53 protein-coding genes (1 of these 53 cut by a window edge) are annotated in these 55,401 nt (G+C 64.6%); 16 read left to right on the forward strand and 37 right to left on the reverse strand.

All coding sequences use genetic code 11. The features are described from left to right. Positions 1–67: 67 nt before the first annotated feature. Together PNI01S_RS02350 and PNI01S_RS02355 are read right to left on the reverse strand one after the other, a co-directional pair. Positions 68–991, reverse strand: coding sequence for a response regulator (locus PNI01S_RS02350; RefSeq protein ID WP_065084274.1), 924 nt, complete (start codon positions 989–991; stop codon positions 68–70). Positions 992–993: 2 nt separating this feature from the next. After that, positions 994–2,295, reverse strand: a complete 1,302-nt coding sequence (locus tag PNI01S_RS02355) for a sensor histidine kinase (RefSeq protein WP_084357357.1) — start codon at positions 2,293–2,295, stop codon at positions 994–996. 317 nt (positions 2,296–2,612) lie between these two features. On the opposite strand from PNI01S_RS02355, the gene eat reads away from it, so the two are divergent. The 3 genes from eat to PNI01S_RS02370 all read left to right on the forward strand — a co-directional run bounded on the left by eat (position 2,613) and on the right by PNI01S_RS02370 (position 5,252). Beyond that, a complete protein-coding gene (gene eat / locus PNI01S_RS02360) occupies positions 2,613–3,977 on the forward strand; it encodes an ethanolamine permease (RefSeq protein WP_084357358.1) in 1,365 nt (454 codons plus the stop codon). A gap of 240 nt (positions 3,978–4,217) precedes the next feature. Next, positions 4,218–4,388, forward strand: coding sequence for a DUF2897 family protein (locus PNI01S_RS02365; protein ID WP_065084401.1), 171 nt, complete (start codon positions 4,218–4,220; stop codon positions 4,386–4,388). A gap of 99 nt (positions 4,389–4,487) precedes the next feature. Beyond that, positions 4,488–5,252: a CPBP family intramembrane glutamic endopeptidase gene (locus tag PNI01S_RS02370; protein ID WP_065084402.1), complete on the forward strand. Its 765-nt coding sequence runs from the start codon at positions 4,488–4,490 to the stop codon at positions 5,250–5,252. A gap of 44 nt (positions 5,253–5,296) precedes the next feature. Here PNI01S_RS02370 and PNI01S_RS02375 read toward each other — a convergent pair whose 3' ends face one another. Further along, positions 5,297–5,917 (reverse strand): TetR/AcrR family transcriptional regulator, encoded by a 621-nt coding sequence (locus PNI01S_RS02375; protein WP_186352629.1) that lies wholly within the window; start codon positions 5,915–5,917, stop codon positions 5,297–5,299. 219 nt (positions 5,918–6,136) lie between these two features. On the opposite strand from PNI01S_RS02375, the gene PNI01S_RS02380 reads away from it, so the two are divergent. From PNI01S_RS02380 to PNI01S_RS02415, 8 genes are all read left to right on the forward strand, one after another. Continuing rightward, positions 6,137–7,930: an acyclic terpene utilization AtuA family protein gene (locus PNI01S_RS02380; RefSeq protein ID WP_084357359.1), complete on the forward strand. Its 1,794-nt coding sequence runs from the start codon at positions 6,137–6,139 to the stop codon at positions 7,928–7,930. 97 nt (positions 7,931–8,027) lie between these two features. Next, entirely contained in the window at positions 8,028–8,903 is an 876-nt protein-coding gene (locus tag PNI01S_RS02385) for an SDR family oxidoreductase (RefSeq protein WP_024764506.1), read from the forward strand. Between the two features lie 3 nt (positions 8,904–8,906). After that, positions 8,907–10,523 carry a geranyl-CoA carboxylase subunit beta gene (gene atuC, locus PNI01S_RS02390; RefSeq protein WP_084357360.1) on the forward strand — a complete coding sequence of 539 codons (1,617 nt, stop codon included), beginning with the start codon at positions 8,907–8,909 and terminating at the stop codon, positions 10,521–10,523. Between the two features lie 190 nt (positions 10,524–10,713). Continuing rightward, a complete protein-coding gene (atuD, locus tag PNI01S_RS02395; protein ID WP_038803742.1) occupies positions 10,714–11,874 on the forward strand; it encodes a citronellyl-CoA dehydrogenase in 1,161 nt (386 codons plus the stop codon). 126 nt (positions 11,875–12,000) lie between these two features. Then, a complete protein-coding gene (gene atuE, locus PNI01S_RS02400; RefSeq protein WP_084357361.1) occupies positions 12,001–12,798 on the forward strand; it encodes an isohexenylglutaconyl-CoA hydratase in 798 nt (265 codons plus the stop codon). A 68-nt stretch (positions 12,799–12,866) separates the two neighbouring features. Further along, complete coding sequence (atuF, locus tag PNI01S_RS02405) at positions 12,867–14,858, forward strand: geranyl-CoA carboxylase subunit apha (RefSeq protein ID WP_084357362.1); 1,992 nt, start codon at positions 12,867–12,869, stop codon at positions 14,856–14,858. A 235-nt stretch (positions 14,859–15,093) separates the two neighbouring features. After that, on the forward strand, positions 15,094–15,915 hold the full coding sequence (locus tag PNI01S_RS02410; protein ID WP_084357595.1) for an SDR family oxidoreductase: 822 nt from the start codon (positions 15,094–15,096) through the stop codon (positions 15,913–15,915). 324 nt (positions 15,916–16,239) lie between these two features. Continuing rightward, on the forward strand, positions 16,240–18,057 hold the full coding sequence (locus tag PNI01S_RS02415; RefSeq protein WP_084357363.1) for a long-chain-acyl-CoA synthetase: 1,818 nt from the start codon (positions 16,240–16,242) through the stop codon (positions 18,055–18,057). A gap of 138 nt (positions 18,058–18,195) precedes the next feature. On the opposite strand, the gene PNI01S_RS02420 is transcribed toward PNI01S_RS02415, so the two are convergent. The 8 genes from PNI01S_RS02420 to PNI01S_RS02455 form a co-directional block, all read right to left on the reverse strand. Continuing rightward, a complete protein-coding gene (locus PNI01S_RS02420; protein WP_084357364.1) occupies positions 18,196–18,756 on the reverse strand; it encodes a hypothetical protein in 561 nt (186 codons plus the stop codon). 126 nt (positions 18,757–18,882) lie between these two features. Continuing rightward, a complete protein-coding gene (locus tag PNI01S_RS02425) occupies positions 18,883–19,590 on the reverse strand; it encodes a hypothetical protein (RefSeq protein ID WP_084357365.1) in 708 nt (235 codons plus the stop codon). Then, positions 19,587–20,180: an RNA polymerase sigma factor gene (locus PNI01S_RS02430; protein ID WP_024764500.1), complete on the reverse strand. Its 594-nt coding sequence runs from the start codon at positions 20,178–20,180 to the stop codon at positions 19,587–19,589. The genes PNI01S_RS02425 and PNI01S_RS02430 overlap by 4 nt, the downstream gene beginning before the upstream one ends. A 288-nt stretch (positions 20,181–20,468) precedes the next feature. Then, positions 20,469–21,908 (reverse strand): aminotransferase-like domain-containing protein, encoded by a 1,440-nt coding sequence (locus PNI01S_RS02435; RefSeq protein WP_084357596.1) that lies wholly within the window; start codon positions 21,906–21,908, stop codon positions 20,469–20,471. A 106-nt stretch (positions 21,909–22,014) separates the two neighbouring features. After that, positions 22,015–22,650, reverse strand: coding sequence for a response regulator (locus PNI01S_RS02440; RefSeq protein ID WP_024764498.1), 636 nt, complete (start codon positions 22,648–22,650; stop codon positions 22,015–22,017). 153 nt (positions 22,651–22,803) lie between these two features. Further along, positions 22,804–23,616, reverse strand: coding sequence for an OmpA family protein (locus PNI01S_RS02445; protein ID WP_084357366.1), 813 nt, complete (start codon positions 23,614–23,616; stop codon positions 22,804–22,806). Continuing rightward, the gene (locus tag PNI01S_RS02450; protein WP_051445633.1) at positions 23,613–23,957 is read right to left on the reverse strand and encodes a DUF4398 domain-containing protein; all 345 of its coding nucleotides are present in this window, start codon (positions 23,955–23,957) and stop codon (positions 23,613–23,615) included. The genes PNI01S_RS02445 and PNI01S_RS02450 overlap by 4 nt, the downstream gene beginning before the upstream one ends. A 28-nt stretch (positions 23,958–23,985) precedes the next feature. After that, a complete protein-coding gene (locus PNI01S_RS02455; protein ID WP_084357367.1) occupies positions 23,986–24,813 on the reverse strand; it encodes a substrate-binding periplasmic protein in 828 nt (275 codons plus the stop codon). Positions 24,814–24,910: 97 nt separating this feature from the next. Here PNI01S_RS02455 and PNI01S_RS02460 point away from each other — a divergent pair, with 97 nt between their 5' ends. Continuing rightward, positions 24,911–25,858 carry an alpha/beta fold hydrolase gene (locus PNI01S_RS02460; RefSeq protein WP_084357368.1) on the forward strand — a complete coding sequence of 316 codons (948 nt, stop codon included), beginning with the start codon at positions 24,911–24,913 and terminating at the stop codon, positions 25,856–25,858. Between the two features lie 55 nt (positions 25,859–25,913). On the opposite strand, the gene fabV is transcribed toward PNI01S_RS02460, so the two are convergent. The 3 genes from fabV to PNI01S_RS02475 form a co-directional block, all read right to left on the reverse strand. After that, positions 25,914–27,110 carry an enoyl-ACP reductase FabV gene (gene fabV / locus PNI01S_RS02465; RefSeq protein WP_037008805.1) on the reverse strand — a complete coding sequence of 399 codons (1,197 nt, stop codon included), beginning with the start codon at positions 27,108–27,110 and terminating at the stop codon, positions 25,914–25,916. Between the two features lie 213 nt (positions 27,111–27,323). After that, positions 27,324–28,253: an electron transfer flavoprotein subunit alpha/FixB family protein gene (locus tag PNI01S_RS02470; RefSeq protein ID WP_024764492.1), complete on the reverse strand. Its 930-nt coding sequence runs from the start codon at positions 28,251–28,253 to the stop codon at positions 27,324–27,326. Continuing rightward, positions 28,253–29,002 (reverse strand): electron transfer flavoprotein subunit beta/FixA family protein, encoded by a 750-nt coding sequence (locus PNI01S_RS02475; RefSeq protein ID WP_024764491.1) that lies wholly within the window; start codon positions 29,000–29,002, stop codon positions 28,253–28,255. The genes PNI01S_RS02470 and PNI01S_RS02475 overlap by 1 nt, the downstream gene beginning before the upstream one ends. Before the next feature lie 310 nt (positions 29,003–29,312). On the opposite strand from PNI01S_RS02475, the gene PNI01S_RS02480 reads away from it, so the two are divergent. Continuing rightward, positions 29,313–31,001 (forward strand): electron transfer flavoprotein-ubiquinone oxidoreductase, encoded by a 1,689-nt coding sequence (locus PNI01S_RS02480; protein WP_128082525.1) that lies wholly within the window; start codon positions 29,313–29,315, stop codon positions 30,999–31,001. 107 nt (positions 31,002–31,108) lie between these two features. Here the strand turns inward: PNI01S_RS02480 and PNI01S_RS02485 are convergent, their stop codons facing one another. From PNI01S_RS02485 to PNI01S_RS02505, 5 genes are all read right to left on the reverse strand, one after another. Continuing rightward, entirely contained in the window at positions 31,109–31,675 is a 567-nt protein-coding gene (locus tag PNI01S_RS02485) for a DUF1285 domain-containing protein (protein ID WP_037014435.1), read from the reverse strand. Beyond that, positions 31,672–32,283: a DUF4823 domain-containing protein gene (locus PNI01S_RS02490; RefSeq protein WP_084357369.1), complete on the reverse strand. Its 612-nt coding sequence runs from the start codon at positions 32,281–32,283 to the stop codon at positions 31,672–31,674. Before PNI01S_RS02490 ends, PNI01S_RS02485 begins: the two co-directional genes overlap by 4 nt. A 64-nt stretch (positions 32,284–32,347) precedes the next feature. Next, a complete protein-coding gene (locus tag PNI01S_RS02495) occupies positions 32,348–33,241 on the reverse strand; it encodes a radical SAM protein (protein ID WP_024764487.1) in 894 nt (297 codons plus the stop codon). A 26-nt stretch (positions 33,242–33,267) separates the two neighbouring features. Continuing rightward, complete coding sequence (locus PNI01S_RS02500) at positions 33,268–34,236, reverse strand: GTP 3',8-cyclase MoaA (protein WP_065084910.1); 969 nt, start codon at positions 34,234–34,236, stop codon at positions 33,268–33,270. Positions 34,237–34,330: 94 nt separating this feature from the next. Continuing rightward, a complete protein-coding gene (locus tag PNI01S_RS02505) occupies positions 34,331–34,969 on the reverse strand; it encodes a TetR/AcrR family transcriptional regulator (RefSeq protein WP_017517621.1) in 639 nt (212 codons plus the stop codon). Between the two features lie 84 nt (positions 34,970–35,053). Here PNI01S_RS02505 and PNI01S_RS02510 point away from each other — a divergent pair, with 84 nt between their 5' ends. Further along, a complete protein-coding gene (locus tag PNI01S_RS02510) occupies positions 35,054–36,187 on the forward strand; it encodes an aminotransferase class V-fold PLP-dependent enzyme (protein ID WP_084357370.1) in 1,134 nt (377 codons plus the stop codon). A 264-nt stretch (positions 36,188–36,451) separates the two neighbouring features. On the opposite strand, the gene PNI01S_RS02515 is transcribed toward PNI01S_RS02510, so the two are convergent. The 13 genes from PNI01S_RS02515 to PNI01S_RS02575 all read right to left on the reverse strand — a co-directional run bounded on the left by PNI01S_RS02515 (position 36,452) and on the right by PNI01S_RS02575 (position 46,592). After that, complete coding sequence (locus PNI01S_RS02515; protein WP_024764485.1) at positions 36,452–37,228, reverse strand: TatD family hydrolase; 777 nt, start codon at positions 37,226–37,228, stop codon at positions 36,452–36,454. A gap of 88 nt (positions 37,229–37,316) precedes the next feature. Next, on the reverse strand, positions 37,317–37,673 hold the full coding sequence (locus PNI01S_RS02520; protein WP_024764484.1) for a PilZ domain-containing protein: 357 nt from the start codon (positions 37,671–37,673) through the stop codon (positions 37,317–37,319). A gap of 36 nt (positions 37,674–37,709) precedes the next feature. Next, positions 37,710–38,696 (reverse strand): DNA polymerase III subunit delta', encoded by a 987-nt coding sequence (locus PNI01S_RS02525; RefSeq protein ID WP_024764483.1) that lies wholly within the window; start codon positions 38,694–38,696, stop codon positions 37,710–37,712. Continuing rightward, positions 38,689–39,321, reverse strand: coding sequence for a dTMP kinase (tmk, locus tag PNI01S_RS02530; protein ID WP_024764482.1), 633 nt, complete (start codon positions 39,319–39,321; stop codon positions 38,689–38,691). Before tmk ends, PNI01S_RS02525 begins: the two co-directional genes overlap by 8 nt. A gap of 25 nt (positions 39,322–39,346) precedes the next feature. Continuing rightward, the gene (mltG, locus tag PNI01S_RS02535) at positions 39,347–40,441 is read right to left on the reverse strand and encodes an endolytic transglycosylase MltG (RefSeq protein WP_084357371.1); all 1,095 of its coding nucleotides are present in this window, start codon (positions 40,439–40,441) and stop codon (positions 39,347–39,349) included. Positions 40,442–40,447: 6 nt separating this feature from the next. Beyond that, on the reverse strand, positions 40,448–41,263 hold the full coding sequence (gene pabC, locus PNI01S_RS02540) for an aminodeoxychorismate lyase (protein ID WP_084357372.1): 816 nt from the start codon (positions 41,261–41,263) through the stop codon (positions 40,448–40,450). Next, positions 41,263–42,507: a beta-ketoacyl-ACP synthase II gene (fabF, locus tag PNI01S_RS02545; protein WP_024764480.1), complete on the reverse strand. Its 1,245-nt coding sequence runs from the start codon at positions 42,505–42,507 to the stop codon at positions 41,263–41,265. The genes pabC and fabF overlap by 1 nt, the downstream gene beginning before the upstream one ends. Before the next feature lie 118 nt (positions 42,508–42,625). Further along, positions 42,626–42,862, reverse strand: a complete 237-nt coding sequence (gene acpP / locus PNI01S_RS02550) for an acyl carrier protein (RefSeq protein ID WP_015477931.1) — start codon at positions 42,860–42,862, stop codon at positions 42,626–42,628. 191 nt (positions 42,863–43,053) lie between these two features. Then, positions 43,054–43,797: a 3-oxoacyl-ACP reductase FabG gene (gene fabG, locus PNI01S_RS02555; RefSeq protein WP_037014455.1), complete on the reverse strand. Its 744-nt coding sequence runs from the start codon at positions 43,795–43,797 to the stop codon at positions 43,054–43,056. Positions 43,798–43,811: 14 nt separating this feature from the next. After that, entirely contained in the window at positions 43,812–44,750 is a 939-nt protein-coding gene (fabD, locus tag PNI01S_RS02560) for an ACP S-malonyltransferase (RefSeq protein WP_084357373.1), read from the reverse strand. A gap of 104 nt (positions 44,751–44,854) precedes the next feature. Then, on the reverse strand, positions 44,855–45,862 hold the full coding sequence (plsX, locus tag PNI01S_RS02565) for a phosphate acyltransferase PlsX (protein ID WP_081754008.1): 1,008 nt from the start codon (positions 45,860–45,862) through the stop codon (positions 44,855–44,857). Between the two features lie 3 nt (positions 45,863–45,865). Beyond that, on the reverse strand, positions 45,866–46,048 hold the full coding sequence (rpmF, locus tag PNI01S_RS02570; RefSeq protein WP_009621425.1) for a 50S ribosomal protein L32: 183 nt from the start codon (positions 46,046–46,048) through the stop codon (positions 45,866–45,868). Between the two features lie 13 nt (positions 46,049–46,061). Then, positions 46,062–46,592, reverse strand: coding sequence for a YceD family protein (locus PNI01S_RS02575; protein ID WP_084357374.1), 531 nt, complete (start codon positions 46,590–46,592; stop codon positions 46,062–46,064). Between the two features lie 112 nt (positions 46,593–46,704). On the opposite strand from PNI01S_RS02575, the gene PNI01S_RS02580 reads away from it, so the two are divergent. Beyond that, positions 46,705–47,283, forward strand: a complete 579-nt coding sequence (locus PNI01S_RS02580) for a Maf family protein (protein WP_084357375.1) — start codon at positions 46,705–46,707, stop codon at positions 47,281–47,283. A gap of 83 nt (positions 47,284–47,366) precedes the next feature. On the opposite strand, the gene PNI01S_RS02585 is transcribed toward PNI01S_RS02580, so the two are convergent. Genes PNI01S_RS02585 through rluC form a run of 3 tightly spaced genes read right to left on the reverse strand, consistent with a single transcriptional unit; the run spans position 47,367 to position 49,997 of the window. After that, positions 47,367–48,362 carry a S49 family peptidase gene (locus PNI01S_RS02585; protein WP_024766670.1) on the reverse strand — a complete coding sequence of 332 codons (996 nt, stop codon included), beginning with the start codon at positions 48,360–48,362 and terminating at the stop codon, positions 47,367–47,369. Next, positions 48,362–49,048, reverse strand: coding sequence for an HAD-IIIA family hydrolase (locus PNI01S_RS02590; RefSeq protein ID WP_084357376.1), 687 nt, complete (start codon positions 49,046–49,048; stop codon positions 48,362–48,364). Before PNI01S_RS02590 ends, PNI01S_RS02585 begins: the two co-directional genes overlap by 1 nt. After that, positions 49,041–49,997, reverse strand: coding sequence for a 23S rRNA pseudouridine(955/2504/2580) synthase RluC (rluC, locus tag PNI01S_RS02595; protein WP_084357377.1), 957 nt, complete (start codon positions 49,995–49,997; stop codon positions 49,041–49,043). The genes PNI01S_RS02590 and rluC overlap by 8 nt, the downstream gene beginning before the upstream one ends. A gap of 590 nt (positions 49,998–50,587) precedes the next feature. On the opposite strand from rluC, the gene rne reads away from it, so the two are divergent. Beyond that, positions 50,588–53,749 carry a ribonuclease E gene (gene rne / locus PNI01S_RS02605; RefSeq protein ID WP_084357378.1) on the forward strand — a complete coding sequence of 1,054 codons (3,162 nt, stop codon included), beginning with the start codon at positions 50,588–50,590 and terminating at the stop codon, positions 53,747–53,749. Positions 53,750–54,025: 276 nt separating this feature from the next. On the opposite strand, the gene murB is transcribed toward rne, so the two are convergent. Beyond that, positions 54,026–55,045, reverse strand: coding sequence for a UDP-N-acetylmuramate dehydrogenase (murB, locus tag PNI01S_RS02610; protein ID WP_038803719.1), 1,020 nt, complete (start codon positions 55,043–55,045; stop codon positions 54,026–54,028). Then, positions 55,042–55,401, reverse strand: the 3' portion of a protein-coding gene (locus PNI01S_RS02615) for a low molecular weight protein-tyrosine-phosphatase (protein WP_024766673.1). It continues 105 nt past the right edge of the window; 360 of the gene's 465 nt are visible here — the last part of the coding sequence; its start codon lies beyond the right edge, outside the window — the gene reads right to left on this strand; its stop codon occupies positions 55,042–55,044. The genes murB and PNI01S_RS02615 overlap by 4 nt, the downstream gene beginning before the upstream one ends.

The following is a 55,401-nucleotide window of genomic DNA, read 5'->3' on the forward strand; positions in this document are numbered from 1 at the left end:
GCATTGTCGCAGAAACGCGCCGACTTCCGTAGCCCGCCCGGCAGGAATGCTCCGTCGCCGACGGCGATCAGGCACTCAGCCGCTCGCGAAGGCGGCCGAGCATGCCCAGCAGGCTGCCCACTTTCTCTCGCTCACGATCCTCGCGAGGCACCTCGGCGATGCGCGCGACTTTCTGCTCCGGCTGGGCGCGCCAGAGCAGCGCCTGCTCGGCGGCGGCCTTCAGGCCCTTCTCGAACAGGCCGCGGCGGATCGGCTTGGGCAGGTAGCGGAAGATCTGCGCCTGGTTGATCAGCGCCAGCAGGTCCTGGGTGTCGCGGAACGGCGTGACGACGATGCTCAGCAGGCGCGGATGAGCCTGCGCCAGGGACTTGAGCAGCGGCGCGGTGTCTTCGCCGGCCAGCTTGAGGTCGCTGACCAGGATATCGATAGGTTCGCTGTTCAGTCGCACGATGGCCTCGGCGAGGTTGCGCGCGCGGTGCAGCTGGTGGGTACCGGCGCTGCAGAACTCGCCGACGCACGCCAGGGTCTCGGCATCCTCGTCCAGCAACAGCACGTTGAGCGGCGCAACGACGCGGCTGATCGCCTTGGTATCGATGGGCTCGGCCGGCGCCTGGCGCTGGGCGATCTCGGCCGCCTGGCGCAGGGTGAAGGCCATTTCCTGCGGGTCCCAGGGCTTGGTCAGGTAGCGGAAGATGCCGCCACTGTTGAGCGCGTCCACCGCGGCGTCGAGGTCCGAGTAACCGGTGAGCAGGATGCGCAGGGTGTCCGGGGCGATTTCCCGGGCCTGGGCGAGCAACTCGGCGCCGGTCATCTGCGGCATGCGCTGGTCGCTGACGAGAATATCGATGTGCTCTTCGCGCAGGCGCTGCAGGGCCTTGTGCGGATCGGTTTCCACCAGCACGTCGTAGTGACGGCGGAACTGCATCGCAAGGCTGCGCAGAATGCGTTCCTCGTCGTCGACGAAGAGGATGCGGACAGGCTGCTGAGTCATGTTCAGGCGCTCCGTTTCAGTTCGCTGGCCTGCTGGATCGGCAGGCTGATGAGGAATCGTGTGCCGCGTCCGGGTTCGGATGCCACGCGGATGCGGCCGCCGTGGTCCTGGACGATCTTGTAGCTGATCGACAGGCCCAGGCCCGTGCCCTGCCCCACCGGCTTGGTGGTGAAGAAGGGGTCGAAGATGCGCACGCGCACCTCATCGTCCATGCCCTTGCCGTTGTCCTGGACCGAGAGGTGCACATGGGTTTCGTCCGCCCAGGATTTCACCTGGATCAGGCCGAACTTCTGCATGGCCTGGGCGGCGTTGGTCAGCAGGTTGAGCAGCACCTGGTTGATCTGGCTGGCGGCGCAGGCAACCTTGGGCAGCGCGCCCAGCTGGGTGGCAACCTCGGCCTTTTCCTTGATGCTGTTGCGGGCGATCAGCAGCGCGCTGCGTACGCAGTCGTTGAGGTCGACCTCTTCGCTGCGGGCGCGGTCCAGGCGGGCGAAGTCCTTCAGGCCGCCGACCAGCTCGCCGATCTGCGCCAGGCCGAAATCGGTGTCGCCGAACAACTGGTCGAGATCGCCCACCAGTTGTTCCAACGCCGCTTCTTCGCGGGCCTGTTCGAAGGCTGCGCGAGTGCGCGCCAATTGCTCGGGGTCGCAGGCCGGGTCGTCCAGGCATTCGTTGAACAGGGCCTGGGCTTCGGTAAGGCCGAGCAGTGGCAGCAACAGCTCGCGCAGCAGCGCGACGTTGTTCTTCACATAGCCCAGCGGCGTGTTCAGCTCGTGGGCGACGCCGGCGACCATCTGCCCGAGGGAAGCCATCTTCTCCGATTGCACCAGCTGCGCCTGGGACTCTCGCAGGTCCTGCAGCGTCTTGTTGAGCGCGCGGTTGCGCTGGGCGACGCGCTGCTCCATGGCTTTCAGCAGATCGAGCACCGTGCCCAGGCCGAGGTAGCGTCCCTGCTCGTCCACCAGGACGAAGTCCTCGGTGATCGGGTAACTCAGTTGGGCGGTGACCTGTTGCGAGGCTTCTTCGAGGCTCAGGTCGGCGCGCACCTTCAATGGCTGCGCATTCATCACATCGCTGGCCGGACGGCGGCCCCAGAGGTCGCGGCCGAAGCGCTGCATGAAGATGTCCTGCAGGCCGTTGCGGCTGACCAGCCCCAGCGGCAGCCCGGCCTCGTCCACCACGGGCAGCGAGAGGAAGGCGCGGTGCTCGGCATCGAGGAAGCGATCGGCGACGTCGCTGATGCTCAACTCCGGGGCCAAGGGCGCTACCTGGCGCAACAGCTCGTGCAGGGCGCGGGTGGTCATCGGCGAATCTCCGGTCGCTGGAATGGGCGCCAGTAGACCAGCGGCAGATTGCCATCCTGTGACAGCCGTCGCGGCTCCGCGAAGCGTCACGCTGCGGTCATCGCCGTGCAACAAGCGCGGGACCGCGCACCTGAACGAATCGCCGCGCCCCCATTCGAGGCACGCCAATGTGCCGCGAATGTTCACGAAACGACGCGAAACCAGGCTTTGCGACCTGATCTCCGGGCATGGCACGGCCACTGCACGAATCAGCGGGTCGTGTTTTTCATCCTCGTTCGGACTTTCTCTTCTCTGACTTTCTCTTCAGGAGACGTCGCATGAGCACGCAACTCAAACCCACCCTCGGCACCCTGCACCTGTGGGGCATCGCCGTGGGCCTGGTGATTTCCGGTGAGTACTTCGGCTGGAGCTATGGCTGGGGCGTGGCCGGCACCCTCGGCTTCCTCGTCACCACGCTGCTGGTGGCAACCATGTACACCTGCTTCATCTTCAGCTTCACCGAGCTGACCACGGCGATTCCTCACGCCGGCGGGCCCTTCGCCTACAGCCGCCGCGCCTTTGGCGAAAAAGGCGGACTGGTGGCGGGCCTCGCCACGCTGATCGAGTTCGTCTTCGCCCCGCCGGCCATCGCCATGGCCATCGGCGCGTACCTCAACGTGCAGTTCCCCTCCCTCGATCCGAAGCACGCGGCGGTCGGCGCGTACCTGATCTTCATGACGCTGAATATCCTCGGCGTCAGCATCGCGGCGACCTTCGAGCTGATCGTCACCATCCTCGCAGTGGGCGAGTTGCTGGTGTTCATGGGCGTGGTTGCGCCGGGCTTCAGCTTCAGCAATTTCGTGCTCAACGGCTGGGCCGGCTCCGACAGCTTCGGCGGTGAGGCGATCAGCGGCATCTTCGCGGCGATTCCCTTCGCCATCTGGTTCTTCCTCGCCATCGAGGGCGCGGCCATGGCCGCCGAGGAAGCCAAGGACCCGAAACGCACCATTCCCAAGGCCTACGTCAGCGGCATCCTGACCCTGGTGGTGCTGGCCATCGGCGTCATGCTGTTCGCCGGCGGCGCGGGCGACTGGAAGGCCCTGTCGGGTATCAACGACCCACTGCCACAGGCGATGAAGATGGTGGTCGGTGAGAACTCCGGCTGGCTGCACATGCTGGTGTGGATCGGCCTGTTCGGCCTGGTCGCCAGCTTCCACGGCATCATCCTCGGCTACTCGCGGCAGTTCTTCGCCCTCGCCCGCGCCGGCTACCTGCCGCGCGGGCTGGCCAAGCTGTCGCGCTTCCAGACTCCGCACCGGGCAATCATCGCCGGCGGCCTGGTAGGCATCGCGGCGATCTACAGCGACGGCCTGATCGCCCTGCAGGGCATGAGCCTGACCGCGGCGATGATCACCATGAGTGTGTTCGGCGCCATCGTCATGTACATCATGAGCATGCTCAGCCTGTTCAAGCTGCGCCGCAGCGAGCCGCACCTGGAACGCAGCTTCCGCGCGCCGGGCTTCCCCGTGGTGCCGGGCATCGCCCTGGCGCTGGCCGTGCTGTGCCTGGCGGCAATGGTGTGGTTCAACCTGCAGATCGCCGGGATCTTCCTGGCCTTCATGGCGGCGGGCTTCGTGTACTTCCAGCTCACCGCCGCCCATCGCGCCAGCGCCCCGGCGGACGCCATGCTCACGGGTGCCTGAGCGCCGTCCGCGCCCTGCCCTCGTGGCGGGGCGCGGGATAATCCGAGCGCCAGGCCATATCCCCACCCGACAACCGCGCTCAGTCAATGTGCGCCCGCAGGATCTGTCCTACGCCAGTGGCGTGAAGCTCAAGGGCGATAGCGAGCTCTGCGAGGCGATCAGTCTGAACCGGTCCGCGCCTGACAAGGTCTGAATCACAGCGTATCGTGATATTCCACTGCCACTGTCGGAGACGGGACCATGCCCTGGTATGCCTGGTTGATCATCGCCCTAGCTCTGGGCTCCATCGTCGGCGCGCTGATGATGCTGCGCGACACCGCGAAAAAGCTCCCGCTCACCGAGGAACAGCTCAAGCGCATCCATGAGCGCAACGCCGAAATGGATGCCAAGGAAGCCGAAGATAAGCGCTGAAATGTCTTAACTGACTGACGTTTCAGTAAAAACTGGCCACAGCGATGGCCAGTGGCAGTCGAAATTGCCTAGACTGCGCCTCCCTGGATGGAGGAAAGAATGCTCAGGAAACTCCTGCCGCTGCTGCCAGTCGTGTTGTTGCTCTGCGGTTTTGCGCTCGGATTCGTCCAGCCAGTGGGGTTGCTGATCGGCGCGTTCTATGTCGCCTGGACTCTCTGCGGCGAGACCCGCCTGCCCCGCCTGCTGTGGTGGCTGGTCTGCCTCGTGCTCAGTATTGCCCTCGCCGCGCACCTGTTGCCGGGCACTACCTCGTGGACACTCTGGCCAGTGCGCCAGCTCAGCCCCGACGCTCCCGTCTATGCCCTCCACCTGTCCTGGGACAAGGCCCTGGTAGGTGCGACCCTGCTCGCCTGGTGGCTGCGCCGCGAACCGGTGCCCGAGGAAAGGCGCTCGCCGGACTTCGCTGCCATCGTCATCGTCACCACGCTGTTCGCCGTGCCCCTGGTTGCAGTGGCCGGCGGCCTGGTGGTGTGGAACCCGAAATGGCCGCCGGGCTTCTGGCTATGGATGCTGGTCAACATCTGCGTGATCTCGCTGACCGAGGAAGCGTTCTTCCGCGGCCTGCTGCAGAGCGAACTGGTGCGCCGGTTCGGCGCCTTTGCCGGTGTGGCGGTCGCCAGCGTGCTGTTCGGCATGGTGCACTGGCCGATCAACCCGTTGTTCGCCGTCGTCGCCGGTATCGCCGGCCTGGGCTACGGCCTGGCCTTCCACTTCAGTGGCCGCCTGGCAGTACCCGTGTTGCTGCACGCGGCGGTGAACTGCCTGCACCTGCTGCTGTTCAGTTATCCGTTGCGAATTATCTAAGCCAGTAGCAGTCATGTAGGAGCGAGCTCGCTCCTACAAGAGCCTCAATCGCGCATCACCAGCAGCAACGCCTGCTCGGCCAGCTCGTCCAGCGTCAGGCTGCCCTCGGGGCGGAACCAGGTGATGGACCAGGACAGCGCCCCGGTGAGGAAGCGCCGCAGAATGAACGGATCGGCCTGAGTGAATCCGGCCACGCGTGCCTCCTCCAGCACTTCCAGCCACATCTGCTCGTAGATGTCGCGCAGGCTGAGGATGTAGGCCTGGCCTTCTTCCGACAGCGAGCGCCACTCGTAGACCAGCACTGCCATCGCCTCGCCGGTACCGCCGGTGATCGACTGCAGCTCGCAGCGGATCAGCGCCAGCAGGCGCTCGCGCAGGTTCGTGGCATCGGCCAGGGCGGCGCGCATCAGGGCGGTGTTGTAGAGGATGGTTTCCTCCATCACCGAGCGCAGGATTTCGTCCTTGCTCTTGAAGTGATGGAAGATGCTGCCGGACTGGATGCCGACCGCGCCGGCCAGGTCGCGCACCGTGGTGCGCTCGTAGCCCTTGCTGCGGAACAGGTGCGCGGCAGTCTGCAGCAACTTGCCACGGGCGCTCTCCGGGTCGGTGATCTGCCCGGTCCCGACCAGCTCCAGCATGACTTCGCGGGCTTTGCGGTCATCCACGCTTTCTCTCCCCATGGGTCCCATCTGGCCACCTTGCTCAGGGCAATTCATCGAATCGCCCCGCAAGTGCTTGTGTTGTCTGACGAAATGTAAGCCCGCGAGTGCCAACCAAGCAAGCGCTTGGCCATCCAATGGTTGGGGTAGTCATCGACTCGGGGCTTTTCAACCAAGCGCTTGCTTGGTAATGTCGATCCATCACTCAGCGTCACGGGCAGAACAATGACTAGATCCGTACGTATCGGCTGCGCCTCCGCCTTCTGGGGCGATACCTCCACCGCCGCCGCTCAACTGGTGCGCGGCGCGCAGCTGGATTACCTGGTGTTCGACTATCTCGCCGAGATCACCATGTCGATCATGGCCGGCGCGCGCCTGAAGAACCCCGAGGCCGGCTACGCCACCGATTTCGTCGACGTGATGACACCCCTGCTGGGCGATATCGCTTCGAAGCAGGTGCGCGTGATCAGCAACGCCGGCGGGGTGAATCCCAGCGCCTGCGCCAACGCCCTGGCCACCGCCTGCGAAAAGGCCGGCGTGGCGCTGAAGATCGCCGTGGTGCACGGCGACAACCTGCAGCCGCGCCAGGGTGAACTGGCCAAGGCCGGCATCCGCGAGATGTTCAGCGATGCACCGATGCCGCCGATGTGCGTGTCGGTCAACGCCTACCTCGGCGCTCCCGGCATCGTCCGGGCGCTGGAGTCCGGCGCCGACATCGTCATCACCGGTCGCGTGGTGGACAGCGCGGTGGTCAGCGCCGCGCTGGTCCACGAATTCGGCTGGGCCTGGAACAACTACGACAAGCTGGCCCAGGCCGCACTGGCCGGGCACATCATCGAATGCGGCGCGCAGTGCACCGGCGGCAACTTCACCGACTGGGAAAGCGTGCCGGACTACGAGCATATCGGCTTCCCCATCGTCGAAGTGCAGGCCGGCGGCGAATTCGTCGTTACCAAGCCGCAGGGCACCGGCGGGCTGGTCACGCCACTGTCGGTGGGCGAGCAGATGCTCTACGAGATCGGCGACCCGCGCGCCTACCTGCTGCCCGATGTGATCTGCGATTTCACCCAGGTCCAGCTGGCCCAGGTCGGCGAGAACCGCGTAGCCGTCAGTGGCGCGCGCGGCCTGCCGCCGACCGGCCAGTACAAGGTCAGCGCCACCTACCCGGACGGTTTCCGCTGCACCGCCAGTTGCCTGATCGCCGGTATCGACGCGGTGAAGAAGGCCGAACGGGTCAGCCAGGCGATTATCGCCAAGACCGAGGAAATCCTCATGGAACGCGGCTGGGGGCCGTATCGCGAAGTGAGTGTCGAACTGCTCGGCAGCGAGGCCACCTATGGCCCGCACGGGCGCCGCGAGGACAGCCGCGAAATCGTGGTGAAGCTCGCCGTGCGCCACAGCCGCAAGGAAGCCCTGGTGCTGTTCTCCCGCGAGATCGCCCAGGCCGCCACCGGCATGGCGCCGGGCCTGACCGGCATCGTCGGTGGCCGCCCGACCGTGTACCCGGTGATCCGCCTGTTCTCCTTCCTGATCGACAAGGACGCCTGCGAGCTGGCCGTGGAGATCGACGGCGAGCGCCAGCCAGTCGCCCTGCCCGCCATCGACCAGTTCGACCCGGTCGCGCTGGCCGACGACATTCCCGTGCCGGCGGCCATTGGCCCGGCGCAGGCCAGCGTGCCCTTGGTGAAACTGGCGGTGGCGCGCTCCGGCGACAAAGGCAACCACAGCAACATCGGCGTGATGGCGCGCCAGCCCGAATACCTGCCGTGGATCGCCGAGGCCCTGAGCGAAGGCGCGGTGGCCGAGTGGATGCAGCACGTGCTCGACCCGCAGCTTGGCCGCGTCAGTCGCTGGCACCTGCCAGGCACACACAGCCTGAACTTCCTGCTGGAAAACGCCCTGGGCGGCGGCGGTGTCGCCAGCCTGCGTATCGACCCGCAGGGCAAGGCCTTCGCCCAGCAGTTGCTGGAATTCCCGGTGGCGGTGCCGCAAGCCATCGCCGATTCGCTGCAAACATAGGGCGAATAACGCCACCGGCGTTATCCACCCATCGACAACGGCGGATGAAGCGTTCCGCTTCATCCGCCCTACGGGATACCTCGGAGTCAGAACAACAATGAGCTACGACTCGATCTTCAAACCCGGCCTGTTCGACGGCCAGACCATCATCGTCACCGGCGGCGGCAGCGGTATCGGCCGCTGCACCGCCCATGAGCTGGCAGCCCTCGGCGCCCACGTGGTGCTGGTCGGGCGCAAGGCCGAGAAGCTGGAGAAGACCACCGGCGAAATCATCGAGGACGGCGGCAGCGCCAGCTGGCACAGCTGCGACATCCGCGACGAGGAGGCGGTGAAGGCGCTGGTCGCTCAGGTCATCGCCGAGCGCGGGCCGATCCATCACCTGGTCAACAACGCCGGCGGCCAGTACCCGGCGCCGCTGGCTTCGATCAACCTGAAGGGCTTCGAGGCCGTGGTGCGCACCAACCTCGTCGGCGGCTTCCTGATGGCCCGCGAAGTGTTCAACCAGAGCCTGAGCAAGACCGGCGGCAGCATCGTCAACATGCTCGCCGACATGTGGGGCGGCATGCCCGGCATGGGCCACTCCGGCGCCGCCCGCGCGGGCATGGAGAACTTCACCAAGACCGCCGCCATCGAGTGGGGCCACGCCGGCGTGCGGGTCAACGCCGTGGCGCCGGGCTGGGTCGCCTCCAGCGGCATGGACACCTACGAAGGCGCGTTCAAGGCCGTGATCCCGACCCTGCGCGAGCACGTACCGCTCAAGCGCATCGGCACCGAGTCGGAAGTGGCGTCGGCCATCGTCTTCCTGCTCTCCCCCGGCGCGGCCTTCATCAGCGGCAACACCATCCGCATCGACGGCGCCGCCAGCCAGGGCAGCCGCGCCTTCCCGCTGTCGAAGGTGAAGCCGGGGCAGAGCCGCTCCTATAACGGCTTCCACCGCGCCTACCTGCCGGACGTCCTCAAGGATCAGGAGTAAGCGATGCCCGTCATCCAATCCGAACTCGATCCTCAGGGCGAAGACTTCGCCCGCAACCGCGAGGCCATGCTGGCCGCCGTGGCGAGCTTCCGCGAGGTCGAGCAGAAGGTGCTCGACAAGGCCGCCGAGGCCAAGCCCAAGTTCGACAAGCGCGGCCAGCTGCTGCCGCGCGAACGCCTGAACCTGCTACTGGATGCCGGCGCGCCGTTCCTCGAGATCGGTTCGCTGGCCGGCTACAAGCTGCACGACGACAAGGACGGCACCCAGGCCGGCGGCGGCATCATCTCCGGCATCGGTTATATCGCCGGGGTGCGTTGCCTGGTGACCGCCAGCAACAGCGCAATCAAGGGCGGCACCATCTCCCCCACCGGGCTGAAGAAGACCCTGCGCCTGCAGCAGATCGCTTTCGAGAACAAGTTGCCGGTGGTGGCGCTGACCGAGAGCGGCGGCGCCAACCTGAACTACGCGGCGGACATCTTCGTCGAGGGCGCACGCGGCTTCGCCAACCAGGCGCGCCTGTCGGCGGCGGGTATTCCGCAGGTCACCGTGGTGCACGGCTCGTCCACCGCCGGCGGTGCCTACCAGCCGGGGCTGTCGGACTATGTGGTGGTGGTGCGCGGCAAGGCCAAGATGTTCCTCGCCGGCCCGCCGCTGCTCAAGGCCGCCACCGGCGAAATCGCCACCGACGAGGAACTGGGCGGTGCCGAGCTGCACGCCCAGGTCGCCGGCACCGCCGAGTACCTGGCGGAGAACGACGCCGACGGCGTGCGCCTGGCACGGGAAATCCTCGCCGCGCTGCCATGGAACAACCAACTGCCAGCCCGCGCGAAACTGACGTGGGAGGAGCCGCTGTACCCGGCGCAGGAACTGCTCGGCGTGGTCCCGGCGGACGCGAAGAAGCCCTACGACGTGCGCGAGATCGTTGCGCGCATCGCCGACGGTTCGCGTTTTCTCGACTTCAAGCACTCATTCGACAGCCAGACCGTCTGCGGCCACCTTCACATCGAAGGCCACGCCTGTGGCCTGATCGGCAACAACGGCCCGATCACCCCGCAGGGTGCGGCCAAGGCGGCGCAGTTCATCCAGCTGTGCGAGCAGAGCAACACGCCGATCCTGTTCCTGCACAACACCACCGGCTTCATGGTCGGCACCGAGTCCGAACGCCTGGGCGTGATCAAGCACGGCTCGAAGATGATCCAGGCGGTGGCCAACGCCACGGTGCCCAAGCTCACGCTGGTCGTCGGCGGTTCCTACGGCGCCGGCAACTACGCCATGTGCGGCCGCGGGCTGGACCCGCGCTTCATCTTCGCCTGGCCCAACAGCCGCACCGCCGTGATGGGCGGCGCCCAGGCCGGCAAGGTGCTGCGCATCGTCACCGAGGAAAAGCACGCCAAGGAGGGCAAGGAGCCTGACCCGAAGATGCTCGACATGCTCGAACAGATGACCGCGCAGAAACTCGACGCCCAGTCCACCGCGCTCTACGGCACGGCGAGCCTGTGGGACGACGGGCTGATCGATCCGCGCGACACGCGGCAATTGCTCGGTTATCTGCTGGATATCTGTGCGGAAGCGGCCGTGCGACCGCTGAAGGGTAATAGTTTTGGGGTAGCGAGGTTCTGATCGGGAATTGGGAGAGTGGGCAGAAGACCCTCTCCCCCCGCCCTCTCCCGCAAGCGGGAGAGGGAGCCAAAGCGACCCGGCGTAATGCGAACCGTCCAGCCACTCCGGACAGCCCCTCTCCCTTCAGGGAGAGGGTTGGGGAGAGGGCCAGAGGCGGGAAACCAGACCAGGCATCAGGAGAACAACAACAATGATCTTCACCCAGGAACACGAAGAACTCCGCCGCACCGTGCGCAACTTCGTCGAGCGCGAGATCAACCCTTACGTCGACGAGTGGGAAAAGGCCGGTCGCTTCCCCATCCACGAAGTCTTCAAGAAAGCTGGCGACCTGGGCCTGCTGGGCATCTCCAAGCCGGAGAAATTCGGCGGCATGGGCCTGGACTACAGCTACTCGGTGGTCGCCGCCGAGGAGTTCGGCACCATCCATTGCGGCGGCGTGCCGATGGCCCTGGGCGTGCAGACCGACATGTGCACCCCGGCCCTGGCGCGCTTCGGCTCCGATGAGCTGCGCGAGGAATTCCTCCGCCCGGCCATCGCCGGCGAGATGGTCGGCTGCATCGGCGTCTCCGAAGTGGGCGCCGGCTCCGACGTCGCCGGGCTGAAGACCACCGCGCGCAAGGATGGCGACGACTACGTCATCAACGGCAGCAAGATGTGGATCACCAACTCGCCGTCGGCCGACTTCATCTGCCTGCTGGCCAACACCTCCGACGACAAGCCCCACGTCAACAAGTCGCTGATCATGGTGCCGATGAAGTCCAAGGGCATCAGCATCAGCCCGCACCTGGACAAGCTCGGCATGCGCAGCTCGGAGACCGCCCAGGTGTTCTTCGACGACGTGCGCGTGCCGCAGCGCTACCGCATCGGCGCCGAGGGTTCGGGCTTCATGATGCAGATGCTGCAGTTCCAGGAGGAACGCCTGTTCGGCGCCGCCAGCGGGATCAAGGGCATGGAGTACTGCGTCAACGCCACCATCGACTACTGCAAGGAGCGCAAGACCTTCGGCCAGGCGCTGATCGACAATCAGGTCATCCACTTCCGCATGGCCGAGCTGATGACCGAGATCGAGTGCCTGCGCGCCCTCACCTACCAGGCCACCGAACAGTACATCCGCGGCAAGGACGTCACCCGCCTGGCCTCCATGGCCAAGCTCAAGGTCGGCCGGCTGTCCCGCGAGGTCACCGACGCCTGCCTGCAGTACTGGGGCGGCCAGGGCTTCATGTGGGAAAACCCGATCGCCCGCGCCTACCGCGACACCCGCCTGGTCTCCATCGGCGGCGGCGCAGACGAAATCATGCTGGGCATCATCTGCAAGCTGATGGGCACCCTGCCGGGCAAGAAGAAGGGCTAAGGGCCTGGGCCCTTTGTAGGAGCGAGCTTGCTGGCGAACGCTGTTTCGCTTGGCACCCCGGTGCCATGCGGTTCGCGAGCAAGCTCGCTCCTACGAAAAGACGACGAATCAACGAGGAATTGCGGCATGAGTGAACTGCCGAACTGCGAAACCCTCCTGCTGGAACGTGAAGGCGGCGTACTGCACGTCACCCTCAATCGCCCGGACAGCCGCAACGCCATGAGCCTGGCGATGGTCGGCGAACTGCGTGCCGTGCTCGCCGCCGTGCGCGACGACCGCGCCGTGCGCGCCATTGTCCTGCGCGGCGCCGGCGGGCACTTCTGCGCCGGCGGCGACATCAAGGACATGGCCAGCGCCCGTGCCACCGGTCCCGATGCCTATGCCGCGCTGAACCGCGCCTTCGGCGGCCTGCTGGAAGAAGCCCAGGCACAGCCGCAGGTGCTGGTCGCCGCGCTGGAAGGTGCGGTGCTCGGCGGTGGCTTCGGCCTGGCCTGCGTCTCGGACATCGCCATCGCGGCGGCCGACGCGCAGTTCGGCCTGCCGGAAACCAGCCTCGGCATCCTGCCGGCGCAGATCGCGCCCTTCGTGGTGAAACGCATCGGCCTGACCCAGGCCCGCCGCCTGGCCTTGACTGCCGCGCGCTTCGATGGCCGTGAGGCGCTGCGCCTCGGGCTCGTGCATCACTGCGCCGACAACGCTGAAAACCTCGGCGAGCAACTGGCGGAAACCCTTGACCAGGTCCGTCGCTGCGCGCCGGGCGCCAATGCCGCCACCAAGGCACTGCTGTTGGCCACCGAGACCGAAGCCCTCGGCCCGTTGCTGGACGGCGCTGCCCGCCAGTTCGCCGACGCGGTGACCGGCGCGGAAGGCGCCGAAGGCACCATGGCCTTCGTGCAGAAACGCAAACCGAACTGGGCGCAGTGACCCAACGCGCGCACCGAACAACCCCCTCTCCCTTCAGGGAGAGGGCTGGGGAGAGGGAAACAGCCAGCATGCCCAGCTTCGACAAGATCCTGATTGCCAACCGCGGCGAGATCGCCTGCCGGGTGATCCGCACCGCCCACGACCTGGGCTATCGCACCGTGGCCGTGTACAGCGAGGCCGACGCCGACGCCCGCCACGTGCAACTGGCCGACGAGGCCGTGTGCATCGGCCCGGCGCCGGTCGGCCAGTCCTACCTGAAAGCCGAGGCGATCCTCGACGCCGCGAAACGCACCGGCGCCGGCGCCGTCCACCCCGGCTACGGCTTCCTCTCGGAGAACGCCGACTTCGCCCGCGCCTGCGAGGCTGCCGGCATCGTCTTCATCGGCCCCGGCGTGGAAGCCATCCACCTGATGGGCAGCAAGCGCCTGTCGAAGATCGCCATGCTCGAAGCCGGTGTGCCCTGCATTCCCGGCTACGAAGGTGCCGATCAGGACGACGCCACGCTCAGCCGCGAGGCCGAGCGCATCGGCTACCCGCTGATGATCAAGGCCAGTGCCGGCGGCGGCGGGCGCGGCATGCGCCTGGTGACGCGCAGCGAGGACCTCGCCGAACAGCTGCGCACGGCGCGCTCGGAAGCGCAGAACGCCTTCGGCAGCGGCGAGCTGATCCTGGAGAAAGCCGTGGTGCAACCGCGGCACGTGGAAATCCAGGTATTCGGCGACAGCCACGGCCATATCGTCTATCTCGGCGAGCGCGACTGCTCGGTGCAGCGCCGCCACCAGAAGGTCATCGAGGAAGCGCCCTGCCCGGTGCTGACCGAGGACCTGCGCGCCGCCATGGGCAGCGCTGCGGTGAAGGCCGCCGCCTCCGTGAACTACCTGGGCGCCGGCACCGTGGAGTTCCTGCTGGATGCCAGCGGCGCCTTCTACTTCCTGGAAATGAACACCCGCCTGCAGGTGGAGCACCCGGTCACCGAACTGATCACCGGCCAGGACCTGGTGGCCTGGCAGATTCGCATCGCCGAGGGCCATCCGCTGCCGCTGACCCAGGAGCAGATCCAGCTCAAGGGCCATGCCATCGAGGTGCGCCTGTACGCTGAGGATGCTGGCAACGGTTTCCTCCCGCAGACCGGCCAGGTGCTGCGCTGGACGCCGCCGCAGCTGGACGGCATCCGCATCGATCACGGCCTGCGCGAAGGCCAGCCGGTGACGCCCTTCTATGATCCGATGCTGGCCAAGGTCATCGCCTACGGCGCCACCCGCGAGGAAGCCCGGCGCAAGCTGGTGCGCGCCGTGGAGGACTGTGTGCTGCTGGGCGTGACCGGAAACCAGCGCTTCCTCGCCAACCTGCTCAAGCACCCGGAGTTCGCCGCCGGCAAGGCCACCACGGCGTTCATCGGCGAACAGTTCGCCGGCGACCCGAGCTTGGCCCCGCGCCAGCCGCAACCTCTGGAACTGGCCTGCGCCGCCGCCCTGCTCTACCAGGCTTCGGCCAGCGACCGAGCGCACCAGCCTGGGCTGTCCGGTTGGCGTAGCGCGGGCAGCGCGCCCTGGCGTTTTGCGCTCAAGCATGGCGAGGAGAAATTCGCCGTCGAACTGGAAGTCCGCGAACACGGCACCCAGCCGACGCTGCTGGCCCGCATCGGTGAGTCCGCCATCAAGCTGCGCCTGCTCGGCGAGGAGAACGGTGACGCGATCATCGAAGCCGACGGCGTTCGTCGCCGCCTGCCCTTCCACCTCGACGGCGCGCGCCTCTGGCTGTACGGCACGGACGGCAACCTGGAACTGCTGGACGTCACCCACGAGCCCGTCAGCGCGGCTGGCGGCGCAGGCTCCGGCACGGTGAAGGCACCGATGGATGGCGCCATCGTCGACGTGCTGGTGAGCGAAGGTACGCGGGTCAGCAAGGGCCAGCTGCTGCTGGTACTGGAAGCGATGAAGATGGAGCACCCGCTCAAGGCCGGCGTCGACGGCGTGATCCGCCGCGTGCAGGTATCCAAGGGCGAGCAGGTGAAATCGCGGCAGTTGCTGGTGGAGGTCGAGGCGCTGGAGTCAGTCTGAATCTCCTTTCGCCTCACCCCAGCCCTCTCCCCCAGGAGAGGGCAGTTCGGAGCGGAAGGGGGACACCGCATTCATCCTCGCAGCAGACAGTCCCCGCTCCCTCTGGAGCGGGGCGCGCAGCCAGGGTTGGGGCGAGGTCAGGTCCAAACGCACCGAATACCAGGAAGCACTTTTCGTAGGAGCGGATTCATCCGCGATGCCGTCCGACAAAGACAACAAGAACACGGAGCACCCCATGTCCCTCAAAGGCAAAACCCTCTTCATCACCGGCGCCAGCCGCGGCATCGGCCGTGAAATCGCCCTGCGCGCCGCACGCGATGGCGCCAACATCGTCATCGCCGCCAAGAGCGCCGAGCCCCACCCGAAACTCGAAGGCACCATCTTCAGCGTGGCCGAGGAGGTCGAAGCTGCCGGCGGCAAAGCCCTCGCGCTGCAACTGGACGTGCGCGACGAAAACGCCGTGCGCGAGGCCATGGCCCGCGCCGCCGAGCACTTCGGCGGCATCGACGCGGTGGTGAACAACGCCGGCGCCATCAAGCTGGTGGGCGTGGAACGCCTGGAACCCAAGCGCTTCGACCTGATGTACCAGATCAACACCCGCGCCGTGATGGTCTGCAGCCAGGCCGCGCTGCCCTACCTGAAGCAGAGCAAGGGCCACATCCTCAGCCTGTCGCCACCGATCAACCTGGCCGGCAAGTGGTTCGCCCAGCACGGCCCCTACACTGTCACCAAGTACGGCATGAGCATGCTCACCCTGGGGATGCACGAGGAGTTCAAGAAGTACGGCATCAGCGTCAACGCGCTGTGGCCGAAAACCATGATCGCCACCGCCGCCATCGAGTTCGAGCTGGGCAGCCGCGACGCCTTCAAGCGTGCGCGCACTCCCGCGATCATGGCGGACGCCGCCTACGCCATCCTCTCCAGCAGCGAGCGCAGCATCAGCGGTCGGCTGCTGATCGACGAGGACATCCTGCGCGAACAGGGCCAGAGCGACTTCGAGCAGTACCGTTTCGACCCGAACGGCGGCAGCCTGGTGCCCGATCTGTTCCTCGATTGATGGATCCCATCGTGGCCGGCGGCGGATAACTCCAAGCGATTATCCGCCCTGCATCCTGGCTTGCCGCAGGGGCGCATGACGCAGCACGAGTCATGCGCCAGGCACTCATCCTCCGGCCTTGGCCCGCGTCCTTTACCAATCGACACAATCCCGTCCTGGCCCTCTGGCCATCCGCTCCTAGACTGCGATGAACGCAACCCGGCCGGTTTGCCGATCTGCCCGGCCAGGCACGCACCTGGGCCATAGTCTCCCGACAGGCAGCGCCCTAGAGTCGCGCTTGAGCGTCTGCACGCCAGACAACAATGACAATAAGGGCACGCGTCAATGAGCCACGCCGATATCATCACCCCGACCCGCTTCCTCGCCCACCTGCCGGCCACACTCGGCCGCGTGCCGCGCATGCTCCGCGGGCTCTACTACACCGGCATCCGCAACCGCGAGAAGAACCTGTCCCTGGGCTGGGCCCTGGAGCGCGCCGCGCGCCTCTATCCGGACAGCCCGGCGCTGATCGACGAACGCCGGCGCCTGTCCTACGCCTTGTTCAACGGCTGGGCCAACCGCCTGGCGCGGGCCTTCCAGGCCGAAGGCGTGCAACACGGCAGCGTGGTGGCGGTGATGCTGGAGAATCGCGCCGAGTTGATGGTGGTGCTCGCCGCCCTGGCCAAGCTCGGTGCCATCGGCGCGCTGGTGAACACTACCCAGCGCGGCCAGGTACTCAGCCACAGCCTCAACCTGGTCAAGCCCAGCCATTTCGTGGTCGGCGAAGAGTTGCGCGAAGCCTTCGAGGACGTCCGCCCGGCCCTGGAGAACAGCGGCGGCCGCTGCTACTGGATCGCCGATGGCGATGAAGCGGCACAAGCGCCCGCGGGCTGGCACAGCCTGATGCGCCTGGCGCAGGAACAGGACTCGAACAACCTCGCCGACACCGCCAAGGTGCGCCTGAAGGACGCCTGCTTCTACATCTACACCTCCGGTACCACCGGCCTGCCCAAAGCCTCGATAATGAGCCACGGCAAGTGGATCAAGGCCTACGGCGGCTTCGGCCATTCGGGCCTGGCGCTGACCAACAGCGACGTGCTTTACCTGACCCTGCCCTGCTACCACAACAATGCCGTGACCGTGTGCTGGAGCGCCGTGCTGGCCGGCGGCGCGGCGATCGCCCTGCGCCGCAAGTTTTCCGCCAGCTCGTTCTGGAAAGACGTCCAGACCTACCAGGCCACCTGCTTCGGCTACATCGGCGAACTCTGTCGCTACCTGCTCAACCAGCCCGAGTGCGCCGAAGAGCGCGGCAATACCTTGACCTGCATGATCGGCAATGGCCTGCGCCCCTCGATCTGGAACGAGTTCAAGGAGCGCTTCGGCATCGAGCGGATCACCGAATTCTATGCCTCCAGCGAAGGCAATATCGGCTTCACCAATGTGTTCAACTTCGACAATACGGTGGGATTCTCCCCAGCAACTTACGCCATCGTCCGCTATGACCTGGAAAACGACCAGCCGGTACGGGGCGCCAAGGGGTTCATGAAAAAGGTCGACAAGGGCGAAGCCGGCCTGCTGATCAGTGAGATCAGCGACAAGTGGCCGTTCGATGGCTACACCGACCCGGCCAAGAGCGAGGCGGTGATCTACCGCAACGTGTTCAAGGAAGGCGATACCTGGTTCAACACCGGCGATCTGATGCGCGACATCGGCTTCAAGCACACCCAGTTCGTCGATCGCCTGGGCGACACCTTCCGCTGGAAGGGCGAGAACGTCTCCACCACCGAGGTGGAAAACGCCCTGGGGGCATTCCCCGGCGTGGAAGACGCGGTGGTCTACGGCGTGGAGATTCCCGGCACCAACGGCCGCTGCGGCATGGCTGCACTGCGCCTCGCCGACGGCGTCAGCCTGGATACGACAGAGCTGGCGGCCCACCTGGACCGCGAGCTGCCGGCTTATGCCGTGCCGCTGTTCCTGCGCCTGCTGGCCCAGGTAGAGACCACCGGGACCTTCAAATACAAGAAGACCGACCTCAAGCGCAACGCCTACGACCCCTCAGCCGTAACCGAGGCACTGTTCGTGCGGCTACCAGGGGAGACAGCCTATCGAGCGCTGGATGGCGCGCTGTTCGAAGCGATTCGCGGCGGCGCTCACCGTTTCTAAGGGCCACCATAACGAACTGCTTCGCGAAGTCTCCCCTCTCTCCCGTCCTGGCTGTGCGCCCCGTTCGGAAGGGAGAGGGCAAAACGCAGGCACGGCATCGCACAAGAAAACAGTCGGTCCTGGAGGGAAATCGAGCGATCAGTTGCGGAACTTGAACTGCAACTCGGCGCCACGGATGTCCGAGTGCCAACTGTCGTCGTTGGGTTCACGCTCGTTGGGCTCGCGCTGGATCAGCCGGCCACCGACCTCGAAGGGGCTCTGTCCGGCTTTTTCGCCGAACATCGGCGGCAGGATCGGCTTCTCCTCGATCACGGTGATCGTATCGTCCGGCTCCAACTGATGGACCAGGTCCTTGGGCAGACGCAGGTCCAGCTTCACCGCCGGCAGCGGCTGCTTGACCACCGGATCCAGCGGCTTCTTCACCTGCGCCGGCGTCTTCGAGGGCGCCTTGGCCTCTGGCTTGATGGCGGCCTCGACCGCGGCGGACTTGGGCGACGCCACGACTTTGGCAGCAGCAGGCTTCGCCTCTTCCTCACGCGGCTGCTCGGCGGCAGGTTCCGGCGCAGGTGTGCTGGCAGGCGCAGTCACGGCTGGGGCAACAGCCGGGGCCGGAGCCACAGCCTTGTCCTTGTGCTCATCGCCACAGGCAGCGAGCAGCAGGGACAGACTGGCGACAACGAGGATTCGAGACTTCTTCATGGAGCGGACCGTGAGAAAAACCGCGCAATGCTGGCGCGAGTTGCCTTGCGGAGCAAGAGTCTTGCCATGACAAACCGTTACGTCATGCAGTCTGACAGACGCAGGCTGAACCCGGCCTGTCATTGATCAAGGGTTGTCAGGTAATTCCTTCAGAGCCTTGTCGATGCCCAAGCCAGGGAAACGCTGCCGGAGGCTCTCACGCACTTGTTCAGCCTCTTCCTTGCGCCCCTTGCCTTGCAAGTCGCGCAGGTGCAGCAGACTGGCACGTGGCTCGTCGGCCTCCTCGGCGAATGCCTGGAGCTTCCCCTCGGCCGCTACACCTGACCGCGCCTGTGCATCGGCAGATGCGCGGACTTCGTCCCTTGCCGCCGCAGCCGCCATTTTCTTGCTCATCGGCGCAGGCTTGGCGAGCTCCTGGACCGATGCCCCGGCAGCGGCACTGTCCATCTGCGGCGCGGCCATACGCGGCTCCGCCACTAAAGGCGCAGCGGCCGGAACCGCCGGTGGCGCCATGGCCGGTGCGGGCGCTGGCGCGCGCATCATTGCCGGGGATACCGGCGCGTCAAAGCGCTCTGGCGCGTCCTCAAAGGTCCGCAGAGTCAAGCTCAGGCCGATGCCCAGGGTCGCCAGGCCCGCCACGGCAACGCCCCAGCGCTGGCGGCTGCCGGCGCCCAGCAACCATTGGTGCAGGCGCTGGGCGAAACTCGGGGGCTTCTGCTGTACGGCGGCGCGAGCGGCGGCCAGGATGCGCGCGTCCAGCTGCGCCGGCGGCTGCGCTTCGCTATGCCGACGGTAGAGTTCGAGCAGCTCCTGCTCGTGCGGATCGCGGCTCATGGGTTCACCTCCTCGGCCACCGACGGGTCGGACAACAACCGACGCAGTTTCTGCATCGCATAGCGAAGTCGGCTCTTCACGGTTTCCGCCGGAGTCTTCGTGAGCTCGGCAATTTCGTTCAGCTCCAGATCGCCATGGGTGCGCAGCAGGAAGACTTCGCGCTGCTCCACCGGCAAAGACTCCAGTGCGCCCTGCAGGCGCTGCTGGTCGCGGGCAAGGCTCAGCTCGCGCTCGGGGTCGGTGCTTTCGCCGCCCAATGCATCGCCATGCAATTGTTCGTCGAAGCTTTCCTGGCGCCCCAGGTGCCGACCCAGCTTGCGCCAATGGTCGATCAGGCGGTTGCGCCCGATCTGGTACAGCCAGGTCTTGAAGCTGGCCGCGCCCAGTGGCTGGCTATCGCTGCGGATCAGGCTCAGCCAGGTTTCCTGGAACACTTCCTCGGCCTGGGCATTGTCGCCGCACAGGCCGCAGAGGAAGCGGAACAGGCCAAGGCGATGACGAGCGTAAAGCTCGCCGAACGCTTCGGCGTCGCCTTGTCGGTAACGCCGCAGCAGGGCGACGTCGTTTTCATCCGTGAGGGGTCTCTTCAACTCTCTCGATCCGTAGCGGTGCGGGTGGTGGCTGGCTTCTCGCCAGCGACCGAGTATCACCGATGGCGCAGGCACGGGTGTAACGCAGTGGTCATCCGGCAGCGTGGCGATCGGCACGGCAGCGGTCTCGTCGAGGGATTCAACTTGCTTTGACGAGATCGTCTGAAGAAATGGGTTAGGCGGACACAGAAACAAACAGGTGTTTTCGTAGGAGCCGACTCCGTCCGCGATGTCCTCCGGCGCGGTGCGGAGCTATCGCGGACGGAGCCCGCTCCTGCGACGGTACGATCACGCCGCGATCAGTTCCTCCTGGCACAGCTGGCAGGCCAGCATGCCGAGGGTCATGATCGCCCGCTCCGCCTCGCGGTCCCACGGGATGCCGCAGGTCAGGCGCAGGCAGTTGTTGAACTGCTCGGTGTTACTGAAGATCAGCCCCGGCGCGATGCTGATGCCCTGCTCCAGCGCGCGCACGTGCAGCTCCTTGGTGTTGACCTTGGCCGGCAGGCTGACCCAGAGGATGAAGCCGCCCTTGGGCCGGGTCATCTGTGTGCCTTCGGGGAAGTACTGCTGCACCGCCAGCTGGTAGGCCGTCATGTTCTTGCGGTACTCCTGGCGGATGTAGCGCAGGTGCCGGTCGTAGCCGCCGTTCTCCAGGTAGGCCGCCACGCCCATCTGGGTGACGGTGCACGCCGAATGCGTGGTGAAGGTCTGCAGGCGGCGGATTTCCTCCTGGTAGCGCTCGGCGATGATCCAGCCGATGCGCACTCCCGGGGAAATGGTCTTGGAGAAGCTCGAGCAGTACACCACACGACCGTCACGGTCGTGGGCCTTGAGCGCCTTGGTCTGGCCCTGGTCGAACATCAGCTCGCCGTAGATATCGTCCTCGATCACCCCGATGTTGTGCTCGGCGGTGAGCTTGAGCAGTGCCTTCTGGCGATCCTCGGGGATGGTGCCGCCCAGCGGGTTGCTCAGGCGCGCGGTCAGCACCAGCGCCTTGATCGGCCACTGGTTGGCCGCCAGCTGCAGGGCTTCCAGGCTGATGCCGGTCTGCGGGTCGCTGGGGATCTCGATGACCTTCAGACCGAGGATGTCGGCCAGCTGCAACAGGCCGTAATAGCTCGGCGACTCGGTGGCGATCAGGTCGCCCGGCCGGGTCATCACGCGCAAAGCCATGTGGATGGCGTCCACGCAACCATGGGTGATGGTTACCTGAGTCGGATCGACCACCACACCGGCATCGCGCATGCGGATCGCCACCTGGCGGCGCAACGGCTCGTAGCCGGGGCTGAACATGTAGCTGAAGGCACGCGGGCTGGAGAAGCGGGTGACCTTGGCCAATTGCTGGTGCAGCGCACGGACCGGGAGGTAATCCACGTGCGGCACGGCGGCGCCCAGCGGGAACACGCCTTCGCGGCGCGCCTCGGCGAGCACCTGATTGATGATGCTGCTGCGGGTGACCAGCCCCGGCCGCTCGACACGGGCGATGTCCGGTGTCGAGGCAGTCAGCGCCGGCGTGCGGTGCACGTAGAATCCGGATTGCGGGCGCGCGCGGATCAGCCCCTGATCTTCGAGGGTGGCATAGGCCTGGAGCACCGTGGCATGGCTGACGTTGAGCTGGGTGCTCAACTTGCGCACGGACGGCACGCGCTCGCCCGGCTGGTAGACACCACGACGGATGTCTTCCGCCAGTTGCTGGGCGATGCGCTGGTAGAGCAGCAGATTGGACATGACGGCCATCCCTCGGTCATTGAACCGAAACAGTAGCCAAAAAGTGCAAACTGTTCCAGAACAGTCGTCAGCATTCCGTCCGATACAGTTGCGCTGTCCTCTGCGCTCAGATCTCCCCGAGCCAGTCCAGCAAACCCGCCACCACCAGTTGCGCATCGGTGGTCAGGCCGAGCTTCTGCATGGCGTTGCGCTTGTGGGTACTGATGGTGGAGACACTCCGATTGGTCCGTTCGGCGATCTCGCCCACCGTGGCGCCATGGGCCAAACGGCGGATGATGTCGATTTCCGTCGGGCTCAACGGTTTGCCGGTATGCCGGGGGGGCCGCAGCATCGGGTCTATATAGGTCTCGCCCTTGCGGATACGGGCGAAGGCGTCGTCCAGCAGGCTCAGCGGGTTGCGCTTGCAGACATAGCCCACTGCACCGCATTTCACCGCTGCGCTGGCCAGCAGCGGTGCGCCCATGACCGAGTAGACCAGCACCGGCACGTGGGGATAGTGGCGCTGCAGCCATTCGATCAGGTGCACCCCATCGCGACCGCGGGCGCCGGGCAGCGCCAGCTCGACGATGGCCAGGTCGACCTCGGGATGGGCAGTGAGGACATCCAGCAGGCTATCGGTGTCGCTGACGAAGGCTTTCACCTGCGCCAGCTCGCGCTCCAGCAGATAGCGTTCAAGGCCCCAACCGATCATCGGTTGCGGATCCGCCACGATTACATTGAAAAGCTTCTTTTCCGATGACATCACATTCTCTCGTTTACAGCTCCCCTGAGGGGATTAGTCGCACCCGGCCATTTTCGCCAAGCTGCCACTCGAAAGATTTCGAGATGCCCCTGATGAAAAACCCCGGAGCCGAGGCTTCCGGGGTTTTCCTGTGACGGGATATTGCGAGTCGGATCAGCGTTCGGCGCCGAGCTGGCCCTTCTCGTCGGAGAACACGATCTCCACCCGGCGGTTCTGCGCGCGCCCCAGCGACGAAGCGTTGTCCGAGATCGGATAGGCCTCGCCATAGCCTTGTACCTGGACGCGCTTCTGGTCCACCCCCAGGTCGGTCAGCGCATCCGCCACAGCCTGCGCACGATCCTTCGACAGCTGCAGATTCTGCTCGCGGTCGCCTTCGGCGTCGGTGTAGCCCTCGATGCGGATGACCCGCCGCGGGTTGAGCTGGAGGAACTGCACCAGCTTGAGCACAGTGCGGTTGGCCGCGGGCTTCAGGTCGGCTTCGCCGCTGTCGAACAGCACGTCCCCCAGGGTCAGCACAAGGCCGCGCTCGGTTTCGTTGGTCGCCAGGCTGACCATCTGCTGCTCCAGCCACTTGCTCTGCTCCTGCACGCCCAGCAGGCGGGCTTCGCGCATCGCCAGTTGCAGGCGTTCGCGCTCCATCTGCTGCTTGGCCAGGCGCTCCTGATTCAGCGTCAGGTTGCTGTGCTCGCGGGCAATCTCGCTGTAGCGCTGGCTGAGGTAGGAGTACTGGAGGACGTCGTCGCTGCTGCCCCAGTAGTTGGACAGGCGCTCGGCACGGGCCAGCGACTCGCCGGCACGGATCACGTCCTTGGGCGCGCTGCGCAGCACGGCGGAGTCTTCCTTCACCGCCTGGAACTGCTGGCGGGCCTGCTCCAGGGATTTCTCGCTGAGCTGGCTGTTGGCGCAACCGGCCAGCAGGACGGCACTCGACAGTGCAGCCAGACGCAACAGTTGCAGGGAAGTCATTGCACTTCCCCCAACTGTTTACGCAGGCGGTTGATGCTCTTGCTCTGCTCGGCCAGTTGCTCGGCGCTCTTGCGTGTCAGCTCCTTGGCCTCGGACAGGCGGGCATCGAGTTCAGCCTGTTCGGCCAGTTGCCGGGCCTTCTTGTTCGAGCCGACCGCCAGGGCGCCCTTGGCGGCCTGGTACTTGTCCTCGGCGAGCTTGAGTTCGGCCACGTCATCGGTCGCACCCACGGCTTTGGCCTGTTCCAGCGCCTGTTCGGTGAGGCGCATCTGCTCGTTGGGTGCCGGGTCGTTCGTCGCACAGCCGGCCACTGCTAACAAAGCCAGGCCGGCGACCATCATCCGTCGATTGATCACGAAATCTATTGTCCTACTCGGTGGGAGTGCTGGCAGGCCGAAGTTGCTGGGCCTTCCAGCGGGCCAGGTTGTCCTGCAGCAGGCGCTGCGGGACTCCGGCGGCCGTCAATTCTGTCATTTTTTTCGCCAGTTGTCCGCGCAGCCACGGGTCGTTGCAAGCCGAGTTGTGCGCGACTGTCAGGTACAGACCCTCGCTGGAGATCGGCGGTTCCAGCGGCTGCAGATCATCGGCCATGCCGAGGGTATCGGCGACCGCGAGGCCGGGATAGTGCTCGTAGATCACATAATCCGAGCGTTTGAGCAGCAGCTTCTGGAACGCCTGGGTCAGGCTGGGCACTTCCTCCAACGTCAATTGTTCCTTGGCGAAAGTGTCGAAATCCGCGCCGAAGCTGTTGTTCACCAGGGTTCCGCCCTTCAGGCCCTTCAGATCGTCACGGCCGCTGTAGGCCACGACGGCATCCCTGCGCATCCAGACGACGTTGTCGGTGGTGAGAAAAGCCGGATGGATATAGTCCATGGTTTCCAGACGCTCCGGCGTTAGAAATGCGCCAGCGATCAGGTCGACCCGACCCAGCCGCGCTTCTTCCTGCGCTCGCGCCCAGGAGCCGGTGTAGATCACCCGGATGTTCACCCCGATGGCCTTACCGATCTGCTCCAGCAGGTCGGCATTGGCACCGATCAGCCGTTCCGGCTGCGCCGGGTCGCGCCATAGGTAAGGTGGGTATTCCGGATTGCCGGTGGCCACCAGGCGCTCGCACTTGCCGGCCGCGAAACCGGCCAACGGGATGGAGAAAGTCACCAGCAACAGCGCCGCACGGATCAACGTGGAGCAATCAGGCATCGGTAGTCTCACTCACCAGAAGAAGGTAAGGCCCTGCTTAGAGCCGCAAAATGCTAGCGTAAAGCACACCGCCCCGATTTGGTAATAAGGACTTCTCATGAAGAAAGCCCTTCTGGCCCTTCTCCTGCTGATTGCTGTCGCCGCAGGCGTTCTGTATGCCTTTCCCTCCACGCTGCTGGCCACTGCGCAATACGTCGAAAGCGCCCGTGCCCGGCTCTCGACCAACAGCCTGCAGGTCGACAACCTGGACATCGCCTATTACGAGGGAGGCCCGGAAAAGGCCCAGACTATCCTGCTGATCCACGGCTTCGGCGCCGACAAGAGCAACTGGCCGCGCTTCGCCCGCTTCCTCACCCAGGACTACCACGTCATCGCCGTCGACCTGCCTGGCTTCGGCGATAGCAGCAAGCCTGCGAACATCAGCTACGATGTCGGCACCCAGGCAGAGCGCCTGGCCGACTTCATGCGCGAGCAGGGCATCGGCCGTTTCCACGTGGTTGGAAACTCCATGGGCGGGCACATCGCCGCGCTGCTGGCCGCCCGACATCCGCAGGAGGTGCTGTCGGTCGGGCTGTTCGACAACGCCGGCGTGACGGCGCCGCACCCGAGCGAACTGTTCGAGCGCCTGCTCAAAGGCGACAATCCGCTGGTGCTGCGCTCGGTGGAGGACTTCCCCGCCCTGCTCGACTTCGTCTTCGTGCAGCCGCCGCCGCTGCCGGGGCGCCTGCGCGATTACCTGGCCGAGCGCTCACTGCAGCGCAGCGCCTTCAACGGCATGGTCTTCCAGCAGTTGCGTGAACGCTATATCCCGCTGGAACCGGAGCTGCCGAAGATTTCCGCACCCACCCTGCTGCTGTGGGGCGATCGCGACCGCGTACTGGACGTTTCCAGCATCGACGTGATGAAACCGCTGCTGAAGAAGCCCAGCATCGCCATCCTGCGCGATTGTGGCCATGTGCCGATGATCGAGCGCCCCGAGGAAACCGCACGCTTTTACCTGGATTTCCTCAAACAGAGCCACGGCCCCGTCACTGCGGCGAACTGATCGCCGGCGGCAAACAAAAACGGCGCCCTCGGGCGCCGTTTCTGCTGATGCGAACTCAGAGCTGGATCAGATTCGGAATCTGCACGTCCGGGTTGACGTCCTGCTCGTAGTCCACGCCGGCGATCTCGAAGCCGAACAGGCGCAGGAACTCGGTCTTGTAGCCGGTGAAGTCGGTCAGTTGGTACAGGTTCTCGTTGGTCACCTTGTTCCACAGGTCCTTCACGGTGTTCTGCACGTCCGGCTGCAGTTCCTTGTAGTCCGCGCGCAGGCGACCATCGGCGTCCAGATGCGGCTCAGCGCCGTACAGGCTCTCACGGAACAGGCCGTCGACCTGCTCGATGCAGCCTTCGTGGGTGCCCTTCTCCTTCATCACCTTGAACAGCAGCGACAGGTACAGCGGCATCATCGGGATGGCCGAGCTGGCCTGGGTGACCACGGCCTTCAGCACGGAAACGCGGGCATCACCACCAGTGGCAGCCAGTTTTTCACGAATACCCAGGACTTTCTGGTCCAGGTCCTTCTTGGCGGCGCCGATGGAGCCGTTCCAGTACAGATCGTGAGTGATCTCTTCGCCCAGGTAGGTGAAGGCAGTGGTCTTGGCGCCGTCGGCCAGGACACCGGCCTCCTGCAGCGCATCGATCCACATCTGCCAGTCTTCACCGCCCATCACCGCTACGGTGTTGGCGATCTCGGCCTCGGTGGCCGGTTCCATCACGCTTTCCTTGATCACTTCCTTGTCGGTGTCCAGCCCACGGAAGTTCACGGTCTTGCCGACCGGCTTGAGCACGGAGTTGAAGACTTCGCCGGTCTTCGGATGGGTACGGCGCGGCGCGGCCAGGCTGTAGACCACCAGGTCGACCTTGCCCAGGTCCTGCTTGATGGTGTCGATGGTGACTTTCTTCACTTCATCGGAGAAAGCGTCACCATTGATGCTGCGCGCATACAGGCCCTTGGCCTTGGCGAACTTCTCGAAGGCAGCGGAGTTGTACCAGCCGGCGGTGCCCGCCTTGGTTTCACTGCCCGGACGCTCGAAGAACACACCCAGGGTATCGGCGCTGGCGCCAAAGGCGGCGCTGATGCGCGCGGCCAGGCCATAGCCGGTGGAGGAACCGATGACCAGGACCTTCTTCGGACCGTTGGCGATGGGGCCATGCGCCTCGACGTACTCGATCTGTTCCTTGACGTTGGCTTCACAGCCGGTCGGGTGGGTAGTGACGCAGATGAAGCCACGCACGCGCGGTTTGATGATCATGAAAACCTCGGTAGCAGGTGTCGTTGAAACACGTTCAGGAACTGAAGACGACGCGCATTGTAGATGAGACACCTTCGCCCGTGGACTTCTCGGCAAAGATTCGTGACCAATGGGTCACCCGCACGGCGAAATAGTTCTTTCCGGAGGAAAATCAAGGCCCTGAAATGAAAGAACCCGCTACGGGAGCGGGTTCCTTCATCGAGCGAAAAAGGCTTAGACGGCCTTTTCCAGCTCCGGTACGGCTTCGAACAGGTCGGCGACCAGGCCGTAGTCGGCGACCTGGAAGATCGGTGCCTCTTCGTCCTTGTTGATCGCCACGATCACTTTCGAATCCTTCATGCCCGCCAGGTGCTGGATGGCGCCGGAAATGCCGACGGCCACGTACAGCTGCGGAGCAACGATCTTGCCGGTCTGGCCGACCTGCATGTCGTTCGGCACGAAGCCGGCGTCGACCGCGGCGCGGGAAGCGCCGACGGCAGCGCCCAGCTTGTCAGCCAGGGAGTAGAGGATCTTGAAGTTGTCGCCATTGCCCATGCCACGGCCGCCGGAAACGACGATCTTGGCAGCGGTCAGTTCCGGACGGTCGGACTTGGCCAGCTCTTCGCCGACGAAGGCGGACTTGCCGGCATCGGCCGGGCCGGAAACGGCTTCAACAGCGGCGGAGCCACCTTCGGCAGCAACGGCGTCGAAGCCGGTGCCACGCACGGTGATGACCTTGACGGCGGCCGAGGACTGCACGGTAGCGATGGCGTTACCGGCGTAGATCGGGCGCTTGAAGGTGTCGGCGCTGACGACTTCGATGATCTCGGAGATCTGGTCGACGTCCAGCAGGGCGGCAACGCGCGGCAGGAAGTTCTTGCCGTTGGTGGTGGCTGCGGCCAGCACGTGGCTGTAGCCCTTGCCCAGCTCAGCGATCAGCGGAGCTACGTTCTCCGGCAGCTGGTGAGCGTAGGCGGCGTTGTCGGCGACCAGCACCTTGGAAACACCAGCGATCTTGGCAGCGGCTTCAGCCACGCCACCGACATTCTGGCCAGCGACCAGCACGGCGATGTCACCACCGATCTTCTGCGCAGCAGCAACAGTGTTCAGAGTGGCAGCGCCCAGTGCGCCGTTGTTGTGCTCAGCGATTACCAGGATAGCCATCAGATTACTTTCGCCTCGTTCTTCAGTTTCTCGACCAGTTCGGCAACGGACTTGACCTTGATGCCGGCGCTACGGGCAGCCGGCGCTTCGACTTTCACGGTCTTCACGGTGGAAGTGGTGGAAACGCCCAGGGCGTCCGGGGTCACCACGTCCAGCGGCTTTTTCTTCGCTTTCATGATGTTGGGCAGCGACGCGTAGCGCGGCTCGTTCAGGCGCAGGTCGGTGGTGACGATGGCCGGCAGGTTCAGGGCAACGGTCTGCAGGCCGCCGTCGATTTCACGGGTGACGTTGACCTTGTCGCCAGCGACTTCGACCTTGGAGGCGAAGGTGCCTTGCGCGTAGCCGGTCAGCGCGGCCAGCATCTGGCCGGTCTGGTTGTTGTCGCTGTCGATGGCCTGCTTGCCGAGGATGACCAGCTGCGGCTGCTCTTTGTCGACCAGGGCTTTCAGCGACTTGGCGATGGCCAGGGAGCTCAGCTCTTCGTTGGTTTCAACGAGGATGGCGCGATCTGCACCCAGAGCCAGCGCAGTACGCAGTTGCTCCTGGGCAGCGGTCGGGCCGACGGAGACCGCAACGATCTCGGTGACGACGCCTTTCTCTTTCAGGCGTACGGCCTCTTCCACGGCGATTTCGCAGAAGGGGTTCATGGACATCTTGACGTTGGCGAGATCGACGCCGGAGTTGTCCGCCTTGACGCGGACCTTGACGTTATAGTCAACCACTCGTTTGACAGCTACAAGAACCTTCATGGATTCCTCGTTTTTCTCCGGTGAATAGGAATGTCGCCAGACAGGCCTGGCCGGTAGTGCACGCCATCTGCGACTACATCCAGCGCAACGCGACCGCAAAACCGCAGGTATCTTGACCGCATCGACCGGGCGGGTCAATACACGAAAATACCCCTTCATAAGCCGCGGACCCCGATTCTATCAGGGTTACGCGCGATTCAAACAAACGTTTGTATTGCCCTCGATAAAGGGTTTAGATATAGCAACAGGTCTAGCTATAATGCGCCCCGCTCTTACTGGGTGGGGGCACGCCCATCCCAATACCTACAAAATGCCCAGAGCCTTGATTCAGGAGAGATCGATAGTGGAACGCGAATTTATGGAATTCGACGTCGTCATCGTCGGCGCCGGCCCTGCCGGTCTGTCCGCCGCCTGCCGACTGAAGCAGAAGGCCGCCGACGCCGGTCAGGAAATCAGCGTCTGTGTGGTCGAGAAGGGTTCCGAAGTGGGCGCCCACATCCTCTCGGGCGCCGTGTTCGAGCCCCGCGCGCTGAACGAGCTGTTCCCCAACTGGAAGGAACTCGAAGCGCCGCTGAACACCCCCGTCAAACGCGACGACATCTATGTGCTGAAGAGCCCTGAGGCGGCGGCCAAGGTGCCGAACTTCTTCGTGCCCAAGACCATGCACAACGAAGGCAACTACATCATCTCCCTGGGCAACCTGTGCCGCTGGCTGGCCCAGCAGGCCGAAGGCCTGGGCGTCGAGATCTACCCGGGCTTCGCCGCCCAGGAAGCGCTGATCGACGAGAATGGCGTGGTGCGCGGCATTGTCACCGGTGACCTGGGCGTCGACCGCGAAGGCAATCCGAAGGAGGGTTACTACACCCCGGGCATGGAACTGCGCGCCAAGTACACCCTGTTCGCCGAAGGCTGCCGTGGCCACATCGGCAAACAGCTGATCAAGAAGTACAAGCTCGACAGCGAAGCCGACGCCCAGCACTACGGTATCGGCATCAAGGAAATCTGGGACATCGACCCGGCCAAGCACGAGCAGGGCCTGGTGGTGCACACCGCCGGCTGGCCGCTGAACGACGACAACCCGGGCGGCTCCTTCCTCTATCACCTGGAGAACAACCAGGTGGTGGTCGGCCTGATCATCGACCTGTCCTACACCAACCCGCACCTGTCGCCGTTCGACGAGTTCCAGCGCTACAAGCACCACCCGGTGATCAAGCAGTACCTGGAAGGCGGCAAGCGCGTGGCCTACGGCGCTCGCGCCATCTGCAAGGGCGGCCTGAACTCGCTGCCGAAGATGGTCTTCCCGGGCGGCGCGCTGATCGGCTGCGACCTGGGCACCCTGAACTTCGCCAAGATCAAGGGCAGCCACACCGCGATGAAGTCCGGCATGCTGGCCGCCGACTCGGTTGCCGAAGCCCTGTTCGCCGGCCGTGAAGGCGGTGACGAGTTGACCAACTACGTCGATGCCTTCAAGGGCAGCTGGCTGTATGACGAGCTGTTCAGCAGCCGCAACTTCGGCCCGGCGATGCACAAGTTCGGCGCCATCGGTGGCGGTGCGTTCAACTTCATCGACCAGAACATCTTCGGCGGCAAGCTTCCGTTCACTCTGCACGATACGACGCCGGACTACGCGACCCTGAAGAAGGCCAGCGAAGCGCCGAAGATCGACTATCCCAAACCGGACGGCAAACTCAGCTTCGACAAGCTGTCCTCGGTGTTCCTGTCCAACACCAACCACGAGGAAGACCAGCCGATCCACCTGAAGCTGGCCGACCCGAACACCCCGATCGAGAAGAACCTGCCGCTCTACGACGAGCCCGCGCAGCGTTACTGCCCGGCTGGCGTGTACGAAGTCGTGAGCAACGACGACGGCAGCAAGCGCTTCCAGATCAACGCGCAGAACTGCGTGCACTGCAAGACCTGCGACATCAAGGACCCGGCCCAGAACATCACCTGGGTGGCCCCGGAAGGCACCGGCGGTCCGAACTACCCCAACATGTAAGGCGTTGGCGGTAACAGAAAAGGCTCCCTCGGGAGCCTTTTTCTTTGCAAGCTAAGTACTTGTAGCGATGAAGGACAGGGACTACTGGCCGCGTTCAGACCAACCGGTCACGGCTGCGGCGCGATGGCGAAGAACTCGCCGGAACTCCACACTCCCAGCCACTCAACTCCATCGATCTCGCGGGGAACCGCCAGCTCTACCAACTGGTAGAAGACGTTGCGGTGGATCAGCGCCTCCAGGTTCACCCGCACCAGCACGTAGGGCGACGGCTCCTGGGTCTGCGGATCGAGCTCCACGCGGATCGGATGCGCGGCGTCGGCCACCACCTCATCCTCGACATTGGTGGTGAAGCGCAACACCTGCTGTTCGCCCTCCCCTTCGACGGCCAGGGTAACGGCGACGAAAGGCGCGTCATCGACGGTGATTCCGCACTTCTCCACCGGAGTGACCAGGAAATAGTCGTCGCCATCGCGGCGGATGATGGTGGAGAACAGCCGCACCATCGGCTTGCGCCCGATCGGCGTGCCCAGGTAATACCAGGTGCCGTCGCGGGCGATGCGCATGTCGATATCGCCACAGCAATCAGGGTTCCACAGGTGCACCGGCGGCAGCCCCTTGTCCTTGCTGGCGGGAATCTGCGCCAGCAGATCGCCGGCTTTGCCTGGGTCGGTCATTGGTACTCCTCTCGCGTCTTCACCCCGAGCAGGCTGCGGGCATAGTCTTCCAGCGGCCGCCCTATCAGGTCCTCGGGTTTGGCATCATAGAATGTCAGAAAACCGCCGCGACTGCGGATGGTGGCGCTGTCCACCAGGTAGCGGTTGTCGGTCTCGATCAGCATCACCTGAATCACGCTGCGGTCACGGCCCACGGCGTTATCGGTGTCTTCGTACTGCTCGTAAGTGCCGACATTGTCCTCCCCACGGGCAAAGCGCGTATACAGCAGATAATTGGCGCCCGCTGCGCGCGCTTCCTGCATCGCACCTTCCAGGCCCAGCGGACTCTTGGCTCGGCGCACCAGCGGGAAGTACTCGACGAAACCGTCGAACGCCTCCTCTGCCACCACATTGGGCCGTGCATACGGATGGCCCGGCGGCACGAACGGCCCCTGAGCGATATAGATGAAGGAGTCCTGCTGCAGCCGCCAGTTGGTCGTCCGGCGAGTCTGGCTGTGGTCGAGGAAGCCCGCGTCGCGCAGGTAATAATCGGTGCCGTCAGCCAGGTCGTTGGGGCTCATGCAGCCGCCCAGGGCAGCGAAGGCAAGGGTCAGTATCAGTTGGCGCATGCAATGTCTCCGGAGCCGGCGACGAAAAACCGGCATTCGGACAGGCAATGCAGCTTCCGCGCCATCACAGGCCGCGCTGCCATTCCTGGCGCAGCTGCGCACGCTGCGGCTGCTCGATGGCCTGGCGGACCTGGGCGAGCAGCTTCGCCTTGTCCTTCCCCAGCGTGCCCTTGAGCACCAGGTAGTTGGATGCGTGATCGCTGCGGAACACCGTGTCGCTAAGCTCCAGACCGTTCAGCAGGCGCTCGACTTCGATGAACAATTCGGCCTGCGATAACGGCTGGAAATCCGGGAAGCCCTGGCGATAGCGTTCTTCGCCAGTGGGAAAGCTCACCACCAGAGTCGACAGGAATTCCGGCTGCGCCTCATTCATCAATCGCGCTGAGTTGTCGGCGTGCTGGGCGCTCAGGGTGCTGCCGCCCAGGCCGTTGAGGACCATTACCGAGCGCTTGATCCCCGCCTCTCCCAGCTTCTGCAATGCATCCAGCGTCGAGGCGTAGGTCTCGCCCTTGTTCACCCGCGCAAGCACTTCGTCGTCGCCGGATTCGGCGCCCACGTAGGCCATGCGCAGACCGGCGTCCGCCAATTCCTTCAGCTCCTCCACCGACTTCTTGCGCAGGTTGCGCGGCAGGCAGTAACTGGAGACGCGGTCCACCTCGGGCAGGTGCTCGCGGATCGCACGGAGGATGTTGAGCAGGCGCCGAGTCGGCAACACCAGCGCATCGCCATCGGCGAGGAACACCCGCTGGACGATCAGGCGCTCGCCACAGCGGCGAATCTCCTCCAGTACCTCGGCCTCGTCGCGGGCGCGGAATTTCTTCTGCGGCTGGGTATACATCTCACAGAAGCCGCACTGGTTCCAGGAACAGCCGTTGGTGACGGGAAGAATGAGCGAGTGTGCCTCGCTCGGCGGCCGGAACACCGGCTCGATATAGGAAATGGGGAATTCGTTGGGCATGGGCTAATCAGGTCTTGAGGGCGATCTCAGCCGCCGATGATCTTCATGATGGTGGCGCCGCCGGAGAAGGCGACTTCCTGCTTGTCCGCCAGGGCACTCACCAGCAACCGCTGCAAGGCGGGAAGCGCCTGGTGGCGCGGCTTGTCCAGCAGGTCGCCGACGTAATGGCGGTTGCTCGACGACAGGCAGCCATGCAGCCAACCGGTGGAAGACAGGCGCAGACGCGAGCAGGTCCGGCAGAACGGCACGCTTTCGTTGGCGATTACGCCAAAATAGCCCTGCCCCGGCACTTCATAGCGAATGGCCGTGGCATCCACCGGCGCATCGGCCTGGATATAGGGATGGCGTTCGCCGATGAGCTCCAGCAGCTCCTGCAAGCTGACGAACTGCCGGTGGAAGCCGTTCGGGTCATGGGCCAGGTGGCCCATGCGCATCAGCTCGATGAAGCGCAGCTCGAAGCCGTGCTCCAGGCAGTAGTCCAGCAGCGGCACGACCTGGTCGAGGTTCTGCCCGCGTAGCGGGACCATGTTGAGCTTGATCTTCAGGCCGGCCGCGCGGGCCTCGTCGAGCCCCTTGAGGACCGTGGCCAGATCGCCGCCACGGGCAATGCGCCGGAAGGCATCGGCATCCAGGGTATCGAGGGAAACGTTGAGGCGGCGGATGCCGCAATCCAGCAGCAGCGGCAGCTTCTTCGACAGCAGCTGTCCGTTGGTGGTGATGGCGATGTCCTGCAGCCCGAGACGGCTGACGCCATGCAGGAAGGCATCGAGCTTCGGACTGACCAACGGTTCGCCACCGGTGACGCGCAGACGCTCGATGCCGGCGGACTCGATCAGGTAGGCGACCCCGCGCACCAGGGATTCCGCCGACAGCTCGTCCTGCGCCGCGACCAGACGTTTGCCGTCCGGCACGCAATAGGTGCAGGCGTAGTTGCAGGCGGCGGTCAGGCTCACGCGAAGATTGCGGAAGCGCCTGCCCTGGCGGTCGACGATCATGCTCGGCTCCGGTGGCGATCACTCATGCAAGTATATCCCCACCGGCGCCGGGAGCCCTGTCGCAACCGCGACGATGAATCGCGCGAATGGCGACTCAGGCGGCCGGCGTATCGCCGTCGCGCTTGCGCTTGTTGCCCATGCGCACGCCGATGTCCATGAGGAACTGGAAGAAGCCCTCCTGATCCTCCAGCACATCGCGCCAGAACGGCGAGTGGTACAGCGCCACGGCGCCATGTACCAGCGCCCAGGCCGCGCAGTAGTGGAAGTAGGCCGGGACGTCTTCCAGCTTGCCCGCCGCGATGCGTTCCTTGATCAGCTGGCTCAGGCGCTCGAAGTTGGATTCGCGGATCTTGTGCAGCTCCTCGACCATCTCCGGGACCTGGCTGGTCTTCACCACCTTCTCTTCCAGGCGGTCGAACAGGCGGTAGCGCTGCGGATCGCGCATGCGGAACTCGAAGTAGGCGCGCGACAGGCGCTCCTTGTCGCGGGCGACGTCTTCGGAGTGGAACAGGTCGGCCAGATCGCGCTCGTAGTCCAGCATCAGGCGCAGGTAGATCTCCGCCTTGGACTTGAAGTGCTTGTAGATGGTGCCTTTGCCGATACCCACGGCATCGGCGATCATTTCGACCGTGACACTGTCTTCGCCCTGCTCAAGGAACAGCTTGAGGGCGGTGTCGAGGATTTCCTGTTCGCGACGACGGAATTCGCGAACCTTGCGCGGCTCTTTCTGCATAAAAAGACTGTTCGGTCAAAAATAGTCAAAATTCGAAGCCGCGTATTATGCCTATTCAGCGCCAAATTGCACGGATCATCCGACATGATTAGCTTTTCTTCCGAGTTTCCCCAACAACCCGGCCTGCGCTACCTGAACCACGCAGCGGTCGCGCCCTGGCCCAAGCGCGCCGCAGACGCCGTCACGGCGTTTGCCCAGGAGAACATCCTGTTGGGTGCCCGCGACTATCCGCGCTGGCTGACCATCGAGAAGCGCCTGCGCGAACGCCTGATGCGCCTGGTGAATGCCCGGACCACCGGCGATATCGCCCTGGTGAAGAACACGTCCGAGGCGCTGTCCTTCGTCGCTTTTGGCCTGGACTGGCGCGCCGGCGACCAGGTGGTGATCAGCGATCAGGAATTCCCCTCCAACCGGGTCGTCTGGGAAGCACTCAAACCACGTGGGGTGGAAGTCATCCAGGTGAGCCTGGACGGCGATGATCCCGAAGGCGACCTGCTGGCCGCCTGCTCACCGCGCACGCGCCTGCTCTCCATCAGTGCCGTGCAGTACGCCAGCGGCCTGCGCATGGACCTCGAGCGCCTCGGGACCGGCTGCCGCCAGCGCGGCGTGCTGTATTGCATCGACGCCATCCAGCAACTGGGCGCCCTGCCCTTCGACGTGCAGGCCTACGACTGCGCCTTCGCCATGGCCGACGGGCACAAATGGATGCTCGGCCCGGAAGGCCTGGGTGTGTTCTATTGCCGCGCCGCCGAACGCGAGCAACTGGCGCTGCAGGAATACGGTTGGCACATGCTGGAAAACGCCGGCAACTACGACCTCGCCGGCTGGCAACCGGCGCGCAGTGCTCGCCGCTTCGAGTGCGGCAGCCCGAACATGCTCGGCGCCGTGGCATTGGACGCCAGCCTTGGCCTGCTGGAAGAGGTCGGCATGGCTTCGGTCGGCGAGTTGGTGCAGACGCGCGTCCAGCAACTGCACGAGGGCCTGGGCCGCATCAACGGCGCCTCACTGCACAGCCCGCTGGAGCCTGACCGTCGCGCCGGCATCCTGACGTTCAGCCTGGCCGGCTGGGACAATATCCGCCTGCTGGAGCGTTTGCGCGCGGAGCAGGTGGTGTGCATCCAGCGCGGCGCCGGTATCCGCTTGTCGCCGCACTTCTACACCAGCGAAGCGGTCATCGAGGAGACCCTGGCGTTGATCGGGGCTTTGGCGGGGCAATAATGCAGGCGCGGCCGAGAAAGCTGCTCAGCCCGGTGTGATGTATTCCAAATCCGTTTAAAAAACACCGGGCACCCTGTGGCAAGCGCGGCATCTTGACCAATACTTGTAGATACCGGCGCGCGGCATCTCCCCCCAAGTGCTCCGCCGGTGAAGGTACCGAGGATCGCGTACCTTATTGTTAAACTCCTAATGGTCTTGACCCGGATTCATCCCCCAGAACCCGGGTTTTTTTTGCGCGCGGGAAAGCTGTCCGCGCACGGACCATCAGCAGGCGAGGGGGAACAGCCGGCGGAAATTCGCAGTGGTCTGCTCGGCCAGCGTTTCGAAACTCACCCCACGCAACACGGCCAGGTACTCGGCCACCTCGCGCACGTATTCGGGAAGGTTCGGTTTGCCGCGATGGGGCACCGGCGCGAGATAGGGCGAATCGGTTTCCACCAGCAGGCGGTCCACCGGCACCTGTCGCGCCACTTCGCGCAATTGCTCGGCATTGCGGAAGGTGACGATGCCCGACAGCGAGATATAGAAGCCAATATCCAGCGCCGCCTTGGCCATCTCCCAGTCTTCGGTGAAGCAATGCAGCACACCGGCCTGCGGCAGCGCTGCCTCGCGCAGCAACGCCAGGGTATCGGCGCGGGCTTCGCGGGTATGCACGATGACCGGCTTGCCGGTCACCTTGGCGGCCTCAAGGTGCAGGCGGAAGGCCTCCTGCTGCAGCTCGGCGGCCTCGGGCTCGTAGTGATAGTCCAGGCCGGTCTCGCCGATGGCCACCACGCGCGGATGGTTCAACTCACCCAGCAGCCAGTCCAGCGCCGGCGCGGCGCCCGGCTCCAGGTCAAGCGGGTGGACGCCGACCGAGCAATGCACGTCGGCATAGCGATCAGCCAGATCCTTCACCGCCCTGGCATTGTCCGCACTCACGCCGATGCACAGGAACTGGCTGACACCGCGCGCACGGGCAGCGTTCAGCGCGGCATCCAGTGATCCGTCGTGGGCGGCGAGATCGAGACGATCGAGGTGGCAGTGGGAATCGACGAGCATGAAAACCTTCTCCGGGAAATGACGAAGCGCCCCTCAGGGCGCTCCGTGTTTGCAGCCTGTACAGGCTGCTAATTCTACAGGGGATGAGCTACATGGTATGGGTCGGGCGATCCGACTTCAGCGCGCCGGCGAGATAGGTCTCGATCTTGTTGCGCGCGGTGTTGTCACCGTCGTTGAACTGCACGCCAATGCCGGCGGCACGGTTGCCCTGCGCTCCGCGAGGAGTAATCCAGACCACCTTGCCGGCGACCGGGATCTTTTCCGGCTCGTCCATCAGGTTGAGCAGCATGAAGACCTCATCGCCCAGCTTGTAGGTCTTGTTGGTCGGAATGAACAGCCCGCCGTTGCGAATGAACGGCATGTAGGCGGCATACAGCACGGATTTGTCCTTGATGGTCAAGGACAGGATTCCGTTACGCGGACCCAGATTTGGTGGCAAGCTCATTCAGCTATCCTGGCAGATTTTTCCGATGGCCGGATTCTAGCCCGGCCCAGGGAGACTTGCCCACTGTACGAGCAAGGCTTCGAGAAGCAAGGCACGGTTGAGGTTGGCTTTATTGAGGACTTTCTGCCGTTGCAGCAGCAGCCAGTCCTGCATGGCCAGCACCTTGGGCTGTGTCGACTTTTCGGCGAGATACTGCACGACCTTGCGCATGTCGGCGAGGCCAAGGCCCTCTTCGTCCCGAGCCAACTGGTAACGCAGGATCAACAGCGACCAGTCGCAGAACCAGTCGAACAATAGTGGCAAAGGTACAGCATTCCAGCTTTCGGCCAGCTGACCTGGGGCAACCTGCTGCTTGAGCAGCTTCTTCACCCCTTCGACCACTTGTGCGCGCTGCTCGCGCACGCCGTGGCCCTGCAGTCGCAGCGCGGTCAGCGGTGATCCGCCAGCGAGCACCAGCAACTCGTCCAACGCCTCCACCGGCTCGGCCGGCAGAGTACCCGCCAGCCAGGCACGGGCCTGCTCGGCAGAAGGCTGCGGGCAAGCCTGTTGCACACAGCGGCTCTTGATGGTCGGCAACAGCCGGCTGGGCTGGTGGCTGATGAGCAGCAGCACGGTATCGCCGGAAGGCTCTTCCAGGCTTTTCAGCAGGGCGTTGGCGGCATTGAGGTTCATGGCCTCGGCCGGCTCCAGCAGCACCACCTTGCGCCCGCCCAACTGCGCGGTCTGCACCACGAAGCCCACCAGCTCGCGAACCTGATCGACCCGAATGGGTTTCTCCGGCTCCTCCGGTTCCAGCAGGAAGAAATCCGGGTGGGTGCCGGCGGCGAGCAACTGGCAGGCCTTGCAATGGCCGCATGCTTTGCCGCCCGCGGGTTGCTGGCACAGCAGGAAGTGCACCAGATTCTCCGCCAGCACACGCTTGCCGATACCGGCCGGCCCGTGAAGCAGATAGGCATGGGCATGGCGCGGGCGGCTGCTGAGCTGCTGCCAGAGGCCCTGCTGCCAGGGATAGATGTCAGCCATTGAGGCGCTCCAGCAGGATCGGCAGCAGGCCATCCAGGTCGCGCTGCACCTCGGGCAGCGTCTGCGCCGCATCGAGGATGTGATAGCGCGCAGGCTCGGCGCGGGCGCGATCCAGGTAGGTATTGCGCACCGCCTCGAAGAAGGCGCGCCCCTCCTGCTCGAAGCGGTCCAGGCGACCGCGGGCAGCTGCGCGGGACAGGCCGATTTCCACCGGCAGGTCGAACACCAGGGTCAGGTCCGGGCGCAGGCTGCCCTGGACGAAGCTTTCCAACTGGGCGATGCGCTCCACCGGCAGACCACGACCGCCGCCCTGATAGGCGTAGGTGGCGTCCGTGAAGCGATCGCAGAGCACCACGGCGCCGCGCTCCAGGGCCGGGCGGATAACCCCGGCGATGTGCTGTGCGCGGGCGGCAAAGACCAGCAGCAGTTCGGTATCGACTGCCATCTTTTCATCGCTCGGGTCCAGCAGCAGCTCGCGGATGCGCTCGGCCAGCGGCGTACCGCCTGGCTCGCGGGTCAGCTGGACCTCGATACCGCGTTCGCGCAGGCGCTCGGCCAGGTACTCGCGATTGGTGCTCTTGCCCGCGCCTTCGGGGCCTTCCAGGGTGATGAACAGGCCGGTCACTCGGCTCACTCCTTGTGTTGTCGGGCTACTGCGCTGCAGGGGTATCTGCGGCGGGAGCGTCTTCGTCCGGCGTCTGCGCCGGCGACGGAACGGGCGCCGGGCTGGAACGGTAGTCGGCGCGGCGCTTGATCTGGAATTCCTGGACGGCCTTGTTGTGATCGTCGAGGTTGTCGGAGAAGGTGTGGCTGCCATCGCCACGGGCGACGAAGTACAGGCTCTGTCCCGGCACCGGGTTCAGCGCAGCGTGGATTGCCTCGCGACCGGGCAGCGCGATGGGCGTCGGCGGCAGGCCGGCGACCACATAGGTGTTGTAGGGCGTTGGCGTGCGCAGGTCGGCCCGGGTGATCTTGCCGGCATAGCGCTCGCCCATGCCGTAGATGACGGTCGGGTCAGTCTGCAACAGCATGTTCTTCTGCAGGCGGCGCACGAAAACGCCCGCGATCTGGCCGCGCTCCTGGGGTACGCCGGTTTCCTTCTCCACCAGCGAGGCCATGATCAGCGCCTGGTACGAGTCCTTGTAGGGCAGGTCCTCGCCGCGCTTGTCCCACTCCTCGGCGAGAATGGTCTCCATGCGCTGGTAGGCATGCTTGAGGATATCGACGTCCTTGGTGCCACGGACGAAGCGGTAGGTGTCGGGGAAGAAGCGGCCCTCGGGGAATACGCCGGGCTTGCCCAGCCTGGCCATCACGTCGGCGTCGCTGAGGCCGTTCAGAGTCTGGTCCAGCTTGGGCTGGCGGGCGAGCAAGTCGCGGACCTGATGGAAGTTCCAGCCCTCGACCAGGGTCAGGCCGTACTGCACGACGTCGCCCTCGCGCCACAGATCGAGCAACTGGGCGGCAGTCATGCCGGGCGTCAGGCGGTATTCACCGCTGTGCAGCGCCTCGCCCGCCAGGTTGAAGCGCCAGTACAGACGAAGCCAGAAGCCGCCGTGCAGGACGTCCTCGTCCTCCAGGCGGGTCAGCAGACGACCGGGGGTGGCGCCGCTGGGAGCATCCAGCAGGCGCTCTTCGGTGAGCTGGAGCGGCTGCTGCAGCGCACGCTGCTGCTCCCAGGCCGCCAGGCCCAGCATGAGCCCGGCCAGCAGCAGGCCGCCTTCCAGCAGCACCAGCAATTTGCGCATCACGTATCAGGAATCCAGAAGTTCGCGGAGTTGGCCCTGCAGTTTACGGGTCAGGGGCCCGACCGGCCAAGTGAACTCGGCCACGCCGAGCACCGGCCAGATACCGTAGAGACTGTTGCAGAGAAAGACCTCGTCGGCGTCCGCCAGTTCGCCGTGCTCGATGTCGCGCACGATGACCGGCAGGCCCAGGCTACGGGCGCGCTCGATGATCTCGGCGCGCATGACCCCGGCAACGCCGCAGCGACCGAGGTCTGCGGTGATCAACTCGCCGTGCTTCACGAGGAACAGGTTGCTGAACACACCTTCGACGACGCGCCCGGAAACATCGCGCATCAATCCTTCGGCGAAAGCCGGATCGCTCCATTCGGCGCGAGCCAGGACCTGCTCCAGGCGATTGAGGTGCTTGAGGCCGGCCAGCAGTGGCTGCTCGGCCAGGCGGGTGGCGCAAGAGAAGAGCCTGACCCCCTCCTCCCAATTCTTCGCCGGGTAAGCCGGCGCAGGCGAGGCCAGCAATAGTCGGCGCACCTGGGCATCGGCCTGCGGTGCGTAGCCACGCACGCCTTCGCCGCGGGTCAGCACCAGCTTGGCGACACCATCACCCAGCAGGGTGGAGAAACGCAGGATTTCATCTTCGACGAGATCGAGCGAGACCGGCAGGGACAGGCGCCTGACGCCCTCCTCCAGTCTTGCCCGATGGCGCGCCAGCAGGCGCGGGAGGCCTGCGGACACGCGGATGGTCTCGAACAACCCGTCGCCGTAGGCCAGTCCGCGATCACGCGCGGACAGCACCTCGGCGTTCTGGCCGTCGATCCAGCTCAGCATCAGCCCTGGAACCGGCGGAACACCAGGGAACCGTTGGTGCCACCGAAGCCGAAGGAGTTGGACAAGGCGACGTCGATCGGACGCTCCTTGGCCTGGTGGGCGACCAGGTCGAGGTCGCAGCCTTCGCTGGGGTTATCCAGGTTGATGGTCGGCGGAGCCACCTGATCACGCAGCGCAAGCACGCTGAAGATCGCCTCGACCGCGCCGGCAGCACCCAGCAGGTGGCCGGTCATCGACTTGGTGGAGCTCATCGACAGCTTGTAGGCGTGGTCGCCGAAGATCGACTTCACCGCGGATATCTCCGCGATATCGCCGGCCGGCGTCGAGGTGCCGTGGGCGTTGATGTAATCAACCTGCTCGGGATTCAGGCCGGCATCGCGCAGTGCGGCTTTCATGCAGCGTGCAGCGCCTGCGCCGTCTTCCGGCGGAGCAGTCATGTGGAAGGCGTCGCCGCTCATGCCGAAACCAACGATTTCTGCGTAGATGCGAGCGCCACGAGCCTTGGCGTGCTCCAGTTCCTCCAGCACCAGGGAACCTGCGCCGTCGGAGAGCACGAAGCCGTCGCGATCCTGGTCCCAGGGACGGCTGGCCTTGGTCGGCTCGTCGTTGCGGGTGGACAGCGCACGTGCGGCACCGAAGCCGCCCAGGCCAAGACCACAGGCCGCCATTTCGGACCCGCCGGCGACCATCACGTCAGCGTCGCCGTAAGCGATGTTGCGCGCGGCCATGCCGATATTGTGGGTGCCGGTGGTGCAGGCGGTGGTGATGGCGTAGTTGGGGCCCTGCAGACCGAGGTTGATCGACAGGAACCCGGAAACCATGTTGATGACCGAACCGGGCACGAAGAACGGCGAGATGCGCCGCGGGCCCTGCTCGAACAGCGAACGACAGGTGTTTTCGATATTGGTCAGACCGCCGATGCCCGAACCGATGGCAACGCCGATGCGCTCCCGGTTGGCGTCGGTGACTTCCAGGCCGGAATCGCGCACCGCCTGGTAGCTGGCGGCCAGGCCGTACTGGATGAACAGGTCGAGTTTGCGAGCTTCCTTGGCGGACATGTATTGCTCGACGTCGAACCCTTTCACCGAGCCGCCGAAACGGGTGGCAAAGGCGGACAGGTCCATGTGTTCGATCGGGGCGATACCGCTGCGCCCGGCGAGAATGCCTTCCCAACTGCTCGGCACATCCACACCCAGGGGCGACAACATACCCATGCCAGTGATGACTACGCGTCTACGCGACACTGTGACTTCCTCTCATGTGTTTCACGGCAATAACGCCGGCAGAAGCCGGCGTTAAAGAAAAGCCGCACGCCTTTGCAGGCCGTGCGGCTTCTTTCGTCGGGGAACCGACGACTACGTCTTATGCCTGGTGGGCAACGATGTAGTCGATGGCTTCCTGAACGGTGGTGATCTTTTCGGCTTGCTCGTCGGGGATTTCGGTCTCGAATTCCTCTTCCAGAGCCATCACCAGCTCAACGGTGTCAAGGGAGTCGGCGCCCAGGTCTTCGACGAAGGAAGCGCTGTTGGTGACTTCTTCTTCCTTAACGCCGAGTTGCTCAGCAACGATCTTCTTGACGCGTTCTTCGATGGTGCTCATACCTTGTTTTCACTCCTATGGACAATCCGTACAGCTGGGCTGCGGGTAAGTGTATAGAAAGGGATTTCTGCATTTCAAGCTGAACGCTGACGCCCCTTCCGGCAATCCAGATGCTCTGCCTATTCCAGCGTCACAACGCTTGGAGAACTTTAGACAGCGCATATGACATCGCCACGAAGGAACTCGTCACATCAGCTCATGTACATTCCGCCATTCACCGGTACCGTGGCACCCGTTACATAAGCTGCGCCCTCGGAAGCGAGGAATGCTACCACTTTGGCGATCTCTTCGGCTTGTCCCAGTCGACCCAGCGGAATCTGACCGAGCAGTGCTTCACGCTGGGCTTCGGGCAACTCACGGGTCATGTCGGTGTCGATGAAGCCCGGAGCGACCGCGTTGACAGTGATAGCACGGGAACCGACTTCGCGCGCCAGGGCACGGGTGAAGCCTTCCAGACCGGCCTTGGCCGCCGCGTAGTTGGTCTGCCCGGCATTACCCATGGCACCGACGACCGAACCGATATTGATGATGCGACCCCAGCGCGCCTTGGTCATGCCGCGCAGCACGGCTTTCGACAGACGGTAGAGGCTGTTGAGGTTGGTGTTGACCACGTCGAACCACTCATCGTCTTTCATGCGCATCAGCAGGTTATCGCGGGTGATACCTGCGTTATTGACGACGATAGCCGGTGCGCCAGACTCTTTCTGAATGGCCTCGACTACGGCGGTGACGGACTCGTCATTGGACACATCGAGCACCATGCCGGAGCCCTGGATACCGTTTTCCTTGAGGTACTCGGAAATCTTCTGCGCGCCGGACTCGCTGGTGGCAGTGCCGACCACGGTGGCGCCCATGCGGCCCAGTTCCAGAGCGATGGCCTGGCCGATACCACGGCTCGCGCCGGTAACCAGGGCAACCTTACCTTGCAGACTCATGCCTTATCTCCTGTTCAAGCCAGAGCCGCGCGAGCCGCGCCAAAGGCGTCCGCGGAATCCAGGTTATGGGTGGTTACGCCCTTCGCGCAACGCTTGTTCAAACCAGCCAGCACCTTGCCCGGGCCGCATTCGACCAGGTCAGTGACGCCCTTTTCGGCCAGCAACTGGACGCTCTCGACCCAGCGTACCGGGCTGTACAGCTGCGCCAACAGGTCGCGCTTGAGCGAAGCCAGATCAGCCGGAACCTGGGCGGTGACGTTCTGTACCAGGGCAATCTGCGGCATCTGCCACTGAACGGCCTCGACCGCCTCTGCGAAACGCTCGGCAGCCGGACGCATCAGCTCGCAGTGCGACGGCACGCTGACCGGCAGCGCCACGGCACGCTTGGCCCCGCGCGCCTTGCAAGCCTCGATGGCACGCTCGACGGCCTTGGCCGCCCCCGCGATCACCACCTGACCCGGCGCGTTGAAATTCACGGCACTGACCACTTCGCCCTGGGCAGCTTCGGCGCAGGCGGCAAGCACATCAGCATCTTCCAGGCCGAGAATGGCAGCCATGCCGCCGGTACCGGCGGGAACAGCTTCCTGCATCAATTGGCCACGGCGTTCGACCAGCTTTACCGCGTCGGCGAAGGCCAGGCTGCCAGCAGCGACCAGAGCGGAATATTCGCCCAGGCTATGGCCGGCAACATAAGCCGGCTGCACGCCGCCTTCGGCCAGCCACAGACGCCAGAGGGCGATGGAGGCCGTAAGGATCGCGGGCTGGGTCTTGTCGGTCTGGTTCAGGCGCTCTTCAGGGCCCTCCCGGACCAGGGCCCAGAGGTCATAACCCAGGGCGGCGGAGGCTTCGGCGAAGGTTTCGCGCACGATGGCGTGCTGGGCACCCAGCTCGGCAAGCATGCCGAGCGACTGCGAACCTTGACCGGGGAATACGAAGGCGAGGGATGCGGACATTGCAACAGGTCCCTTTTGTCTATGTCGTCAAATGGATAGCGCCGGCGAGAGCCTGGCGCATTGAACTGACAGTTGGATGACGGTCTGACGACCGCGGTCACACATTAGAGCAGATGTTCCAATCGGCCATGCAGCCGCTGGGGCAGATTCTCGCGAACTTCCAGCAGCGCGCGACGCAAGGCGCTCTGAATGCCCTCTTCCTTCGCACTGCCGTGACTCTTTACCACGATACCCTGCAACCCCAGGAAACTCGCGCCATTGTGCTGGGACGGCGTCAGATCGCCCCGCAGACGGCGCAGGAAAGGCATCGCCATCAAGCCGACCGCCTTGGCCGGCAGGCTGGAATTGAACAGTTCCTCCAGACGCGCCGCCACCATGGCCGCCAGGCCTTCGCTGGACTTGAGCAGGATATTGCCGACGAAGCCGTCGCAGACCACCACATCGGCCAACCCGCGATACAGGCCATCGCCTTCGATGTAGCCGATGTAGTTCACACCGCGCGCCTGCTGCAGAAGGCTGGCCGCCAGCTTCACCTGCTGGTTGCCTTTGATGTCTTCGGTGCCGACATTCAGCAGCGCGACCCTGGGGTCGCTCTTGCCCAACGCTTCCGCCGCCACGGCGCCCATGACGGCGAACTGGTAGAGATGCTCGGCGCTGCAGTCGACGTTGGCGCCCAAATCGAGCAGATGGCAGTGGCCGGTCTGCGTCGGCACTGCAGTCACCATCGCCGGGCGGTCGATGCCGGGCAGGGTCTTGAGCAAGTAGCGGGACAGCGCCATCAGCGCACCGGTATTGCCGGCACTGACGCAGGCATGGGCCTTGCCATCCCGAACCAGTTCGAGGGCAACACGCATGGAGGAGTCGGGCTTGCCACGCAACGCCTGTGACGGACGCTCGTCCATCGTGACGATTTCGCTGGCGTGATGAATGTGAAGACGCTGGCGCTCGGCCGGAGAGAGGCCACGCAGGTGTTCTTCTAGCAGAGGAGCTTGGCCGACGAGGACCAGCTGGAGGGAAGCATATTCGGCCAGAAAGGAAATACAGGCCGGAACAATGCAGTGGGGACCGTAGTCCCCACCCATTGCATCAATCGCGATGATTGGTGCGGACAAAGATTACTCGTCAGAGCCTTTGTCTACGACCTTGCGGCCGCGATAGAAACCGTCCGGGGAGACGTGGTGGCGCAGGTGAACTTCACCGGTGCTCTTTTCCACGGACAGAGCGTTCGCGTCCAGGGCATCGTGCGAACGACGCATGTCACGAGCGGAACGGGATTTTTTGTTCTGCTGAACAGCCATGATTGATTAACTCCTAAACGTTTGGGTCACGCTTCAACTGCGCCAGTACGCTGAACGGATTGGGCCGTTCTTCGACGTTCTCGCTCGGTTCGGGCGCTGTAGCGTATCCCACCGGCTGCTGGCAATCCTCAGGGTCATGGACCGGCACGATGGGCAAGGCGAGCAGCAACTCGTCCTCGGCCAGCGAGGTCAGGTCGATGGGGTCATCCCCCACCTCCAATGCATCGTAGCCACTGGGCAGATCATCGATCGACTTGCCTTCCGGAATGATGACGTAATCGTACGCACCACCCACATGGAAGTTGGCCGGCTCGAGACAGCGTTGGCATACCATGCTCACCTCGGCGTCGAGTTCGACGTGCATGACCGCCAGCTTCTGCTGATCACGGAAGAAGGAAAACTTCGCGTGAATCTTGCCATCACTGCTGGTCAGTTGCTCGTTGAGACGTGGCATCTTGGCGATCAGCAGCTCACCTTCGAGGGTGGCGGCGCGCTCTACCAATTTGCGCGGATCAACGTGAGGTGGTATCGGTCCATTCAACATAAGCGCGCCATTATAGGGATGCACCCGAAGCTGTCAAAGGAAATTAGCCATAAACCGCTGTATGGACAGACCTTTTCGCTAGAATCGCGGCGACGCACCGAAGGAGTTATCCATGTTACCCCTGATCCTGGCTTCCAGCTCGCCCTATCGCCGCGAACTGCTGCAGCGCCTGCGCCTGCCGTTCGAATGCGCCAGCCCCGACGTCGACGAAACACCGCTGCCGGGCGAAAGCGCCGAGCAACTGGTGCGCCGGCTGGCGGAAAGCAAGGCGCGCACTCTCGCCCAGCGATATCCCAACCACCTGATCATCGGCTCGGACCAGGCCGCCGTAAATGGCAGCAGGATACTCGGCAAGCCCCACACCATCGAACGCGCCACCGAACAACTGAAAGACGCCAGCGGCAAGAGCGTGAGCTTCCTCACCGGCCTCTGCCTGCTGAACAGCCAGAGCGGTGAGGCGCAGGTCGACTGCGTGCCCTTCACCGTGCACTTCCGCGACCTTGACGAAGCGCGCATCCGCCGCTACCTCGAGATCGAGCAACCTTTCGACTGCGCCGGCAGCTTCAAGGCCGAAGGCCTGGGCGTCAGCCTGTTCCGCGCCACCGAAGGCGAGGACGCCACCAGCCTGATCGGCTTGCCGCTGATCCGCCTGGTGGACATGCTGCTCGCCGAACAGGTACCCGTGCCCTGAAAAAGAAGGCCTGACCCGCAAGACGGAAACAATAAGGCCCGGCAATCGCCAGGCCTTTTCCTTCCTTATATAAGGAAGAGCACTCAGCGCAGCGCTGGCCCCTGGAAGCCCATCCACATGGCCATGCGCTCGGCGACACTGGCACCAAGCTTCTTGGTGAAACGATCAAAGGCGGTTTCCTGGACGGTATAGTCCACGATTTCCTTCTCCTTGATGACTTCGCGCGCCACATAGCTTGAGCTGCCCAGGCCATCGATCAGCCCCAACTGCAGCGCCTGCTCACCGGACCAGATGAGGCCGGAGAACAGCTCCGGGTGCTCCTTGTCCTTCAGGCGGTCGCCACGACCTTTCTTCACGCTATCGATGAACTGCTTGTGCGTGACGTCCAGCACCTGTTGCCAGAAGGCGGTTTCATCCGCTTTCGGCGGCTGGAACGGATCAAGGAAGGCCTTGTGCTCACCGGAGGTATAGATTCGACGATCCACACCCAGCTTCTCCATGGTGCCGACAAAGCCGAAAGTGGCCGCCGTCACGCCAATGGAACCGACCAGGCTGGCCTTGTCCGCGTAGATCTGATCGGCAGCACTGGCAATGTAGTAAGCACCGGACGCCCCCAGATCACTGATGACGGCGTAGACCTTGATATCCGGATGCTCACCACGCAGGCGCTTGATTTCATCGTAGATATAGCCGGACTGTACCGGGCTGCCGCCCGGGCTATTGATGCGCAGGACGATGCCTTTGGTGCCGGCATCCTCGAACGCCGAGCGCAGCGCGCCAACGATGTTGTCGGCACTGGCCGCCTCGTTGTCGGCGATCATGCCTTTCACCTCGATCAGCGCGGTATGGCTGGCGCTGCGCGAGGCAGACTTGGAAAGGCCACTGAAGGGACTGAACAATGCCAGCGCGCCAAACAGGTAGACAAAAGTCAGCAACTTGAAAAAGATGCCCCAGCGGCGCGACCGGCGCTGCTCCTGGACACCAGCCAGCACAGCCTTCTCCAGCAGCTTCCAGCTCTTGTCGTCGCCCGCCGCAGTTTGTGCAGCCTTGCTATCGTCCGCCTTCCATTCATCCGACATCAGTTGCCTACCTCGAGCACTGGTTTGACCGAGCGCCCGGCGAGCCAGGCGCGCAATTCATTGAAATGATTCACTTCCAGCGCCGGAGCATACTCCCGAAGGACCTCCAGCGACTGAGCACCATAGCCCACCGCCACCGAATCCATGCCGGCTCGGCGCGCCATTTCCAGATCGAAGGGCGAATCGCCCACCATCAGCGCGTCGCGGGCATCGACCCGGCAATGTTCGAGAATCTCATGCAGCATGCGCGGATCCGGCTTGCTCGCCGACTCGTCGGCGGCGCGGGTGATATCGAAGAAGTCCGTCCACCCCTGCCCCGCCAGCACACGATCCAGCCCACGGCGGTTCTTGCCGGTGGCGACCGCCAACTGGTAGCCCGCGCTCCGAAACTCAGCCATTGCCTCGGCCACACCAGGAAACAACGGCGAAGGCTGCACTTCCAGACTCAAATAGTGATCACCGTAATCCCGACGGAAACGATCCAGCGGCTCGCCTTCTTCGACCTCGGGATACAGCGTCTGAATAGCCTCCGGCAGCCCAAGACCGATGATGCCCTTGATCGCCGCCTCGCTACGCACCGGAAGACCGGAACCTACCGCCGCCACCCGCATCGCCTCGACGATACGACCGATGGAATCCACCAGCGTGCCATCCCAATCGAAGATCAGCAGGGAATACTCACGCATCCAGACGCTCCACGGTACGCTGCCAGATATCGTCCACCGGCGCCTCCAGTTCCAGCACCGAGCCGTCGGGCATCGGCACTCGCAGGAACGCGGAATGCAGGAACAGGCGCTTGCCGCCCAGCTCGCGGATCTCGCGGGAGAAGTCCTCATCGCCGTACTTGGGATCGCCGGCAATGGAATGGCCGGCATGCTTGGCATGCACACGGATCTGGTGGGTGCGACCGGTAATCGGGCGCGCCTCCACCAAGGTGGCAAAGTCGCCGAAGCGGCGCAGCACCTTGAACTCGGTCAGCGCCTCCTTGCCCTCGGGATTCACTTCCACCACGCGCTCGCCGGAGCGCAGGTTGTTCTTCAGCAGCGGCACGGCAATCTGCTTCTTCGCCGCCGGCCAGCTGCCGCGCACCAGGGCATGGTAGCGCTTGTCCACGATGCGCTCGCCGCGCAGGGCGTCGTGCAGGTGACGCAGCATGCTGCGCTTCTTGGCGATCATCAGCAGGCCGGACGTATCACGATCCAGGCGATGCACCAGCTCCAGGTCCTTGCACTCAGGGCGCAGTTGACGGAACGCCTCGATGACCCCGTAGTTCAGCCCACTGCCGCCGTGCACGGCGATACCGGTGGGCTTGTTCACCACGATCAGCGCCTTGTCTTCGAAGACGATGGCAGCCTCCAGGCGCTCGAGCAGCCCCTGCGCCAGCGGCACCGGCTCGTCGCGCTCGGCCAGGCGCAGCGGCGGGACGCGTATCACGTCACCCGCCTGCAGCTTGTACTCGGGCTTGATCCGGCCCTTGTTGACCCGCACCTCACCCTTGCGAAGGATGCGGTAGATCAGGGTCTTGGGCACGCCCTTGAGCTGGGTGCGGAGGAAATTGTCGATTCGTTGGCCGGCATACTCCGGCGCGACTTCAAGCAGCTGGACGCCGGAAGTCGGAGGGGCGGGATTAGTCATCCGAATATAATAACAATTTTTCATTCAATTGAAGCACTTAATCATTGCTGCTATATTCGGGAGGCCGCCAAAAGTGGCCAGGCCTGCGGATGATCGCGTAATCGCCATCCCCAACCGCCTGCAAACACATTGAAAGGACACCAGGCAGTCCCCGGAAGCGTTGCAACGGCCCGAGCGATTCTCGCGCCGACAGCGCCTCGAAACCCAGGCCTTGAGACATGACCACGGCAACCAAGGTCGCCGTGATAAAAGCCAACCCCGCTCCCGGATTCAGCGAGTGGCACCCGGCTCTTAGGGAAATGTGCAGGGCGGAGATGCACAACTGTCGGATTGCGTTGCGTTCATGCCTTGAACGCATGCCTTGAACGTAGACGCACTTATCGTCCGCATCTGACAGTCAATTCCTCCTCCTGATGAGTGCTTGTTCTTACACAACAAGCAGGAAACGTAGTCGCGGCACAGCAGTTCTATCCTGCTGCCGCTGGACACGGGAATGGTCCGCCATTCCTGAGTACGTGCCTTAGCACCGACCGTGAGAGTCGTGTGTGCCGATCGCCGTTTCCGGTGGCCCCGGAAACCATTGGTACTACATGAAAAGAATGCTGATCAACGCGACTCAACCCGAAGAGTTGCGTGTAGCGCTGGTAGACGGCCAACGCCTGTTCGACCTGGACATCGAGTCCGGCGCGCGCGAACAGAAGAAGGCCAACATCTACAAAGGCCGCATTACCCGCATCGAGCCGAGCCTCGAGGCCGCATTCGTCGACTTCGGCGCCGAACGCCACGGCTTCCTCCCCCTCAAAGAAATCTCCCGCGAATACTTCAAGAAGAACCCCGAAGGCCGCATCAACATCAAGGACGTCCTGAGCGAAGGCCAGGAAGTCATCGTCCAGGTCGAGAAAGAAGAGCGTGGCAACAAGGGCGCCGCCCTGACCACCTTCATCAGCCTCGCCGGCCGCTACCTGGTGCTCATGCCCAACAACCCGCGCGCTGGCGGCATCTCCCGCCGCATCGAGGGTGAAGAGCGCAACGAACTGCGCGAAGCCCTGAACGGCCTGACCGTTCCCGGTGACATGGGTCTGATCGTCCGCACCGCGGGCCTGGGCCGCAGCTCCGAAGAGCTGCAATGGGACCTGGACTACCTGCTGCAACTGTGGGGCGCCATCAAGGAAGCCTCCGGCGAGCGCAGCGGCCCGTTCCTGATCTATCAGGAAAGCAACGTCATCATCCGCGCCATCCGCGACTACCTGCGCCAGGACATCGGCGAAGTGCTGATCGACAGCCTCGACGCCCAGGAAGAGGCCCTGAACTTCATCCAGCAGGTCATGCCGCAGTACGCGAGCAAGGTGAAGCTGTACCAGGACAGCGTTCCGCTGTTCAACCGCTTCCAGATCGAGAGCCAGATCGAAACCGCCTTCCAGCGCGAAGTGAAGCTGCCCTCGGGTGGCTCCATCGTCATCGATCCGACCGAAGCCCTGGTGTCCATCGACATCAACTCGGCGCGCGCCACCAAGGGCGGCGACATCGAGGAAACCGCCCTGCAGACCAACCTGGAAGCGGCCGAGGAAATCGCCCGCCAACTGCGTCTGCGTGACATCGGCGGCCTGATCGTCATCGACTTCATCGACATGACCCCGGCGAAGAACCAGCGCGCCGTGGAAGAACGCGTCCGCGAAGCCCTGGAAGCCGACCGTGCCCGCGTCCAGGTCGGCCGCATCTCGCGCTTCGGCCTGCTGGAAATGTCCCGTCAGCGCCTGCGTCCGTCCCTGGGCGAGACCAGCGGCATCGTCTGCCCGCGTTGCAACGGCCAGGGCATCATCCGCGACGTCGAGTCCCTGTCGCTGGCCATCCTGCGCCTGATCGAGGAAGAAGCCCTGAAGGACCGCACCGCCGAAGTTCGTGCGCGCGTGCCGTTCCAGGTTGCCGCCTTCCTGCTCAACGAGAAGCGCAACGCCATCACCAAGATCGAGCTGCGTACCCGTGCACGCATCTTCATCCTGCCGGACGACCACCTGGAAACGCCGCACTTCGAAGTCCAGCGCCTGCGCGACGACAACCCCGAACTGCTGTCCGGCCACGCCAGCTACGAGATGGCCCCGGAAGAGCACGAGGAAGTCCAGCCGGTCAGCGCCACCCGCACCCTGGTTCGCCAGGAAGCCGCGGTGAAGACCGTTTCCCCGCAGACCCCTGCCCCGCAGCAGACCGCTGCCGCAGCGCCGGTTGTCGAAGCCACCAAACCCATGCCTGAGCCGAGCCTGTTCCAGGGCCTGGTGAAGTCGCTGGTAGGCCTGTTCGCCGGCAGCAAGCCGGAGCCGACCCCGGTGGCCGCCGAGAAACCGGCCACCGAGCGCAGCGAAGGCCAGGGCGAACGTCGCAACGGTCGCCAGCAGAACCGTCGCCGCGACGGTCGTGACGGCGGTCGCCGTGACGACGAGCGCAAAGAACGCGGTCGTCGCGAAGAGCGCGGCGAGCGCGCCGAACGCCCGGCCCGCGAAGAGCGCCAGCCGCGCGAAGAGCGTGCAGAACGTCAGCCCCGCGAAGAGCGTCAACCGCGCGAAGAGCGTGCCGAGCGCCAGCCGCGCGAGGAGCGCCAGCCGCGTGAAGAGCGCGCCGAACGTCAGCCGCGCGAAGAACGCACCGAGCGTCAGCCCCGCGAAGAACGCCAGCCGCGTGAAGAACGCGCCGAGCGTCAACCGCGTGAGGAACGCCAGCCGCGCGAAGAGCGCCAGCCTCGTGGCGAGCGCGCCGAGCGTCAGCCCCGTGAAGAGCGTCAACCGCGTGAAGACCGTCAGGCTCGCGATGCTGCCGCCCTTGAGGCCGAAGAGCTGCCGAACGAGGAGCTGCTGGAGCAACAGGACGACGAAGGTTCGGATGACGAGCGTCCGCGTCGCCGCTCCCGCGGCCAGCGCCGCCGCAGCAACCGCCGCGAGCGCCAGCGTGAAGCCGGCGTGGATGGTGTTGAAGGTGAAGCGACTGGCGCCGAAGGCACCGCCGAGCAGGCTGCTACCGACACTCCGTCGCCCGCTGCCATGGTCGCTGCCGCTGCTACCGCCGTTGCCGTAGCCGAAGCTGCTGGCGAGCAGGAGCAACCGGCTGTCGAAGCCCAGGTCGAGACCGTTGCGGTCGAGTCCGGCGTCGTCGAGGCCGTTCGCACCGAGAGCGCCCTGGAGCAGACCATCGAGTTCCTGGCCAAGCCCGCCGAACAGGCTGCCGAGCCGGTCGAAGCCGCCCACGAAACCGTTGAAGTGGTGGCTACCGAGCCTACCATTGCGGAAGAAGCGCCGACCCCGGCTGCTGAAGCCGTGATCGAAGCCGTCGCCCAACTGGTCGAAGAGCCCAAGGCAGAAGCGCCGGCCGCTGCCGAAGAAGCCCCAACAGCTGCTCCGGCGCCCGCCGAAGAAGCCGCCTCGGCCGTTCCGGCCAACGCTACCGGCCGTGCCTCCAATGACCCGCGCGAGCGCCGTCGTCAGGAGCGCCTGGCCCGCGAAGCCGCCGCTGCTGCAGCTGCTGCCCCGCAGGTCGAGCAGGCTCCGGTTGTCGAAGCGGTGATCGAGGAAGCTGCCGTCGTCGAAGCTGAAGTCGCGGCCGAACCGGCTGCCGACATCACAGCAGAGACTGTTGTGGCCGAAGCGGTGAGCGAAGCCGAAGCCCAATCCGTGGAGCAGGCCGAACCGGCTGCCGAACAGGTTGAAGGCGACAAAGCCGAGAAGACCGAGGAAGAAGGCACCGTGGTTGAGAAACACCACAGCTGATAGCTTCCGAGCATGAAAAAGGGGATGCCTAGGCATCCCCTTTTTTATTGCCCTCAATGCGATAACCTCCCCTTTTCGCCGTAGCAGACTCCGTCCGCGATTGGCTCGCCATCGCGCCGATATCGCGGACAAACCTGCTCCTACGTTCAGCCTGACTCAGCAGCTAGGGACCGTCCGCGAGCAAGCTCGCTCCTACAAAGCCCCGCCCTGATTTGCGCTGGTGAGCAGGCACAAAAAAGGGATGCCGAAGCATCCCTTTTTCCATCTGAAGCAACCTCAGTAGAGATTCGGCTCCATCTCCAGCTCCACGCCAAAGCGCTGCTGGATGTCATCCCGGATACGCAGCGCCAGATCATGCAACTGCGACCCGGTAGCGCCACCGTAGTTGACCAGGACCAGCGCCTGCTGCGCGTGGACGCCAGCAGCACCCTCGCGGAAGCCCTTCCAGCCAGCCTTGTCGATCAGCCAGCCAGCAGCCAGCTTGCTCTGTCCGTCACCCTGCGGGTAGGCCACAAGGTCGCTGTAGCGCTGACGCAGCGCCACTGCCTGATCCGCGGACACTACCGGGTTCTTGAAGAAGCTGCCGGCATTGCCCAGCACAGCAGGGTCCGGGAGCTTTTCGCGACGAATCGCGCAGATCACCCGCGAGACGTCGGCCGCCGTCGGTTCGGTCACGCCCTCCTCCGCCAGGCGCTGGCGCACAGGACCGTAGTCCAGGTGCAGTTTTGCCACACGGCTCAAGGCGAAGCGCACACGCAAGATCAGCCAGCGACCGGGCTCGCGCTTGAAGCGACTTTCGCGGTAGGCGAAGGCGCAGTCCTCCAGGTCGAACTCGCGCAGCTCGCCCGTCTGGCGGTCCAGCGCGGTCAGGCCGGCGAACACATCCTTGAGCTCCACGCCATAGGCACCGATGTTCTGCATGGGCGCAGCGCCCACGGTACCCGGAATCAGGCTGAGGTTTTCCAGCCCAGCGAAGCCCTGGGACAGGGTCCAGCGCACGAAGCCGTCCCACACCTCGCCGGCCTCTGCCTCGACCACCACCCGCTCGCCATCATCACTGAGGACGCGAACGCCGCGGGAAGCCATGCGCAGCGCCAGCGCCTCGACGTCACGGGTCAGCAGCAGGTTGCTGCCGCCACCGATGACCATCAACGGCAGCCCCTTCCGCACCGCCGCAGCAATGCCTTCGCGCACCTCGGCGTCGTCATGGGCCTGGGCAAACCAGCGTGCCGCGACATCGACGCCGAAGGTGTTGTAGGGCTTGAGGGAAATGCGTTCTTGCAGTTGCAGCGTCACAGTCGCCCCTTCACTTCCGTCAGCAGGCCGTCGCAGGCCCTTTCCACCAGGTCCAACACCTGCTCGAAACCATCCTCGCCGCCATAGTACGGATCGGGGACTTCGTCGATTTCCAGCTCGTAGCGAGCCAGGAACAGGTCCAATTCGGCCTTGCCGCTGCTGCCGCGCAATCGCTTCAGGTCACGCAGGTTGGCGTTGTCCATGGCCAGGACCAGGTCGTAGCGGGAGAAATCCGCCGCACTGACCTGTCGTGCCCGCAGGCTCGACAGGTCATAACCACGGCGCAGCGCCGCGGCACGGGTGCGCGCATCCGGCGCCTTGCCGACATGCCAGTCGCCGGTGCCGGCCGAATCGAT

It is taken from the genome of Pseudomonas nitroreducens NBRC 12694 (assembly GCF_002091755.1).
In the GTDB taxonomy this organism is placed as follows: Bacteria; Pseudomonadota; Gammaproteobacteria; order Pseudomonadales; family Pseudomonadaceae; genus Pseudomonas; species Pseudomonas nitroreducens.

Excerpts from the sequence above, each read along its gene's own strand:
- PNI01S_RS02350 (WP_065084274.1), bottom strand. The coding sequence starts at position 991 with ATGACTCAGCAGCCTGTCCGCATCCTCTTCGTCGACGACGAGGAACGC.
- PNI01S_RS02355 (WP_084357357.1), bottom strand. The coding sequence starts at position 2,295 with ATGACCACCCGCGCCCTGCACGAGCTGTTGCGCCAGGTAGCGCCCTTG.
- eat (WP_084357358.1), top strand. The coding sequence starts at position 2,613 with ATGAGCACGCAACTCAAACCCACCCTCGGCACCCTGCACCTGTGGGGC.
- PNI01S_RS02365 (WP_065084401.1), top strand. The coding sequence starts at position 4,218 with ATGCCCTGGTATGCCTGGTTGATCATCGCCCTAGCTCTGGGCTCCATC.
- PNI01S_RS02370 (WP_065084402.1), top strand. The coding sequence starts at position 4,488 with ATGCTCAGGAAACTCCTGCCGCTGCTGCCAGTCGTGTTGTTGCTCTGC.
- PNI01S_RS02380 (WP_084357359.1), top strand. The coding sequence starts at position 6,137 with ATGACTAGATCCGTACGTATCGGCTGCGCCTCCGCCTTCTGGGGCGAT.
- PNI01S_RS02385 (WP_024764506.1), top strand. The coding sequence starts at position 8,028 with ATGAGCTACGACTCGATCTTCAAACCCGGCCTGTTCGACGGCCAGACC.
- atuC (WP_084357360.1), top strand. The coding sequence starts at position 8,907 with ATGCCCGTCATCCAATCCGAACTCGATCCTCAGGGCGAAGACTTCGCC.
- atuD (WP_038803742.1), top strand. The coding sequence starts at position 10,714 with ATGATCTTCACCCAGGAACACGAAGAACTCCGCCGCACCGTGCGCAAC.
- atuE (WP_084357361.1), top strand. The coding sequence starts at position 12,001 with ATGAGTGAACTGCCGAACTGCGAAACCCTCCTGCTGGAACGTGAAGGC.
- atuF (WP_084357362.1), top strand. The coding sequence starts at position 12,867 with ATGCCCAGCTTCGACAAGATCCTGATTGCCAACCGCGGCGAGATCGCC.
- PNI01S_RS02410 (WP_084357595.1), top strand. The coding sequence starts at position 15,094 with ATGTCCCTCAAAGGCAAAACCCTCTTCATCACCGGCGCCAGCCGCGGC.
- PNI01S_RS02415 (WP_084357363.1), top strand. The coding sequence starts at position 16,240 with ATGAGCCACGCCGATATCATCACCCCGACCCGCTTCCTCGCCCACCTG.
- PNI01S_RS02420 (WP_084357364.1), bottom strand. The coding sequence starts at position 18,756 with ATGAAGAAGTCTCGAATCCTCGTTGTCGCCAGTCTGTCCCTGCTGCTC.
- PNI01S_RS02425 (WP_084357365.1), bottom strand. The coding sequence starts at position 19,590 with ATGAGCCGCGATCCGCACGAGCAGGAGCTGCTCGAACTCTACCGTCGG.
- PNI01S_RS02435 (WP_084357596.1), bottom strand. The coding sequence starts at position 21,908 with ATGTCCAATCTGCTGCTCTACCAGCGCATCGCCCAGCAACTGGCGGAA.
- PNI01S_RS02440 (WP_024764498.1), bottom strand. The coding sequence starts at position 22,650 with ATGTCATCGGAAAAGAAGCTTTTCAATGTAATCGTGGCGGATCCGCAA.
- PNI01S_RS02445 (WP_084357366.1), bottom strand. The coding sequence starts at position 23,616 with ATGACTTCCCTGCAACTGTTGCGTCTGGCTGCACTGTCGAGTGCCGTC.
- PNI01S_RS02450 (WP_051445633.1), bottom strand. The coding sequence starts at position 23,957 with ATGATGGTCGCCGGCCTGGCTTTGTTAGCAGTGGCCGGCTGTGCGACG.
- PNI01S_RS02455 (WP_084357367.1), bottom strand. The coding sequence starts at position 24,813 with ATGCCTGATTGCTCCACGTTGATCCGTGCGGCGCTGTTGCTGGTGACT.
- PNI01S_RS02460 (WP_084357368.1), top strand. The coding sequence starts at position 24,911 with ATGAAGAAAGCCCTTCTGGCCCTTCTCCTGCTGATTGCTGTCGCCGCA.
- fabV (WP_037008805.1), bottom strand. The coding sequence starts at position 27,110 with ATGATCATCAAACCGCGCGTGCGTGGCTTCATCTGCGTCACTACCCAC.
- PNI01S_RS02470 (WP_024764492.1), bottom strand. The coding sequence starts at position 28,253 with ATGGCTATCCTGGTAATCGCTGAGCACAACAACGGCGCACTGGGCGCT.
- PNI01S_RS02475 (WP_024764491.1), bottom strand. The coding sequence starts at position 29,002 with ATGAAGGTTCTTGTAGCTGTCAAACGAGTGGTTGACTATAACGTCAAG.
- PNI01S_RS02480 (WP_128082525.1), top strand. The coding sequence starts at position 29,313 with ATGCCCAGAGCCTTGATTCAGGAGAGATCGATAGTGGAACGCGAATTT.
- PNI01S_RS02485 (WP_037014435.1), bottom strand. The coding sequence starts at position 31,675 with ATGACCGACCCAGGCAAAGCCGGCGATCTGCTGGCGCAGATTCCCGCC.
- PNI01S_RS02490 (WP_084357369.1), bottom strand. The coding sequence starts at position 32,283 with ATGCGCCAACTGATACTGACCCTTGCCTTCGCTGCCCTGGGCGGCTGC.
- PNI01S_RS02495 (WP_024764487.1), bottom strand. The coding sequence starts at position 33,241 with ATGCCCAACGAATTCCCCATTTCCTATATCGAGCCGGTGTTCCGGCCG.
- PNI01S_RS02500 (WP_065084910.1), bottom strand. The coding sequence starts at position 34,236 with ATGATCGTCGACCGCCAGGGCAGGCGCTTCCGCAATCTTCGCGTGAGC.
- PNI01S_RS02505 (WP_017517621.1), bottom strand. The coding sequence starts at position 34,969 with ATGCAGAAAGAGCCGCGCAAGGTTCGCGAATTCCGTCGTCGCGAACAG.
- PNI01S_RS02510 (WP_084357370.1), top strand. The coding sequence starts at position 35,054 with ATGATTAGCTTTTCTTCCGAGTTTCCCCAACAACCCGGCCTGCGCTAC.
- PNI01S_RS02515 (WP_024764485.1), bottom strand. The coding sequence starts at position 37,228 with ATGCTCGTCGATTCCCACTGCCACCTCGATCGTCTCGATCTCGCCGCC.
- PNI01S_RS02520 (WP_024764484.1), bottom strand. The coding sequence starts at position 37,673 with ATGAGCTTGCCACCAAATCTGGGTCCGCGTAACGGAATCCTGTCCTTG.
- PNI01S_RS02525 (WP_024764483.1), bottom strand. The coding sequence starts at position 38,696 with ATGGCTGACATCTATCCCTGGCAGCAGGGCCTCTGGCAGCAGCTCAGC.
- mltG (WP_084357371.1), bottom strand. The coding sequence starts at position 40,441 with ATGCGCAAATTGCTGGTGCTGCTGGAAGGCGGCCTGCTGCTGGCCGGG.
- pabC (WP_084357372.1), bottom strand. The coding sequence starts at position 41,263 with ATGCTGAGCTGGATCGACGGCCAGAACGCCGAGGTGCTGTCCGCGCGT.
- acpP (WP_015477931.1), bottom strand. The coding sequence starts at position 42,862 with ATGAGCACCATCGAAGAACGCGTCAAGAAGATCGTTGCTGAGCAACTC.
- fabG (WP_037014455.1), bottom strand. The coding sequence starts at position 43,797 with ATGAGTCTGCAAGGTAAGGTTGCCCTGGTTACCGGCGCGAGCCGTGGT.
- fabD (WP_084357373.1), bottom strand. The coding sequence starts at position 44,750 with ATGTCCGCATCCCTCGCCTTCGTATTCCCCGGTCAAGGTTCGCAGTCG.
- rpmF (WP_009621425.1), bottom strand. The coding sequence starts at position 46,048 with ATGGCTGTTCAGCAGAACAAAAAATCCCGTTCCGCTCGTGACATGCGT.
- PNI01S_RS02575 (WP_084357374.1), bottom strand. The coding sequence starts at position 46,592 with ATGTTGAATGGACCGATACCACCTCACGTTGATCCGCGCAAATTGGTA.
- PNI01S_RS02580 (WP_084357375.1), top strand. The coding sequence starts at position 46,705 with ATGTTACCCCTGATCCTGGCTTCCAGCTCGCCCTATCGCCGCGAACTG.
- PNI01S_RS02585 (WP_024766670.1), bottom strand. The coding sequence starts at position 48,362 with ATGTCGGATGAATGGAAGGCGGACGATAGCAAGGCTGCACAAACTGCG.
- PNI01S_RS02590 (WP_084357376.1), bottom strand. The coding sequence starts at position 49,048 with ATGCGTGAGTATTCCCTGCTGATCTTCGATTGGGATGGCACGCTGGTG.
- rluC (WP_084357377.1), bottom strand. The coding sequence starts at position 49,997 with ATGACTAATCCCGCCCCTCCGACTTCCGGCGTCCAGCTGCTTGAAGTC.
- rne (WP_084357378.1), top strand. The coding sequence starts at position 50,588 with ATGAAAAGAATGCTGATCAACGCGACTCAACCCGAAGAGTTGCGTGTA.